Source organism: Treponema sp., from assembly GCF_045641405.1.
Taxonomy (GTDB): Bacteria; Spirochaetota; Spirochaetia; order Treponematales; family Treponemataceae; genus Treponema_D.
This window is the reverse complement of record NZ_JAZUGX010000016.1, coordinates 1-51,986: the sequence shown is the minus strand read 5'-3', so window position 1 is coordinate 51,986 and position 51,986 is coordinate 1. Positions and strand designations below refer to the sequence as shown.

General features: G+C 42.9%; 46 protein-coding genes and 1 tRNA gene. 17 read left to right on the top strand and 30 right to left on the bottom strand.

The annotated features are described in order from the left end of the window. Window positions 1-616 precede the first annotated feature (616 nt). Together ACKI39_RS02770 and ACKI39_RS02765 are read right to left on the bottom strand one after the other, a co-directional pair. The gene (locus ACKI39_RS02770; protein WP_407397434.1) at window positions 617-1,273 is read right to left on the bottom strand and encodes a hypothetical protein; all 657 of its coding nucleotides are present in this window, start codon (window positions 1,271-1,273) and stop codon (window positions 617-619) included. Between the two features lie 18 nt (window positions 1,274-1,291). Beyond that, entirely contained in the window at window positions 1,292-2,524 is a 1,233-nt protein-coding gene (locus tag ACKI39_RS02765) for an LL-diaminopimelate aminotransferase (RefSeq protein WP_407397432.1), read from the bottom strand. Between the two features lie 131 nt (window positions 2,525-2,655). Here ACKI39_RS02765 and ACKI39_RS02760 point away from each other — a divergent pair, with 131 nt between their 5' ends. Then, entirely contained in the window at window positions 2,656-3,360 is a 705-nt protein-coding gene (locus tag ACKI39_RS02760; protein ID WP_407397430.1) for a DUF2259 domain-containing protein, read from the top strand. 152 nt (window positions 3,361-3,512) lie between these two features. Further along, the gene (locus ACKI39_RS02755; protein ID WP_407397428.1) at window positions 3,513-4,337 is read left to right on the top strand and encodes a hypothetical protein; all 825 of its coding nucleotides are present in this window, start codon (window positions 3,513-3,515) and stop codon (window positions 4,335-4,337) included. On the opposite strand, the gene ACKI39_RS02750 is transcribed toward ACKI39_RS02755, so the two are convergent. Both ACKI39_RS02750 and flcA read right to left on the bottom strand, forming a co-directional pair. Continuing rightward, a complete protein-coding gene (locus tag ACKI39_RS02750) occupies window positions 4,313-4,924 on the bottom strand; it encodes a diacylglycerol/polyprenol kinase family protein (RefSeq protein ID WP_407397426.1) in 612 nt (203 codons plus the stop codon). The two genes, ACKI39_RS02755 and ACKI39_RS02750, sit on opposite strands and share 25 nt — an antisense overlap. Next, the gene (gene flcA / locus ACKI39_RS02745; protein WP_407397424.1) at window positions 4,917-8,885 is read right to left on the bottom strand and encodes a periplasmic flagellar collar protein FlcA; all 3,969 of its coding nucleotides are present in this window, start codon (window positions 8,883-8,885) and stop codon (window positions 4,917-4,919) included. Before flcA ends, ACKI39_RS02750 begins: the two co-directional genes overlap by 8 nt. A gap of 161 nt (window positions 8,886-9,046) precedes the next feature. Between flcA and ACKI39_RS02740 the strand changes: the two genes are divergently transcribed. Then, a complete protein-coding gene (locus ACKI39_RS02740) occupies window positions 9,047-9,769 on the top strand; it encodes a glycogen-binding domain-containing protein (RefSeq protein WP_407397422.1) in 723 nt (240 codons plus the stop codon). Between the two features lie 3 nt (window positions 9,770-9,772). Here ACKI39_RS02740 and ffh read toward each other — a convergent pair whose 3' ends face one another. Together ffh and ACKI39_RS02730 are read right to left on the bottom strand one after the other, a co-directional pair. After that, complete coding sequence (gene ffh / locus ACKI39_RS02735) at window positions 9,773-11,209, bottom strand: signal recognition particle protein (RefSeq protein ID WP_407397420.1); 1,437 nt, start codon at window positions 11,207-11,209, stop codon at window positions 9,773-9,775. A gap of 211 nt (window positions 11,210-11,420) precedes the next feature. Then, on the bottom strand, window positions 11,421-12,479 hold the full coding sequence (locus ACKI39_RS02730) for an NAD(P)H-dependent glycerol-3-phosphate dehydrogenase (protein WP_407397418.1): 1,059 nt from the start codon (window positions 12,477-12,479) through the stop codon (window positions 11,421-11,423). A gap of 222 nt (window positions 12,480-12,701) precedes the next feature. Here ACKI39_RS02730 and ACKI39_RS02725 point away from each other — a divergent pair, with 222 nt between their 5' ends. Further along, the gene (locus ACKI39_RS02725) at window positions 12,702-13,322 is read left to right on the top strand and encodes a hypothetical protein (RefSeq protein ID WP_407397416.1); all 621 of its coding nucleotides are present in this window, start codon (window positions 12,702-12,704) and stop codon (window positions 13,320-13,322) included. An 85-nt stretch (window positions 13,323-13,407) separates the two neighbouring features. On the opposite strand, the gene ACKI39_RS02720 is transcribed toward ACKI39_RS02725, so the two are convergent. From ACKI39_RS02720 to ACKI39_RS02705, 4 genes are all read right to left on the bottom strand, one after another. Beyond that, a complete protein-coding gene (locus tag ACKI39_RS02720; RefSeq protein WP_407397414.1) occupies window positions 13,408-14,250 on the bottom strand; it encodes a histidinol-phosphatase HisJ family protein in 843 nt (280 codons plus the stop codon). Window positions 14,251-14,289: 39 nt separating this feature from the next. Next, entirely contained in the window at window positions 14,290-14,721 is a 432-nt protein-coding gene (locus tag ACKI39_RS02715; protein WP_407397412.1) for a type II toxin-antitoxin system VapC family toxin, read from the bottom strand. Then, complete coding sequence (locus tag ACKI39_RS02710) at window positions 14,714-15,037, bottom strand: type II toxin-antitoxin system prevent-host-death family antitoxin (protein ID WP_407397410.1); 324 nt, start codon at window positions 15,035-15,037, stop codon at window positions 14,714-14,716. The genes ACKI39_RS02715 and ACKI39_RS02710 overlap by 8 nt, the downstream gene beginning before the upstream one ends. Before the next feature lie 213 nt (window positions 15,038-15,250). After that, window positions 15,251-17,116 carry a phosphoenolpyruvate carboxykinase (GTP) gene (locus ACKI39_RS02705; protein WP_407397408.1) on the bottom strand — a complete coding sequence of 622 codons (1,866 nt, stop codon included), beginning with the start codon at window positions 17,114-17,116 and terminating at the stop codon, window positions 15,251-15,253. Between the two features lie 195 nt (window positions 17,117-17,311). Here ACKI39_RS02705 and ACKI39_RS02700 point away from each other — a divergent pair, with 195 nt between their 5' ends. The 5 genes from ACKI39_RS02700 (at window position 17,312) to ACKI39_RS02680 (ending at window position 23,075) form a co-directional block, all read left to right on the top strand. After that, entirely contained in the window at window positions 17,312-17,833 is a 522-nt protein-coding gene (locus ACKI39_RS02700) for an NUDIX hydrolase (protein ID WP_407397406.1), read from the top strand. Window positions 17,834-17,858: 25 nt separating this feature from the next. Then, window positions 17,859-17,930: transfer RNA gene (locus tag ACKI39_RS02695), tRNA-Cys, on the top strand. A gap of 194 nt (window positions 17,931-18,124) precedes the next feature. Further along, window positions 18,125-18,424, top strand: a complete 300-nt coding sequence (locus ACKI39_RS02690) for a hypothetical protein (protein ID WP_407397404.1) — start codon at window positions 18,125-18,127, stop codon at window positions 18,422-18,424. Further along, window positions 18,421-21,312, top strand: coding sequence for a hypothetical protein (locus ACKI39_RS02685; RefSeq protein ID WP_407397402.1), 2,892 nt, complete (start codon window positions 18,421-18,423; stop codon window positions 21,310-21,312). The genes ACKI39_RS02690 and ACKI39_RS02685 overlap by 4 nt, the downstream gene beginning before the upstream one ends. Before the next feature lie 74 nt (window positions 21,313-21,386). After that, window positions 21,387-23,075 carry a glycoside hydrolase family 3 protein gene (locus ACKI39_RS02680; RefSeq protein WP_407397400.1) on the top strand — a complete coding sequence of 563 codons (1,689 nt, stop codon included), beginning with the start codon at window positions 21,387-21,389 and terminating at the stop codon, window positions 23,073-23,075. Window positions 23,076-23,079: 4 nt separating this feature from the next. On the opposite strand, the gene ACKI39_RS02675 is transcribed toward ACKI39_RS02680, so the two are convergent. From ACKI39_RS02675 to ACKI39_RS02655, 5 genes are all read right to left on the bottom strand, one after another. Beyond that, entirely contained in the window at window positions 23,080-23,526 is a 447-nt protein-coding gene (locus tag ACKI39_RS02675) for a MarR family winged helix-turn-helix transcriptional regulator (RefSeq protein ID WP_407397398.1), read from the bottom strand. Between the two features lies 1 nt (window position 23,527). After that, on the bottom strand, window positions 23,528-23,821 hold the full coding sequence (locus tag ACKI39_RS02670; RefSeq protein WP_407397396.1) for a TIGR03905 family TSCPD domain-containing protein: 294 nt from the start codon (window positions 23,819-23,821) through the stop codon (window positions 23,528-23,530). 1 nt (window position 23,822) lies between these two features. Beyond that, window positions 23,823-24,362 carry a glutathione peroxidase gene (locus ACKI39_RS02665; protein WP_407397394.1) on the bottom strand — a complete coding sequence of 180 codons (540 nt, stop codon included), beginning with the start codon at window positions 24,360-24,362 and terminating at the stop codon, window positions 23,823-23,825. A gap of 122 nt (window positions 24,363-24,484) precedes the next feature. Continuing rightward, the gene (locus tag ACKI39_RS02660; protein WP_407397392.1) at window positions 24,485-25,603 is read right to left on the bottom strand and encodes a GGDEF domain-containing protein; all 1,119 of its coding nucleotides are present in this window, start codon (window positions 25,601-25,603) and stop codon (window positions 24,485-24,487) included. Window positions 25,604-25,758: 155 nt separating this feature from the next. Beyond that, a complete protein-coding gene (locus ACKI39_RS02655) occupies window positions 25,759-26,793 on the bottom strand; it encodes an Rpn family recombination-promoting nuclease/putative transposase (protein ID WP_407397390.1) in 1,035 nt (344 codons plus the stop codon). Window positions 26,794-27,311: 518 nt separating this feature from the next. On the opposite strand from ACKI39_RS02655, the gene ACKI39_RS02650 reads away from it, so the two are divergent. The 3 genes from ACKI39_RS02650 to ftsH all read left to right on the top strand — a co-directional run bounded on the left by ACKI39_RS02650 (window position 27,312) and on the right by ftsH (window position 30,888). Continuing rightward, a complete protein-coding gene (locus ACKI39_RS02650) occupies window positions 27,312-27,713 on the top strand; it encodes a hypothetical protein (RefSeq protein ID WP_407397388.1) in 402 nt (133 codons plus the stop codon). Window positions 27,714-27,717: 4 nt separating this feature from the next. Next, the gene (locus ACKI39_RS02645) at window positions 27,718-28,725 is read left to right on the top strand and encodes a radical SAM protein (RefSeq protein ID WP_407397386.1); all 1,008 of its coding nucleotides are present in this window, start codon (window positions 27,718-27,720) and stop codon (window positions 28,723-28,725) included. 84 nt (window positions 28,726-28,809) lie between these two features. Beyond that, on the top strand, window positions 28,810-30,888 hold the full coding sequence (ftsH, locus tag ACKI39_RS02640) for an ATP-dependent zinc metalloprotease FtsH (RefSeq protein ID WP_407397384.1): 2,079 nt from the start codon (window positions 28,810-28,812) through the stop codon (window positions 30,886-30,888). A 60-nt stretch (window positions 30,889-30,948) separates the two neighbouring features. Here the strand turns inward: ftsH and ACKI39_RS02635 are convergent, their stop codons facing one another. The 7 genes from ACKI39_RS02635 to ACKI39_RS02605 form a co-directional block, all read right to left on the bottom strand. Continuing rightward, window positions 30,949-31,593 (bottom strand): MBL fold metallo-hydrolase, encoded by a 645-nt coding sequence (locus ACKI39_RS02635; protein WP_407397382.1) that lies wholly within the window; start codon window positions 31,591-31,593, stop codon window positions 30,949-30,951. Between the two features lie 192 nt (window positions 31,594-31,785). Further along, window positions 31,786-32,640 carry a DbpA RNA binding domain-containing protein gene (locus ACKI39_RS02630; RefSeq protein WP_407397380.1) on the bottom strand — a complete coding sequence of 285 codons (855 nt, stop codon included), beginning with the start codon at window positions 32,638-32,640 and terminating at the stop codon, window positions 31,786-31,788. 3 nt (window positions 32,641-32,643) lie between these two features. Beyond that, window positions 32,644-33,591, bottom strand: coding sequence for a GNAT family N-acetyltransferase (locus ACKI39_RS02625; protein WP_407397378.1), 948 nt, complete (start codon window positions 33,589-33,591; stop codon window positions 32,644-32,646). After that, window positions 33,592-34,188 carry an ATP-dependent Clp protease proteolytic subunit gene (locus ACKI39_RS02620; protein WP_407397436.1) on the bottom strand — a complete coding sequence of 199 codons (597 nt, stop codon included), beginning with the start codon at window positions 34,186-34,188 and terminating at the stop codon, window positions 33,592-33,594. A 142-nt stretch (window positions 34,189-34,330) separates the two neighbouring features. Further along, window positions 34,331-35,116: a nucleoside triphosphate pyrophosphohydrolase gene (mazG, locus tag ACKI39_RS02615; RefSeq protein ID WP_407397376.1), complete on the bottom strand. Its 786-nt coding sequence runs from the start codon at window positions 35,114-35,116 to the stop codon at window positions 34,331-34,333. Window positions 35,117-35,243: 127 nt separating this feature from the next. Continuing rightward, entirely contained in the window at window positions 35,244-35,657 is a 414-nt protein-coding gene (locus tag ACKI39_RS02610) for a beta/alpha barrel domain-containing protein (protein WP_407397374.1), read from the bottom strand. Window positions 35,658-35,666: 9 nt separating this feature from the next. Then, a complete protein-coding gene (locus tag ACKI39_RS02605) occupies window positions 35,667-36,218 on the bottom strand; it encodes a beta/alpha barrel domain-containing protein (RefSeq protein ID WP_407397372.1) in 552 nt (183 codons plus the stop codon). Window positions 36,219-36,379: 161 nt separating this feature from the next. On the opposite strand from ACKI39_RS02605, the gene ACKI39_RS02600 reads away from it, so the two are divergent. Next, entirely contained in the window at window positions 36,380-37,402 is a 1,023-nt protein-coding gene (locus tag ACKI39_RS02600) for a Fic family protein (RefSeq protein WP_407397370.1), read from the top strand. 17 nt (window positions 37,403-37,419) lie between these two features. Here ACKI39_RS02600 and ACKI39_RS02595 read toward each other — a convergent pair whose 3' ends face one another. The 8 genes from ACKI39_RS02595 to ACKI39_RS02560 all read right to left on the bottom strand — a co-directional run bounded on the left by ACKI39_RS02595 (window position 37,420) and on the right by ACKI39_RS02560 (window position 45,796). Continuing rightward, window positions 37,420-37,926, bottom strand: coding sequence for an energy transducer TonB (locus ACKI39_RS02595; protein ID WP_407397368.1), 507 nt, complete (start codon window positions 37,924-37,926; stop codon window positions 37,420-37,422). 86 nt (window positions 37,927-38,012) lie between these two features. Then, the gene (locus ACKI39_RS02590; protein ID WP_407397366.1) at window positions 38,013-38,414 is read right to left on the bottom strand and encodes an ExbD/TolR family protein; all 402 of its coding nucleotides are present in this window, start codon (window positions 38,412-38,414) and stop codon (window positions 38,013-38,015) included. Between the two features lies 1 nt (window position 38,415). Beyond that, window positions 38,416-38,823, bottom strand: a complete 408-nt coding sequence (locus tag ACKI39_RS02585; protein WP_407397363.1) for an ExbD/TolR family protein — start codon at window positions 38,821-38,823, stop codon at window positions 38,416-38,418. Window positions 38,824-38,830: 7 nt separating this feature from the next. Continuing rightward, window positions 38,831-39,451, bottom strand: coding sequence for a MotA/TolQ/ExbB proton channel family protein (locus ACKI39_RS02580; RefSeq protein ID WP_407397361.1), 621 nt, complete (start codon window positions 39,449-39,451; stop codon window positions 38,831-38,833). Window positions 39,452-39,537: 86 nt separating this feature from the next. Next, window positions 39,538-42,066, bottom strand: coding sequence for a TonB-dependent receptor plug domain-containing protein (locus tag ACKI39_RS02575; RefSeq protein WP_407397359.1), 2,529 nt, complete (start codon window positions 42,064-42,066; stop codon window positions 39,538-39,540). Between the two features lie 127 nt (window positions 42,067-42,193). Then, a complete protein-coding gene (locus ACKI39_RS02570) occupies window positions 42,194-44,509 on the bottom strand; it encodes an LA_2272 family surface repeat-containing protein (RefSeq protein ID WP_407397357.1) in 2,316 nt (771 codons plus the stop codon). Window positions 44,510-44,533: 24 nt separating this feature from the next. Then, the gene (locus tag ACKI39_RS02565) at window positions 44,534-45,295 is read right to left on the bottom strand and encodes a hypothetical protein (RefSeq protein WP_407397355.1); all 762 of its coding nucleotides are present in this window, start codon (window positions 45,293-45,295) and stop codon (window positions 44,534-44,536) included. Between the two features lie 9 nt (window positions 45,296-45,304). After that, window positions 45,305-45,796: an RNA polymerase sigma factor gene (locus tag ACKI39_RS02560; protein WP_407397353.1), complete on the bottom strand. Its 492-nt coding sequence runs from the start codon at window positions 45,794-45,796 to the stop codon at window positions 45,305-45,307. A 199-nt stretch (window positions 45,797-45,995) separates the two neighbouring features. Between ACKI39_RS02560 and aspS the strand changes: the two genes are divergently transcribed. From aspS to ACKI39_RS02540, 4 genes are all read left to right on the top strand, one after another. Beyond that, window positions 45,996-47,846 (top strand): aspartate--tRNA ligase, encoded by a 1,851-nt coding sequence (gene aspS / locus ACKI39_RS02555; RefSeq protein WP_407397351.1) that lies wholly within the window; start codon window positions 45,996-45,998, stop codon window positions 47,844-47,846. Window positions 47,847-47,917: 71 nt separating this feature from the next. Further along, window positions 47,918-48,850, top strand: a complete 933-nt coding sequence (locus ACKI39_RS02550; protein ID WP_407397349.1) for a DUF1848 domain-containing protein — start codon at window positions 47,918-47,920, stop codon at window positions 48,848-48,850. A gap of 49 nt (window positions 48,851-48,899) precedes the next feature. Beyond that, the gene (locus tag ACKI39_RS02545; RefSeq protein ID WP_407397347.1) at window positions 48,900-50,477 is read left to right on the top strand and encodes an HAL/PAL/TAL family ammonia-lyase; all 1,578 of its coding nucleotides are present in this window, start codon (window positions 48,900-48,902) and stop codon (window positions 50,475-50,477) included. Window positions 50,478-50,854: 377 nt separating this feature from the next. Next, window positions 50,855-51,986: ATP-binding protein (locus tag ACKI39_RS02540; RefSeq protein WP_407397345.1), on the top strand; the 1,132-nt coding region annotated here is incomplete at its 3' end.

The following is a 51,986-nucleotide window of genomic DNA, read 5'->3' as shown; positions in this document are numbered from 1 at the left end:
CATGCTTAAGACGCGCCGCCAGCGTTCGTTCTGAGCCAGGATCAAACTCTCCATGATCTATTCTTAAGCCCGAAGGCTAAAGATTTCCTCATAAAGTTTCCTGTCCCAATCCATTAAATCTGGAATTGATTTTCAGGTCGGTCAAAGAACTTGACCGATTCATTTTGCTGACATATTTAAGATTTGTCTTTGTTTTCCTTCACTGTTTCTGTCAAAGAACCGCAACTTTCGTTGCCTTCCGTCGTGCGACGGTGAAAGAGAATATATATCCGAATAAAAAAAGTGTCAAGAACAAATTCAAGTTTTTTGGAAAAATTTTCAATTTTTTTGATTTTGACTATGTCCGCAGAAACCGTTGCTGAATGATATGTGGTAGTTGAACGTATCGAAACCACCATATGCCTTGTGGATGCTGCTTGATTTCAACTGGCGGCATCAAGAAAACCACATTGCCATGTCCAATCGACGCAACAACACTATTTCCGTACATAGCCAAACAAAATTTTCCTACCGCAGCCCAGCCCCGATTGGATGGGCGCCGGAGGCGTTGCCGCCGGTAGCGGCAATGAGCGCCAGCGGAACCCAGGAAAGCGGGTTAACAAGGACTGTGCGCTTCTTATGAAGAACAGGCTTTCAAGAGTTCTTTGTTTTCTTCGTAAACCAACTTTAAGAAGTCAAATGCATTCCGGAGTGATTTCTTTAGGTCACTGTCATCTGTGTTTTTCACGGCTTCTTCCAGGTAGCTTTTTGCAATTTTCATATTTGTTTCAATCGTGGTTTCTTTGTACTGATGCAGATTGTTATAGATTTCAACAAAGTGGGAAAAGATTATGTATGTAAGATTCAAAAACTCTTTTGTGTTTGACTGCAGGCTTTGGTTTGACAGTAGCCTTGCAAAATCCAGAGCCACAGATTTGCTGTAACGGTTCAGCTCGATAATCAGCAGCTGACGGTTTTGAATGAAATCAGTATGAAAGATTGTTTTGGGAGAAAAAGCAATCGTCCTGACTTTGGTGAAAAGGTTTGTAAAAATTACCGGATTGAATTTTCTTTCTTCTGGAATGCTGCTGTTTTCATATTTGTCATTGTACTCCCGAACTAAACTTATAAAAGTACGGTCGGAATTTTGTGGTTCCAGTGCAAATTTACGCGCACTTTCAATAAACCAGTTTTCGATTTCCATTTTGTTCATGATTTCTAATTGCAGATGTTGCCGGAGATGTTTTACAAAAAAAGTCCCGCAGAAAAAACTACGGGACTTTGCATCAAGCAATTGCGCTTTATGGAAGAACTAGAGCTTGAGTGTCTTGAGGCGATTGCATGCTTCAATGACATTTTCTCTGTGTCCGAATGAAGAGAAGCGGATGAAGCTTTCGCCACTTGGACCGAATCCTGCACCTGGAGTACAAACTACATGGCACTGGTCGAGGATTGCATCGAATACATCCCAACTCTTTTTTCCGTTGAACTTTGCCCAAACATAAGGAGCGTTGCCTGTGAAGTAGATTTCTACATTTGCAGCCTTGAAGTTGTCTCCTTCAAGTGCTTCCTTGATGAGGCGTCCGTTTTCAAGGTAATAGTTGATTGTTTCTTCCATTTCCTTGAGACCGATTTCATCGAGGGCAGCATAACCGCCAGCCTGAGCGATGTTTGAAGCACCGTTGAACTGTGTGTTGATTTCGCGTTCCCATGCTGTGTGAACTGCGCTTCCGTCTTCGAATTTGAGCTTTTCTGGAACTACACACCAGCCAAGGCGAACACCTGTGAATCCTGCAGGCTTTGAGAATGACTGCATTTCAATTGCAACTTCGTCTGCGCCAGGAATTTCATAGATTGTCTTTGGAATGCTTGCGTCGCGGATGAATGCGGAATATGCACCGTCATAGAGAACGAAGCAGTCGTTTGCTTTTGCAAAGGCTACAAGGTCTTCAAGGTTCTTTCTTGTTGCACATGCACCAGTCGGATTGTTTGGAGAACAGATGTAGATGAGGCTGTTCTTCTTTACAACTGAAAGGTCTGGGAAGAATCCGTTTTCTGGAAGACATGGCATGTATGTGATGTCCTTGAATCCAGTTTCTGTTACAGGTTCCTTTCCGCCAGCCCCTGCCATAACTGTTCCGTCTACATATACTGGGTATGATGGATCCTGAACTGCAACATTTACGCCACTGCCGAACATTGTCTGAATGCGGCCAAGGTCACACTTTGCTCCATCTGAAACATAAACTTCAGAAGCCTTGATTTTTCCGCCGTACATTACCTGAGAGATGCGTTCACGGAGCTTTGGCATACCGGCGCTGTCATCCTGATAGCCTTCGTAACCTTCTACTGTTCCCATTGCTGTAATGAAGTTCTTCATTTCTTCTACAATATGAGGTGTCAATGGTTCTGTTGTGTTGCCGATTCCAAGGCTGATGATTTTTGCATCTGGATGTGCAGCCTGATATTCACGGCGCCTCTTTGCAATTTCTGGGAAAAGGTAGCCCTTTGCAAGGTTTGTATAGTTTGAATTTCTCTTGATCATAAGAACACTCCTGTAAATTGAGTTAGCAACAATTTACCAAATTTCCGTAAAGTTAGCAAATAAAAAACACTAAATTAAAGTTTGAAAATACCGAAAATATAAACGGTATCTTTATCGGGAGGATATTTTTTATGAAAAAGATTTTTACTATTGCAGCTGCTGTGATTCTTTCTGCCGCAAGCGCTTTTGCAGGAGATGCAGCTTCTTTTGTTGATATTGGTTTTTCTGAAGATGGAAGGACATATATTTTTGGAACATATGGAAAGACTGACAAGAACTACGAACCTTGGGCTGAAATCTATACAGTTGATGTCGCAGCAAATGATTTTGTAAAAGGTGAGGTCTTTAAGTCAAAGAAGGGTGATGTTGCCCAGAATGCAAGCGGAAAGGATGCATTTGACAAGCTGAGATCTTCTACAGAATGGAAGCTTGGGAAATACAATGCAAAGCCTGCCACTGCTGACACACTTCTTTACATCAGAGATTCTGAATCAAAGAGCGCTACAGACGAAATCATCTTTAAGGATTTTGAAAATTCTTCTGAAGACCAGTCGGTTTTCTACAGCATAAGGCTTGTTCCTACTTTTGAAGGAAGCGGAAAAAACGTTAAATCAAAGTTCTACATCAATGTAGTGCGCAAGGATGAAAACGGAGAAATTCTTTCTACAGTCAAGGTGGGAACTCCAGACTTCAAGCGCAAGGGTATAAGCGGCTATAAGATCGACAAGATTTTTACAGACGCTTCTGGTAAGAGTCTTGTCTTCATCGTTCAGAAAAAACTTGAGGACAACACGGGAACTTCTATCAGATATATGGTAGAAACATACCGCTTCTAATGAGGAAAAGGACTTACCATAGAACTTCACCGCATATGGCAGCGAAGCTTCCATGAAGACCCTTGTCGAAATGACCTCTAACACTACATACGGTGGTTTCGACAAGGTTTCCGCCGTTGCGAGCTCTTTTTTTTTGGTGTATTCTTTTTTGTATGACCATTAAAATCCGAAACAGAATATACCTTTTTCTTTCCCTGTTTGGAACAATTTCCCTTGCTTTCTATACAGCCCTTTTTATCTATGCAGCATTCAACAATCTGCTTGAAGCACCAGAAAATCCACTGAGGGCAGGAAACTTCTTCCAGTTCAACTTCCAGGCATCAATTGCTTCCATATTCTTTCTTGGAGCTTCGGCACCTGCAATCGCTTTTTTTATTCTTCGCGGATTTGAAAAGACTTCATCGCTGGAAATTCTTTTTTTCATCGGGGTCATAATTGGAGGAATCGCGGAGGAAACAAGACTTCTTATCCCTGTCCTTGACCTTTGGAACAGTTCATCAAACCTTCTTGTATGCCTTGGACGCATTGGAGTTATCGCAAGGACTATTATACCCCTTAGTCTTCTTTTCTCTTCCCTTTTTTCATCCAGCGATCAGCTTGAAAATGCAGAAAGAAATCTATTCTTTCTTTTTGCGGCATCCTGCGCCTTTGGATTCTTCTATCCAATCAATTCCAACAAAATTACTTCCAACTGCACTGTTCTTTATGGGATGAAATCTCTTTTTGGCGCGATAAGAATTCTTGTGCTCATAACTACAGTCGTAACGACTTTCATAAATTCCCATATGAGCGGAAATTTCAGGGACAATCTGTACGGATATGGAAAGTGCCTTGGAATCATACTTTTTTCAACAGGAAACACCATTCTTCTTTTCTGTGATTCAATTCCAGCGCTTGCAATAGGAATTGCAGTCTATTCTTCAGGATGCTTTCTTTACCTGAAGACCATGCACTACATGGCAAACAACTGGAGCTGAGCAAGCCCTCCAAGAACAACTGGAATGACTATGTTGTCCAGATCCTTCAATGGAAGAACCTCTATGAGCATTCCAACAGAGGCTATTAAAAGTGATATGTAGGATACGTTGATTCCATATCGCATTTCTGTTGAGAAATACAAGGCAAGATAGGTTGATATGAATATAGCGGCAAAACAAGTAAGGCTGCCTGCAACCGTCTTTCCATCCGTAAGCGGAATCTTTACCTTACCGAAGAGCTTTCCCGACAAGCTTGCCAGACCGTCTCCAAATGCAAGGGCATAGATTCCTATTGCTGCAGAAATTGGATACCACAGAAAGGTTGCGGCAAGAATTCCCACAACCAGAGTGACAGGCCCAAGGACAAACCTGTTTTCATCACGCTTTCTTGCTGCAGTTCTTGTAATGAGGGAAACAAGGAACACATCCCTTCCTGACAGGCGAAGAAATTCAGAAGCACAATAGAACACAAGGATGAACACAAGGAACACCACTACCTGAACACGAGCTTTTGTCATCATGAAAGGAAGCAGTGCACTGCAGAGATGAATGGACTTTCTGAATATTTCCTTGGCGATATTATTCAAGACCTTCCTCACCAAAAAGCATACGAGGAATTTCCGTATAGATTTCAGGACTGTAGTCAGGCATTGGATGTGTTATGTAGCGCACATTCTGTTCTGCAAGATTCGATCCTTCAAGACGAATCATTGTCGTCTGGTTTCTTGTAAGAGCATCCCAAGCACGAAGACTTTCCTGAAGATTGACGATTGCCTTAGCATTGAGATAGCTGTCCCCTGTGTTGGAAGCAATTCTTGAAAGGGTTACACCAAGATTGTTGCTTGCCTTCATGTAGGTATCGACAATATCTGCCTGATCATCGCGTACCTGAGGGAAGAGAACGCCATATTTCTGATGTTCACCATCAAGGATTGAGATGAGACGTTCATAGTAACCGCGTGCTACATAGTTGTCGCTGCTGAGCGCCAATGTGTTCGCAAGGGCAAGCAGAAGATGGATGTCGTTTCCGCTTGTATCATGGCTCTTGATGAACGATCCAAGAGCTGCTGGATAGTTCTGGTTCTGGTACTGAATGTATCCAATCCTGTAGCGAACAGACGATGTATCGTACTTGTTGTTCACTGCACTTTCATAGTGCATGAGGGCTGCATCGTTGTCTGCGGCAATGAAGTAGTCAAGGTCTGCAAGGTCTGCGTAGAGCTTACCTACATTCTCGTCACTTTCAAATCTGCTTGAAGCATTCTCCCGCTCAAAGATATCAATTCCTCGTCCATAGAGAGTCTCGGCAGTAAGGTATTCACGCTCGCTGCTCATTTCCTCACCAAGAAGACGGTAGGCATTGATGTATTTGTATGTATCGCGCTTATTGCGTCTTGTCTGAACTTCAAAAGAATCTATGGATGCCTGAAGAAGCCTAGCTGCACTTTTACCGCTCTTTGTCGCAACGAAGTAACGTCCCATATTATAGAGAGCAACAGCATTGTCAGGAGCCGACTTGAGTGCACGTTCCAGGAGCTTGCGGACATCTTCGATCTGTGAACGGAGATTTTCCTCGGAAGGACGAAGCTTTCCAAACCTTTTGTCCAGCATGTAGCCAGAAAGTTCAATTTCATCGGCGCTCTGAAGCCCCTTCTTCTGGTTCATGAAAATTTCTTTGTATGCAAGAACCTGACGAAGATTGTCTGTCCTGATGAAATATCTCATCTGGCGAGAAAGATAGAGATTGTTCGATCCGTAAAGCTCAACAAGAAGATCGTAATTCTGCTTTGCAAGCGGATATTTGTCCGTATTGCTGTCTGTTGCCCAATCGAGATAAAGGTCACCCAGTGCAAGGATTGCATCTGCATCGTTGATATGATAGTCAAGGACTTCCCTCTTGAGGATTCTTTCACTTTCTTCGTAGTTGTAGAGATCCTCCGATTCCATCCTTGCCCAGTCAAGACCAGCTTTCTTTTCGTGGTCGTAGCGTTTAAGTATTGCCCTGTACATCATACGGCTGCGGTCATACTGTCTATGGTCACGATAACCTTCCGCATATGTATAGAACCATTTCTTTACAGGCTTGAATGTAAGTGCCTGGTTGAATCTTTCTTCCGACTGAGGATACTGACTGTCCTGAAGCAAGGCATAGCCCTGTCTGTATAGACTGTTTGCACGAACAGGTTTATAGATGAATGTATTTGTAAGAGTGAAAATACAGAACACAAGAACGGCAGCCACCGCTGTCATTATCGCACCAGGAATGATCTTGTTTTTAAGCTGGTATTCAATCGACTTCTTGTATGCTTCGTATTCTGCAGCTGAACGGCGTTCAAAGTCACGAGGAACATCAAGTGAAATATCAAGAAGCTTTTCAAGCTCGGTTGCAACCTGACGGGCAGGAGCCTTTCTCAGAACTTTCTCGAGGACCGCAAAAATTGCATCATCGGTGAATTCATTTTTTACAACGAAGTCTTCCAGTGCAATACGCACATTGAGAGGATATGTCGCAAGGTTCTTGAGGAAACGTTTGTATTCAGCATCCGTGAAGGTATTCTTTGGCTTATCCTTTTCATCGACTTCAGCAGCACCAGAAAAATCTGGAGTTGAAACCTGAGGCTTATTGTCAAAGTTGGCCGTTACTGTATCGGAGAAGCCTGGAATGTTGAATTCATCATCGCCTTCAGCTCCATCAAGGGAACCAAGTGCAAAGTCTGAGTTTTCTTCTCCGCTGAAATCAAGGTCATTGATATCGCTTGTATCAAATGGATCCGAAGAATCAAAACTGTCTTCTGGAACAGCATCCTCTGGAGACAGAGCATCCATAGGCGTAGACGTTGCATCAGGTGAATCAAAGACCGATGCGTCAAGGGATTCCGTGCCGAAATCTCCACCGAAATCCATGGAACCATCAGAAGAATCATCGCTTGAGTCCCCGAAGTCTGGTAGATCATCAAGTCCATCCGTGGACAATTCATCCTCGTTCGTATTTCCAGCATCTGCAGGAATCTCGCTGACCCCGTCTGAAGAAGCTGTAAGTGCATCTGCTTCAGGAAGATTGAAATCGCCAAGATCCATTCCTGAATCTGTGCTATCTGATACCGAATCCCCGTCTCCGAAATCTGGAAGATCCATGGACTCCATGTCATCCGATACAGAAGGTTCTGCTGGAGTTTCAGCAACTTCTTCCTGAGGAAGATTTGCAAGATCTGGGATCTCATTGAATTCTGTCGGAATATCATCATTCAGACTGAGGCTTTCTGTTGTATTGAAATCATCGTTAGGATCATCGAAGTCGCCTTCAAAGTACTGCGATTCTTCTTCTGGGGCTACTGCGTCTTCAGCAGCTGGAATTTCTTCCGAAACAGGTATGTCTTCTGCAAGCGGAATATCTTCAAGGCCTGTTGATTCCGAGGTATCGTCATCAAGCACAGGAATGTCAAGATCATCGATCAGGGATGAAACATCACCCACTGCACCTGGAACATCTGCATCAGCGACAGGGTCAGCATCAAGAGAAAAATCAAAGTCACCTGCATCGAATGTCTCTCCAGGGGCCACTTCATCATCCGTTGAAAGTGCAGACTCTGGAGGAAGTTGGAATTCATCTGCAGAAGGTGCTGGCTCTGGAGGAAGTTCAAACTCATCCGCAGGAGCTGTTTCTGGTTCTGGGGGAAGCTCAAATTCATCTGCGGCAGGAGCGTCTGTGATTTCCTCAAGTGTCGATAAGCCATCGACAGCTTCATCTGCTTCAGGAATTTCATTAAGCTCTCCCACGCCACCAAGGGAACTCATCAGTGAATTCTCATCCAGTTCAGGAAGAGGTTCTGCTGGTTCCCCAGTCTCTGTCGGCATATCAAAAAGAGATTCATCAAAAGTCTGATTTGCAGGCTCTACCGATTCTGCTGGCGTATCAAAAAGTGAATCGCTGAATTCCTGTCCTGAAGCTTCTGTCACGGCATTGTCTGAGAAAAGATCATCCGACACATCCTCTATAGGAGTATCGATCGTCTTCTGTGGTTTATCGTTTGGATCAAAGAAAAGAGATTCCTCTTCTGGTTCCGCTTCCTTTGGAGTTTCGCTGAAAGCAAGAAGTGAATCCAAATCCATATCCTCTATTGCGACTTCCTCTGGTTCAGGTGCTTCTTCTGGTTCTGGAGCACTCTCCTCAAAGTCACTCAAATCAAAGTCGCCTAGATCCATATCTCCGCCAGATGGGAGAAGGTCTGACATATCTGGAACTGCAGCCTCCTGTTTTGGTGCTGCATTTGTTTCTTCTTCCGCATCTTCCTTGCCGTCATCCATGAAATCCGAGAAATCATTTGCTTCACGCTCTCTTTCCTTCTGAGCGGCATCTGCCTGAGCCTGCTCTTCTTCGGAAAGCATTGGAAGACCGTTGAGGAATTCGTCTGAATCGTCGATATCCTGCACATTCTTTGGGATACTGACCGTTACAGGTTTTTCACCGCGTGCAGCACGAATTTTTACTTCGTCACCGAGAGTCATTATGTCCGAATTGAATTGCTGCAGCTGTTTAAGTCCTGGCATGGGTAAATTATACTCCTCAAACAAACAAGGTTTCAAGATTATATCGGCAGTATACAAACATGAGTTTAGAAAATTATATCCCAGAGGATTCTATAGGAAATATGTAACGAAAAAACTTCTTTCTTCTAAAGTGAAGACCCATGAATACCGATATTTAATATATGAAAAGAGTTTTTATTCTCCTTGCAATGCTTTTTACCGCAGGGATGACTTTTGCCGCTGATGCCAAGAACCACCTTACCGATGACCAGTTGGACTACGCGGAAATTGTAAATTCCATCGACTCTGTCGGAGTTCCATACATCAAAGGTGACTATGTTGTATTCACTGCGGAACACAATGCACGCCACATAGGAATTGCATTTGATTTTGAAGAATACAAGACAATACATTCTTTCCAGATCAAGAAATTTATGGACATGGAATATAAGGAGTCAGGATCGATCTGCTTTTACATTGCAAAGCTCCCAAAGAACGTCCTTGAATTCAACTATAGGCTTGTGATTGACGGACTTTGGACCGTTGACCCTTACAACCCAGACACGGTCTACAACAGGGAAGCAAACCTTACACTTTCCCATGTAGATGCATCACGGTACATTCCACCTGTGACAGAAAAATATGATGACGGTCTTGTTCACTTTGTCTACAGGGGAAAATCAGGGGAACAGGTAAGAGTCGGAGGAAGCTTTACCAACTGGGACAGCTGGATTTACAAGATGACGGAAGTTTCCCCTGGCCTCTATGAATTTGCATTGCCACTTCCACCAGGAAAATATGAATACGCCTTCTACACTGGAATCACATCTTTCCCTGACAAGGGAAATCCAGAGAGATGCTACACAGAGGAAGGCAAAATGGCATCGCTTCTTATCGTTAATTAAGCATTAAAAATGGAAGCCCTTAGGCAACTGCATTCCGCCTGGCAATTTCATATTCTGAAGCTGGCTCATGTCCATTCCGGCAAGCTGGTTCATCATCTTTGCCTGGGCACCGCGGTTGCGGCTGAGCTTCTTCATCGTAAGCTTTGTCTTCTCAAACTGCTTGATGAGCTTGTTTACTTCCTGTACTGAAGTACCGCTACCCTTTGCAATTCTTTTGCGGCGGGCTGGACCAATGATAAGGTGGTTCAACCTTTCCTTGTATGTCATGCTCTGAATGATTGCCTTCTGATGCTTGATGGCTTCCTGTCCCTGACCAAGCTGTGCTTCGCTGATCTGCCCCGCAAGTCCTGGCATCATGTCGATGATCTTTGACATGGAACCCATCTTTTCAACCTGCTCAAACTGTTCAAGCATATCCTGCAGAGTGAATTCGTTTCTCTGCATTTTCTTCTGCATCTTGAGTGCCTGTTCCTGGTCAACAGTTTCCTGTGCTTTTTCAACGAGGGAAACAATGTCGCCCATGCCGAGAATACGGCCTGCAATGCGTTCAGGATGGAACTGTTCGAAATCTTCTGTCTTTTCACCTGTACCGATGAAAAGGATTGGCTTTTCTGTGATTGACTTTAATGAAAGGGCTGCACCACCACGGGCATCAGAGTCAAACTTTGTGAGGATTACGCCTGTAAGTCCAAGCTGTTCATCAAAGGACTTTGCAATGTCTACGGCATTCTGACCTGTCATTGCATCGGCAACGAGAACTGTTTCAACAGGGTTCATTTCCTTTTTGAGCTGAACAAGTTCTTCCATCATGTCGCCGTCAATCTGAAGACGACCTGCAGTATCGATGATTACAGTATCAAGACCGTTTTTCTTTGCATAAGTGAGGGCGTCATTTGCAACACGGAGAGCTACCTTTGGATTTGCTTTTCCCGCAGCATCGGCAAGAGCCTGATCATCCTTGTAAACAGGCACACCGATTTTTTCACCAAGGACACAAAGCTGTTCAACGGCTGCTGGACGAACAAGGTCACATGCAACGAGCAAAGGACGGCGGCCGTCTTTCTTGAGTTTTGCCGCAAGCTTGTGGGCTGCTGTAGTTTTACCTGCACCCTGCAAACCGAGCAAAAGGATTACAGACTGAGTATCAGGTCCCTTGAGGGCAAGGTCTGTCTTTTTGTCGCCAAGCATGGCAGTAAGCTTGTCGTGGATAATCTTAACGAACTGTTGACCTGGATCAACTGCCTTGAGAACTTTTTCACCCTTTGCTTCTTCTATTGTAGAATTTACAAAGCGACGAACAACACGAAGGTTTACGTCCGCTTCAAGAAGAGCCATCTTGATCTGTTCAACTGTCTCTTCAATATTCTTTTCTGTGATGGAAGACTTTCCGCTTAAAGTCTTAACAATGGAGCTGAATGTTCCTGTAATTTTCTCAAGCATTTTTTTATATCCTTAAAATTTATAAAACTTATAAAATCAGCTCCCGCAAAGAACCAGGCCAAACCTGCTCTGGTGCAGCTTGGCTGCAAGTCGCATTTTGTCCCGAACCTTTGCTCCGCTGATTTTATACATCTCTTATTTTTTATGTGTATCAAGAAATGTGGTTATAAAATTCCAGTAACCTTAATCTCTTCCGAGAGGGGAAAATTGATTAGGCGTTCTTAAGAATTTCGTTCAAGCATTCTTCTGCGGTCTTTTCCTTGTTGAGGACTTTGTACAAAGTTTCGCAGATTGGAAGCTTCAAATTCTTTTCCACTATGATCTGATGAACATATTTGCAGGCAATGGCACCTTCAGGGAGATATCCTACCTTCTTTACGTTGGCAATGAGATCATCAAGATCCTTGAACTGGTCAAGAATGTTTGTCTTGATGATGTCCTGTCCAAACCTTCTGTTGCGTCCAAACCTTGACTTGCATGTAACGTCCAAATCACCTACACCGCTGATTGAAGAGAAAGTTGCAGAATGAGTTGCACCCATGGCAAATCCAAGCTGCTGAATTTCGCTCAAACCTGCTGCCATAAGAAGGCTTTCCGTATTGTCACCAAAAATAGGACTGTTCTCAGCAAGAGCATCCATGCTTCCGTAGACAACGGCAACAACGTTCTTGACTGCGGCGCAAATCTGTACACCGATTGTATCAAAAGATGCATACACCATAAGATTTGGAGCTGCACGCAAAAGGTCACGCATCTTTACTGCATTCCTATGGTGCTGGCTTGCAGAAATAAGCCCAGTTATTTTTCCGCTTGCAACTTCTTCTGCATGGCTTGGACCTGCAATATATACAGTGGCATCCTTGTAGCAAGGTGGAAGAGCTTTTTCCATTGTATCGAGAACAAGAGCAGGAAGTCCTGATTCAACAGGAACAAATCCTTTTGTAAGTGAACCGATTATCGTAGAACCGTCGGCAATGTTTGGAACATCAACAAAACGACTGATCGTAGAGGCCAGATAAAGCGATGGACTACCCATGATAAGGAACTGCTTTCCACTTGCAACTTCCCTGATGTCCCCGCTTGCCGTCAATGTTTCATTCAGCCTGTAGCCTGGGAGATAACGTTTGTTTTCATGCTCATTATTAATGGAAGAAACCACATCGTCTTCCATCGCCCAAAGCTGAACCTTGTGGCCACCTTCGGCAAGTGCTGTTCCTAAAGCAGTACCCCAGGCACCAGCTCCAATAATTCCGACTTCAAAAGCTTCCATATATAAAATCCTTTTCTTGAAGTGTCAAAACTCTATGTTTATCCTTTTTATGATACATCAGACAGAATAAAAACTCAAGAAATGTATTTTTTCGTGCAGCTTTCTGGCTTTTTTGAAAAATTTGCCTTTTTCAATGCCTTTTTAGTCACCCTGAGGTACAAAAGCATCAAAAAAGTTTATAAATTAACCGCATCGATAAAATTATTTTATAGGAGTTTATGCATGAAAAAAATATTGGCAACCGTAGCCTTAGTTTTTGCTGGATTATGTGCCTTTGCAGAAGAGAAGACCTGGACAAATTTTCTTGCCGTTGGCTGCAGACTTCCGACCAACACCACAATTACTGTAAAAGGTGAAAAGGAAGATTCAAACATCAAATTCAGGAACATAGCTGGACTTGATACATTCTACATCGGAACCAACAGATATGGATTTGCCGTCAAAGGAGAACTGAACATCAACGCCGCCAATTCAGACATCAAGATCTCCAACAGGAACAATCTTATTGCCATGAATGTAGAATGTACTTTTGGCGCAGGTTTCGCACCGTTACATGACGAACATTATTTTCTCGCCATTTTTGGAACAGTAGGAGGAACTTTTTTTGAAACTGAAGAAATCATGAAAACTTCCTTTGAGTTTTCCAATGCATTTGTAGGTGCAGACATTACCACTGCATACACATTCTCAAATCATTTTTCAATTTATGGTTCCCTTGGAGCACATTTCCTCCTCCCAGGTGAAGTAAAGGTAAAAAACCATGATGATGACAGCTATAAAAAAATCGACACAAAGGCATCATGGGCATTCATACCCGCCTTTGGCATGTGCTGGAAATTCTAGAAGATTTTCCACTAGAAATAACAAAATACATATTTAAAAATATTGATGTGCCTCCATTGCCTCCGAAAAAATCGGGGGCTTTTTTTCATAGCTTCATTCTGGAGTCTGCATTAAGCTTCAGTTTTTCAATAAAAGCAGAAACATATTCCAGCTGAAAATCTGCAATCCTGTCAGGTTCATGGGCATCAGTTCCAACAAGTATCCTTGCATTTTTGTATTCGCCTACAATCTTCCAGAATTTCTCCGACGGATACCTGATCCTTCCAAAGCCAGTTGTTGACCTGAAAATGTCGCTTGTATTTATTTCAAGGTAGACTTCATTTTTAACAGCAGACTCAATTATTGCCCTGGAACATTCTTCCATCTGGGAATCAAAATCTTCCGCCTTAAAACAGCGCATGAAAACATCGGGATGCACCATCTGGTTGAAAAGTCCAGAATCCAAGGCGGCGACGGCATTTTGAACATAGGCAGCCACATCCTTTTTTTCAACGCGACGGCTGCCAAAGTCTTCATGCACCTTGTTGTCCATGAAGTCATAAAGAATTCCATCGGCATAAACATAATGGATTCCAAGATTCATGAAATCAACCTTGGTTTTCATCTGCCTGTAGTAGTCGGCGTCAAACTGATTGTATTCACTTTCAAAACCCGCAAGGACATTAAGCTGATTTTTAAAGGCTGATTTAACGGATGCAACATCATTAAGATATGACTGCAGGTCAGCAAAATCCATCCTAAGTGACAGGGAACCAGAAAGCCTGATGTAAGGAGCAAGGACCTTTTTTGCATTTTCTGAAAGAGGGATGTGATCGGAAATGCCGATTTCCTTAAGGCCAGCCTTTACAGCTTCCTCTGCATATTCAGATAATTCTCCAGAAGCATGACGGCAGTATTTTGAATGTGAATGATAGTTGGCGTTGAACATTTGCAATCAGTATATCATAAATCAGGACGTATGTTATCTTTACTCAAACCAGTTTTCAACAACCAGATTACCAGATACATTCTGGATTGGCTCAAAGTCTGCAGTGTTTCTAGTCACCAATACCATTTGATTGGAAATTGCAGTTGCAGCTATCTGTGTCTCCTGAAAAGATTTTTGAATCCCATTTTGTCTTAGGCGAGAACGCAAATCCGCATGAATCCATGCACAATTTGAACTGTAATCAATTATAGGAAATATGGATTGAATCGTGTCTACGTAAAAAGAAAAAATCATGTCTTTCTTTTTTCCATCTGGCATGGTCTGTACTCCAAAGATCAGCTCATTCCATGTCGTACTTGAAATGGCACATCGATTTTTGTTTTCTTCAACTCTTGAAATGACATTCATGTTTGGTGCGGACTTTAGAAACTCAGAGATTATATTTGTATCCAGAAGATAGATCCTATTCATCCTGCATCAGCTCCTCTATATATTCTGATTCCCTTGCCGACTCCTGAGGTTCTTCCATCCGTAGAGATTCTAGATGTTGTTCAAAATCAAAATCATCATTTTTATCTATTCCATACTTTGCGCGGATTTCCTGGACGCATTCATAAATTGTTTTTTCTTTTTTTATGTGGCTTTGTAATTCCGTGAAATCCTTTAAATTTTGAATCACATAGGCTGGCTTTCCATGATTTGTTATGAAAATCGGCCCCTGCTCATCAGTAAGATGCAGGTAATATGAAAGCCTGTTCTTTGCCTCGAAAACTGGAATTGCGTTCATGGCCGCCTCCTTGGAGAAAATCTTATAACCAATATAAGATAGAAATAGCTATAAGTCAAATTTATGGCTATCTACACAAAGGTATAAGCAAAAAAAATCCCCGCCAGAAATTAATCCAGCGGGGGTCGCAGCCTGGCGGCTGCTACCGAGTTTCAGTTTCGGCCGCAGTCCGCGTCTGTTTTGCTTCTCAAAAACATCAAAACTTGCGGATAATTATGCCTTGTTAAGACGTTCCTCGAGGTCATCCAAAATTCCAGTCAACTCCTTTGGAAGGTGTGAACCGAACTTTGGATAGTGGTTTTCGCGGATGTCCTTAACTTCCTTCTTCCATCCTTCAACATCAACCTTGAGGATTTCTGGGAGAGTCTTCTTGTAGTAGTCTGCGAGACCGTCTGTGTTGAGGGCACCTTCTTTTGGCATGAATCCGATTGGTGTTTCAACTGCATTGTCCTTTCCGTCGCAGCGGTCGAAGATCCAAGCGAGAACACGGCTGTTGTCACCGTATCCTGGCCACATGAATCCACCAGGGAGTTCAGCATTGTTTTCGTCCTTGCGGAACCAGTTAACGTAGAAGATCTTTGGAAGCTTGTCCTGATCCTTTGCTGCTGCACCTACGTTTACCCAGTGCTGGAAGTAATCACCCATGTTGTATCCACAGAATGGGAGGATTGCGAATGGGTCGCGGCGGATCTTACCAACTTCTGCTGCGTTGATTGTAGAAGCTGCTGTGATTTCTGAACCTACGATAGAACCGAGGAATACACCGTGGTTCCATGAGCGTGACTGGTGTACGAGAGGTACTGTTGATGGGCGGCGTCCACCGAAGAGGATAGCGCTAATAGGTACACCCTTTGGATCTTCCCATTCTGGAGCGATACATGGACACTGTCCTGCTGGTGCTGTGAAGCGTGCGTTTGGATGTGCCATTTCTTCACCCTTAGGAGCCTTGTCCTTAGGGAATGCTGGGCGTGTGTTACCCTTCCAGTCAACGAGGTTACCAGTTGCTGGGTATCCGATACCTTCCCACCAAACGTCTCCGTCTTCTGTAAGAGCACAGTTTGTGTAGATTGTATTCTTTTCTGCTGAAATAAGAGCGTTCTTGTTTGATTCTGCAGATGTTCCAGGAGCAACACCGAAGAAGCCTGCTTCTGGGTTGATAGCGTAGAGCTGTCCGTCTTCGCCGTACTTCATCCAAGCGATATCGTCACCGATTGTTTCAACCTTCCATCCTGGGATTGTTGGGATGAGCATAGCGAGGTTTGTCTTACCACATGCTGATGGGAAAGCACCAGTTACGTACTTAACCTTTCCTTCTGGGTTTGTGAGCTTGAGGATGAGCATGTGTTCAGCAAGCCAACCTTCCTTGCGAGCAAGAACAGTTGCGATGCGGAGTGCGAAACACTTCTTTCCGAGAAGAGCGTTTCCGCCGTATCCAGAACCGTAAGACCAGATGAGTCCTTCGTCTGGGAACTGTGTGATGTACTTGTTTTCAACATCTGCACATGGCCAGATTCCACCGTCTGTTTCGCCATTGTTGAGTGGCTTACCAACTGAGTGGAGACATGGAACGAATTCTGCTTTTGGATCTGCATTGAAGATGTCGAGAACCTTCTTTCCAGCGCGTGTCATGATGTCCATGTTGAGAACAACATATTCAGAGTCTGTAACTTCTACACCGTTCTTAGAAATTGGTGAACCAAGTGGACCCATGCAGAATGGAATAACATACATTGTACGACCATGCATACAACCCTTGTAAAGGTTCTTCATTGTTGCCTTGAGTTCAACTGGGTCGATCCAGTGGTTTGTTGGACCTGCATCTTCTTCCTTAACTGAAGAAATGAATGTACGAGCTTCAACACGAGCTACGTCAGATGGAAGTGAGCGGAAAAGGAAGCTGTGTGGCTTCTTTGCCAATGGAGTTGCAAGACCTGCATCAACACATTTCTGCATCAAGCTGTCGTATTCTTCATTAGATCCGTCAGCAACAACTACGTTGTCTGGTTCACACATGGCAACGCATTCTTCTACCCATGCCTTGATTCCTGGGTGTTTAATGTCATTAAGAGTAAGAGACATAAATAACTCCTGTGGCTTAAAATCAGTTTTTATGAAACATCCTTCATTACAACGTAACCGGCTGTTTTCATAAGGTCCACGCATCAGCTGCAGACTGGCAAACGCCTACCGATTTTCACACAATAAATATACAATTTTTTCATTTCTAATTCAATAAATGTTAGAAAAATCTAAAATATGTTAGAATTATTATATATGGAAAACAACAAGTTCAATTTTTGCCCAGAATGTGGAAGCAAAAACATCCTTACGGAAGACAACGGAAGAAAATGGAAATGTCCCGATTGTGGATTTACCCTTTACAACAATGTCGCTGCGGCAGTGGGACTGGTCATCGTCAATTCACGGAATGAGGTACTTCTTGAAAAACGCGCAAAGGAACCACGCAAGGGATATCTTGCTTTTCCAGGTGGTTTTGTGGATCCTGACGAAACCTTGGACGAAGCCGCCCGTCGAGAATGCCGTGAAGAAATAGGAACGGAAATCTCTTCAATAAAATACATTGCATCATTTCCAAATACATACGAATACAAAAATGTGGTCTACAAGACATGCGATGTTTTCTTTGAGGCTATGATTGCTCCGCAGGCTGAATTGAAATTTCAGAGAAGCGAAGTTGCTGAGATTGTATGGTATCCTTGTGGAACAAAGGAAGATGTTGAGAAAATTCCACTCGCCTTTGATTCAGCAAGAAAAACTCTATTGACACGAATTTAGATTACTGTTAGAGTAATACCACTTTGGCGTCGTACCCAAGTGGTAAGGGACTGGTCTGCAAAACCACTATGCATCGGTTCGATTCCGATCGACGCCTAGCAAAAGAGCCTTCATCAAACGATGGAGGCTTTCTTTTTGCCCAACGGCCTTTACAAGCAAAGCTGGAGGCCGATTACATATAAGCCCCTGGCCCACGCCTGGGGCTGTCATTCCCGTATCAAGCACGGGAATGACATGTGCAGTACAGACTCAAGCATTTTTTTTATTTCCCTTTCGTGTTATATTTTTCCTATGAGTGTGAATTTCAATTTAATCCTATGCATTGCAGGTATTGCCATATGGCTTGTTTCATTCTTCGTGATGAATTCAAAAATCAATGCCCAGAAAAAAATCCTCAAGGAACAAGGCAAGAACATTCCAAAGGCAGAAACATCCTTTGGAGCTAGCCTCAGCCTTACCATTCTTGTAGAGCTTCTTCCTCTTCTGATTCCCATGAAATTCTTTGCTGAGGCCGTAGCATGTGTCTGTGGAATTTTAGGTGCATACATCGTGCTCAACGAAAGGCTCATAAACCTTAAGAAAGCTCAATGAAAAAATTCCTGTCCGCAGCATTCATTTTCCTCATCTCAATCGGTTCAGCATCTGGAAAAGAAAAAATCTTCCATTCGGAAACCAGATATTTTGACATCATATTTGATGAAAGCTCAAAAGACAGCGCAATGGAAATCCACGATTGTGCGGATGAATTTCTTGAGAGGCTTTGCATCCAGTACAAGGTTGAACCAGACTTCAAGATTCCTGTAGTCATTACATCAAGAACTGAAAATTACAACGCCTACTTCACAAACTACAACTACAACCATATTGTTCTATATGATACTGTCCCAGATGAATCCATGCTGGAATTCAGCAGAACGATAAGATCAACCTTTTTACATGAACTGACACACCTTGTTTCAACCAATGCAAGGAACGGCTTCTGGAAAAGAGTCGGGAAAATTTTAGGCGACACCTATAATCCAGGTTACTACATTACGACTACTTCTTTTTTCAAGGAAGGAGCCACCGTTACCCAGGAAAGCAGGGAAGGTGAAGGAAGACTGAACGACGGTTTTTTTCTGCACGACCTTAAGCAGGCAAAGATAAGCAACAGATTTCCTGGCTATACAGACAGCTTTGGAGCAAGATCAATATATCCTGTTGGATCCGATGCCTATTTATTTGGAAGCACCTTTACGGAATACATCATCGCCAAATATGGTATGGACAAGTACGCTGAATTCTGGCACAGGGGAACAAACAGCAACCGACTTACTTCTACTGCAGTATTCAAAAAAACATATGGCGTCTCAATGAAAAAGGAATGGAAAAATTTTTACGAATCCATTGCTGTTGACGGTATTGAAACCGATCCGACATCGCTTAAAGGAATTTCGAAATTCGATTTCAAGAACAGAAACCTTCATCTTTATTCGATCCTCGGCTTAAAGAACGGAAATCCCGTTGTCCTTGACAAGACGACGAATTCGGTCTTCATCGGAAAGAAAAAACTTTTTACAAATACACGGCTTCTTTCTGCGGGACTCAGCGGCAATTACATCGTTACTACGGAGACAGACCTAAACCATCTGGACGGAAAGGTGAAGGCAAGTTTTTTCAACATTGAGACCAGCAGATGGAAAACCCTTGATGGAAACGGTATAAAAAGCCTTTGCACGGTTGATAACAATGGTGAGGAATTCATTGCCTTCGTAAGTACTCATTCACAGAAAAGCAGACTTGAGATCCAGGGGCTTGGTAATGACACAAGGACCATACATGCAATTGATTTTGGGATGGATGAAATTCCTTACGGGCTTTGTCAGGACAACAATGGGAACCTCCTGTTCCTACTAAAGGAAGGTCTTGAATTTTCAATCTGCAGGGCTTCATTCACCAACGAGGAAATTGAAATCAGTTCATTCAAGCTTGATGGAATCAAACCGAGATTTCTTTCCGCTTGTGGAAGTATCGATGGTAAAACCACAGCAGTATTTTCTTTTGTTGAAGGCAGGAGTTTTCCAAGGCTTGCAACGGCAGAAATCAACGGCGATGAAATGAAGCTTTCGCTTTTGAACAAGGACATTTCAGGCGGAATCTATTCACCTGTACAGAGGGAAGGCAAGATCATCTATGCAGCAAAATTTTATACAGAAGGAGCCTTATACGAACTTGATCTGGAATCATTCCGTAGCGATATTTCAGAAGTATCAATAAAAGGGAAAATCAAGGAAACCATAAACAGTTCTACAGCTGAGAATGGCATCAAAGATGTGGGTGAATTCAATTTCTCTGAATACAGGAAACTTCTTTATCCACGACAGACAATCGTTCCCTTATCTTCCCTTCAATCCTACTACATAAGTCCTTCTGTATATTTCACAGACGAGCAGGACTGTCTTGGAGAACCCACTCCATATCTTCTTGGCATTACAGTCATCAAAAGCAATCCATGGGACACAAGACACGCAGCCTTGACCGCAGGATACAGTCCCTTAAAAAACGCAGGTGGTGCGGGAATGGCTTTGATGGCTAAATCCTCCAGCGGTAACCTAAGCTTTACAGATTCTGCAAATTCAATATTTGACAAAGATGGTTTCATGCAGGTCAACAACAGCTTTACCGCATCTCTTGAAATGAAGTTTGGAAATATTTCAAGGTTCATTATTTCTGAATCAAATTTTTTTCTTTACGGCAAGGATGACATGGATAAGAAAACCAAGGATAAATATTACCTTAAGGAAGATCAGACCAAGAAGAACTACATTTACGACAAGAACACCATTTCTTTGCTTTACAGCACAATACACAGGATGGGGGCAAGAACACAGCAGACGGGAGGAATCGCAGCTGGCATCAACCTTAAGAACGTCTATGCAACAACCGATGCAGAAAAAAAAGATTCCATATTCAACAGGATGCTACACTACAAAAATGACAGCCTCCAATTTTCTCAGTTCTATCCTTCCATTGAAGTCGCATTACCTGGAATTCTTCCTATCGATTGCAAGGGAGCATTCACATACAATCTTCCTGTACGCTCATATGTTTCGCTGTGCCAGTTCAATGACACTTTTTTGACTGGAATAGCCGAAGCTGTTCTTTTCTCTTGGGAAATCCAAAAAGGTATGGGAGCAATCCCATTGTATGTAAACACATTGACCTTGAAGGCAAACTATCAGGAAGATTTTCTTACTGGACTCAACAGAAACATGGAGATAGGAAATTTTTCTGAAGACCTTCAAAACATTGGAGAAATGCTCCATGACCGTTATGTTGGAAGCAGCCTCATACTGAATTTCGCAGGCAACACAGGTGCACTTGCCAATCCAGGAATCAATATTTCCTTATCATGCAAGGTTCTTCATTGTCTTGAAGGCAGCAATAAAGGCAATACAAAAATTCTTTTCAATTCCATGTTGAATTTTTCTTTGTTCTAGAATAAAAGGAAGTCAACTTGAAAATTTTAACCTTGGATTATAAACTAATCTCAATATTTTTCTGGAGTCATTTAATGAAGTTTTTTCGATTTATTCTGTTATTCCTGATTTTTTCTGCTACAGGTGGATCTATATTTGCACAGAAAAGAAACCTGGACTTCTGGAGCAATATTCCAAACGAGCAGCTGGCAGAAGAACTTACGGACAGAATGGATGACGAAGAACTTTTGGCACAGATCCTTATGTTCGGATGGGCAGGAGCAGAACCTAGCGATCTTTTGAATTCCTGGGTTACGCAACGAGGTCTTGGCAGCGTAAAGGTTTTCGGCTGGAATACGGACAACATTCAGAAAGTCGCAAAATCAGTGCGCATACTTCAGCAGGAAGCCGCAGAACGCCCTTTTAAAATACCTCTTTTTGTAGCTACAGACCAGGAAGGCGGCTGGATCCGTCATGTAAAGGGAGACACTTCAGACACCCCAGGAAATATGGCAATCGGTGCTTCTGGCTATCCAATCGACGCATATTACTCGGGCTTCTACATCAACAGAGAAATCCGCGCTCTTGGAATCAACATGAATTTTGCTCCGACAGTGGACCTCTATTCAAATCTGGATTCCAGCGTAATCGGTCCCCGTTCCTTCGGTGCAGATCCTGTCAACGCAGGAATTCTTGGCGAAGCATTTTCACGCGGTTCATTGGACGCAGGAGTAATTCCAACCGCAAAGCATTTTCCAGGTCACGGCGACACAAGTTTGGACAGTCATGGAAGACTTCCCCAAATCGAAATTGACGAGACAACACTTTACAACCGTGAACTCATTCCATTTAAATTCCTTATTAAAGCTGACATTCCTGCCATCATGAGCGGACACCTTTCCTTTCCTCAGATTGAAAGTGACGGAACACCAGCAAGCCTTTCGAAAAAGATGCTCACTGATATTTTGCGCGGACAGCTTAAATACGAAGGCCTCATCATTACCGACGACATGATGATGAACGGTGCGACTTTGTTTGCAGGTTCCTTTGCAAAAGCTGTGACCATGGCAATCGAAGCTGGCAACGACATCATAATATCATCCTCTACCGCAAACCTTTACGACAACCTTTGGACGAACAACATCAGATATATGGAAAGCAATCCGGAATTCAGAGCTAGGGTAAAGGATGCAGCACGCAGGGTAATCCTTGCAAAACTCAGGTACTTCAAAAGCGAAAACCATGCTCCACTTTATCCTGATGAAAATACAATTTACGAACACATTCCAGACAAGGAAGGACAGAAATTTTTCCTTGAACAGGCATGTCGTTCCATCAGCGTATACAAGGCAGAAACTGCACTTCCGTTCAGTCCCCAGGAGAATGAGAAAGTACTTGTGGCAGGTCCTTTCCTTTCCCTCTACAATGAAGCAAGAAGAAGATATCCAAACGTTTCTACATTCCACTTCAGCTATGAGCTAAGGCGCGACGAAAGCAATTTTGACGAATGGAATGCAGCACGTCTTACTCAGGTTGCAGACGGATTTGATACGATAATAATTGTTGTCTATGACAAGCACACGGCAAACATCGCAAAAAGACTGCGCTACATGGACAAGAAAGTAATCATTCTTTCCATCATGTCGCCTGTCCATATCCTTAAGGATTTTGAATGGGCAGACACCATCCTTTGCGGCTACAGCTACTCAAACTATTCCTTTGCCGCGTTGTTTGGTGCATTGAACGGAGAATTTGTTCCAAAGGGAAAAATCCCGTTGGATTGATTTTCTAGCACTCCTGCTCTCCAAATTGCGAGAGCATTTTTCTTAACGTTGCATAAAGCTGCACGGCTTCTTCTTTTGGAATCTGAACACAGGCGCCGATTTTTGCGGGAATATCCACGGCTTTTTCACGGAGAGCCATTCCCTTCTCGGTGATCGTTACAACGAGAAACCTTTCGTCTGTCTTTGAACGTACTCTTGTGACAAGTTCCTTTTTTTCCAGAGTTTTAAGGAGCGGCGTAAGGGTTCCGGAATCAAGAAGAAGTTTCTTTCCAAGTTCCTTTACGCTCATCTCCCTGTGTTCCCACATTACCATCATCGCAATGTACTGCGTGTAAGTCAGATCAATCTCATTCAAGAATGGAGTGTATCTCCTGACAATTTCCTTTGAAACCGCATACAGGGGAAAACACAACTGATTGTCCAGCTTCAACACGTCATACTTATTGCTCATCTTATGCCTCTTCTTCCAAAGGGGACTTGTAGTTTGGATCTTTTGATGCAAGGTACCCTGCCCTTACAGCCTTTGCAAGCTGGTCGCTGCATGAAGTCGGTCGTCTTCCGCAGATGATTCCAGACAGTTTTGCTTCAATCTGATCCACAGTCCATCCATCCAGAAGCAACGGAATCGTCTTTAAATTTCCATTGCATCCACCCATGAATTCTATGTTCTTTACGATGTCCCCGTCAATATCCATGTTGATTACTTTTGAGCATGTGTTTTCTGTAAGATAGTCAAAATGAAACATCCTAGAGAATCTCCTTTACCTTTTCGGCAACTTTCTTGATGCTTGCTGTAGGCTCGAACCTTGCAACGATTTCTCCTTCCCTGTTGACGATGATCTTTGTGAAGTTCCACTTGATCTTTCCGTTGTTCTTGTAGTCTTCATCCATCTTCTTTACGATTGGTTTAAGAATTACAGACATAGGTCCACTGAATCCTTCAAACTTTGTATTTTCAGTGATCCACTTATAAAGCGGAATTGCATTGTCGCCGTTTACTTCAATCTTCGAATACTGAGGGAAAGTTATTCCGTATCTTCCAGTGCAGAAGTCGTGGATTTCTTCATCGCTGCCCGGAGCCTGGTCTGCAAACTGGTTGCAAGGGAAGTCGAGAACTTCAAGCCCCTTGTCCTTAAGTTCCTCATACATTTCCTGCAGTTCTGAATACTGAGGTGTAAAACCGCAGCCTGTCGCCGTGTTTACGATCACCAGTACCTTTCCCTTGAACTGTGAAAGTTCAACCTTGCTTCCGTCCTGTGCTTCTACTGTGAAATCAAATGCATTCATAAAATAACCTCTGATAGATTGCACGCAACTAAATTGCGTTCGATTTATTACAATTAAATTGTATACAATCTACTTTTCAAAGTCAATGAATTTGCTGATTTTTTTCTGCTGCTAACAAAAATTTATTCTGCGATTTCGATTTTGTTCCGGCCGTCGTTCTTTGCCTTGTACAAGGCTGCATCGGCGGAATTAAACCAGTCGGATTTTTCCATTCCTTCTTTTAAAACGGAAATACCTGCGCTGAAAGAAAATTTTTCTCCGGGAGCAAAATCATAGGATATTGAACAGAATTCATCTTTAATTTCCTGAACACGATTTTTTACAAATTCAAGATCCTCTGTTTCAAAGGCAAGGACGAATTCTTCACCGCCAAATCTAAAGGCATGTCTTCTTCCGCCCATCTTTTCCTTGATTATTCCCGCAAGAGCAATAAGAACTTCATCACCTGCAGCATGACCATACGTGTCATTTACATTTTTAAAATGATCAATATCCATAATCACAACAGTAGGCCTGTAGCTGCCCGCAATGAACTTTTTCAGGTAGGCATTCATACAGCCTTCAAGAGCAGCCTTGTTATAAAGTTGCGTCATGGGTTCAATTTTCAATTCCTCAATGAGGGTTTTCTGTTTTCTATAGTTGTTGAAAATATAACGGAATTGAACTTCCTGTGATTTGGCAAGAACATTGCAGACAATGTAGCTTACCACAAGCAATGATCCTAAAACCAGTACAGAAATATTTTTGTGCGTAGGATCAAGATCAGGTCGTTTTATGTAAAATGCTATCGATGAAAGGAAGAATGGAACTGCATTTATGATTGAAATATTTCTTAAAATTTTTCTGTCTCCAAAAATCATGCTTACATAAATCGGAATGGTAATCAGATACATTACAAAAGAAAAATACACATTGCAGATTGCAATACTTGAACAGCAGACCATTACGGAAAAGCAGACCAGGTAGGTTCTTGCAGATTCCGCCAGTTTTTTACTGTGCGCAGCAAAAGAACAGCAGGCGGAAGCCAAGATGACCAGAATGTCCGGCCTTATGACTCCCCTCCACAGATAAAGCGCAATGGAATAATCAATAAGGCCTTTTTTCCAGAATCCATTTGAAAGATACATATAGAAAATTAAAAGCTGTACTGTCAGAGAAAGTCCTGCTCCAATCCAGCAGACTGCCGCTATTCCTTTCTGTATTTTTCTGAAATGCCTGCCACGGTATTCTTCAAAGTTCATGCTTAAAATATAACACCGTTTTTCTGTTTTTACAGTTCTATTTTGGAGACCAGCTTCAATTCAGATGAAGCTTTTTGAATTGCCGATTACCGGGGCAGTTCATTGCATTTCTCCCGACAACCGGCCAAATTAGAATTCCAGGAACCAGATTGCTTTTACTCTATGCATTTCGCTAATTCTTCTTCTGTTATTCCTGTAATCTTAAAAATCGTTTCAAAATCAATGCCACATTCCAACATTTTCTTTGCATTCTCAAGATTTTTCTGATTAGCTCCCTGTTGCAAGCCTTGTTGCATTCCTTGCTCGATACCCTGTTGCAAGCCTTTCTCCATCCCCTGCTGAATACCTTGTTCGATACCTCGTTCGATACCTTGTTCGATACCCTGCTGAATACCCTGCTGAATGCCTTGCTCTATGCCTTGTTCCAGACCTTTTGCCATACCGGTTTCTATGGCATGACGCTCTGCCGTTTTCATATCAGAAACATGCATCCAGTATCGACTTTCATGATACCAGTTCATTTCGTCCTGACTGACATGTTCAAGTACTGTCACTGCCATGTTTATCCCCCTGTTATGAGCGCAAAGTTCTTTTATATAAGCCTGCTTATCTTTGTTGGAAGCGTATAAAAAGAATTTACCCCACATCTGAGTTTTCGTCAATTTTGATACATCATCAGGGAGCTGCTTGATTTTCGGCAATTCAATGAAGATGATATTGAGAAGATTTTCTATCTGACGGCCGCTTTCATTTTTCATTGTATACCAGTTGATGCAGTTTTCTTCTTCCGAATCAAAAATAAAATTTAGAACAGAAATCTGAAAAACCTGAGGAACATCCTGCCACTCTTTTCCACGCGGAGTATAATGATTCAACAGATGGGCAGCATGATATTCAGCACGCTTGCCATAACAGGCATTCTCATTGCGCCCCTGCATTTCAATGTTTACCGCCTTGCCGTCAATTTTGCAGTTGATGTCGAATTCAGACTGCTTGTCATCCAAAGCTTCTCCCGAAAGTTCATTAGGTTGAAGAACCACATCTGTAACCTGTTTTTCCAGAATGTCGGATAGAAAACAGGTCAAAGCATCGCGAGATTCATCAGAATCATCCGTAAAAATAATTTTGAAGGTTGGATCTGCACAAGGATTTAAAAGTGCATCACGAGATGGTCTATAAGTTAATGCCATACACGTCTCCTGAAATTGGAATAAAGACACTACTGTGCCTTAGTCCTTCAGTCCCAATCCTGAAGACGTGTGGTAAAACTCGTATAGCTGGTAAAAGAATCACAAAGATTCAATCAGTCATAATAAAAATATTGGGAAGCTAAAAGCACCAGCTACAACCGTTTACAGAACTAAAGTAGTAAAAATCAAAAAAGAAATCAACCGTCGGAGCAGCGGAAGGTTTTCGCCGTGAGCAGCCTCCTTCCTTTCCCGGGACTTTTTTTACAATGACAGTCCATCATACCCACCGGAAAAACATGACCTTAAAGAACTTCAGCAAACTTCTTCCGCTGAATAAACTTGCGGAGGCGAAGTTCTTCCGATGCGCAGACTTTGAGGCCGGCGACTGAAGGGAGTCCGATACCTTTAGGCCTCAACCGTCGGAGCACGCGGAAGGTTTTCGCCGTGAGCAAGTTTATTCAACTACATAAAGATTGTCTCTTCTTTAACATTTTTGTTTTTCCGTTTACTATATAAGCATGGACAACATTTCAAAATTTTATGCAGATGCACAGAGATTAAAGAAGCACTACCGCGCGGAACACAACAACTATGACGGTGGTGAAGTATGCGGTCAGATCAAGGAACTTTTTGGACGCAACAACGGCCATGTAAAATCCCTTGCCCTTTCCTATGCCGACTACTGGTACGACACCTATATCATGAATTCTGCGGAAATGGAAAACGAACCTACGGAACAGCATCTTAAGGTTTTAGGCTCGATCCAGGCACTTATCGACAATGATCCTGAACAGATTACGGAACTTACTCAGGAAGACTGGAGGGAACTTTGCGACCTTACGAACTACGAGGCAGATGACCTTCCCCTTGAACTGCTCAACGACATGATGATCCTTTTTGTCGACCACCAGGCCTGCTAGAACCATGAACGAGAATCTTTATTCCGCCTGCACTCAGTGTCCAAGAAACTGCAGCATAGACAGAAGCAACGGAAAGTGCGGTTTCTGCAAGGAAACGGAACAGCTCAAGATCGCCACAGCCTGCCTTCATTTTGGCGAAGAACCTCTCATCACGGTTTTTGGTGGAAGCGGAACTATTTTCATCACTGGATGCACACTGCGATGTTCCTTCTGCCAGAACTACCAGATAAGCCAGCAGGGAATGGGAAGCGCCATAAGCAAAGAAGAATTCGTTGAGATGTGCCTCAAGCTTCAGAACCTTGGGGCTGAAAACATCAACATTGTTACAGGCAGCCACCACATTCCAAAGCTTGCTGAATTCTTAGGAGCTGCAAAAACTTCAGGACTCAGCATCCCAATCACATGGAATTCCAGCGGCTACGAAAGTGTTGAAAGCCTTGAGCTTTTGCGCGGCATTGTCGACATCTGGCTCCCAGACTACAAGACAGTAAATTCCATCATGAGCAAGGAACTTTTTGCGGCGGAAGATTATCCGTCAGTTGCTAAAAAGGCAATTCGCTGGATGGTAAACAATACTCCAATGGAAATCGTTGAAGTTGAAAAAAACGGCGAAAAGCGCGAAAAGATGATGAAGGGAACCATCGTGCGCCATCTGGTTCTTCCGGGCCGGCTCGAAGATACAAAGCTTACTTTGGATTGGCTCAAGAAAACCTGCGACGGAAAATCCTGCATTTCCCTTATGTCCCAGTATACTCCCGTTCCTTTTGAAGGTTCTGCTGAAGAACTTGAGTGGAGAAAAAAATCCCTCGGTGCTTTCCAGAACCGCCTCATGAATACTGAAGAGGACAAGACCTTGAGAGAACTAATTGACAGCTATGATTTTGAATACCTTTTCTATCAAGATTTGAGCGATGACACAAGCTGGCTGCCAAACTTTACCAGAATCCAGCCTTTCAGCAATGTACTGGCAAAACCGATCTGGCATTGGAGGGAAAAATTTCTTGATCTATGATGACTCTACTTTCTTAAGCTTCGCCCAATGACAAATTTCACATTTTTTTCTATATTATATATAGCACATAATTTGAGGTATTAGATGTCAGAAAAAAACGACGATAAGAACAAGAAGAATGAAAATGATCCTTACGATTTTTTCAAGCTTCAGATAGAAAACGAGGATAACGGAAATGATCCAAAGAACAACAAACCACGCAGAGGGCTTCCATTCTGGAGCATTCTTCTCACCGTGGCAGGTGTCCTTTTTTTCCTGAACATGATTCTTTCACCAAAGCCAAACGATCTCATCGATTTCTCCGAATTCCGCAGTCTTGTGGAACAGGGTCAGATTGTACGCGTTGAACTGGGTGAACACTATTTCACAGGATACACCGCTGATGCAAACACAAGCTTGAACCAGCAGAAGAAATTCGGTTTTTTCCGTCCTTTGAATAATCCTCAACCAACTGGAATTTACAGGACCACCGGTGTTCTCATGCAGAGCTTCATTCAGCTGCTGGATGACAAGGGCGTTGAATACAAATTCATTGAAAGGCAGAACAACATCCTCCTGCAGATTCTCGTGAACATCGCAGTTCCGGTTCTCCTCATATTCCTCGTGTACTTCTTTATTTTCAGGAAGATGGGCGGTGGCATGTCTGGTTCCATGTTTGGAATCGGTGGTGGCAAATCAAAGGCCATTGATGAAGGAAAGGTCAAAACCCGCTTCAGCGATGTTGCAGGTGTTGATGAAGCTAAGGATGAACTTGTGGAAGTTGTAGACTTCCTTAAGGAACCAAAAAAGTATACGGAAATCGGCGGAAAGATTCCAAAGGGTGTTCTCCTTGTTGGACCACCAGGAACAGGTAAGACTTTGCTTGCCCGCGCAGTTGCTGGTGAAGCTGGCGTTCCGTTCTTTAGGATCTCAGGTTCTGATTTTGTTGAAATGTTTGTTGGCGTTGGTGCATCCCGCGTACGCGACCTTTTCCGCAATGCAAGGGAAAAGGCCCCATGCATCATCTTCATCGACGAAATCGATGCCATCGGTAAGAGCCGCGTAAACAACTACGGCGGAAGCAATGATGAACGCGAACAGACACTCAATCAGCTTCTCGTTGAGATGGACGGCTTTGACAACGAAAAGGGTCTCATCATCCTTGCCGCAACAAACCGCGCAGACATTCTTGATCCAGCCCTTCTCCGTCCAGGACGCTTTGACCGCCAGGTTCCTGTTGAAAAACCTGATGTTAAGGGTCGCGAAGAAATCCTCAGGATTCACGCAAAGAACGTTAAGCTTGATGACGATGTAGACTTTGAATCAATTGCCCACGGAACAACTGGTTTTGCAGGTGCAGACCTTGCCAATGTTGTAAACGAAGCCGCCCTCCTTGCAGTACGCAACGGACACACAAAGGTTTCAATGTCAGACATGAACGATGCCATCGACAAGGTAAGCATCGGTCTCAAGAAGAAGTCACGCAAAGACAACGAAAAGGACATGCGCCTTGTTTCAATCCACGAAACAGGTCACGCCCTTGTTGGTGCCTTTACTCCTGACTATCCTCCTGTGAACAAGATTACTGTTGTTCCTCGCAGTCACGGTGTTGGCGGATTTACCCAGTACCGTGAAGAAGAAGAAAAGCACTTCCAGACAAAGAAGGACATCATCGCAGAAATCGATACACTTCTTGGTGGTCGTGCTGCAGAAGAAGTTATGCTTGGAGATGTTTCTACGGGTGCATCAAATGACATTGCCCGTGCAACAGAAATCATCAAGAGAATGATCGTTGACTTCGGTATGAGCGACAAATTCCGCAACATGACTTTGGGTAGAGGCGTTCTTGGAAACGCAGGTGGAGAACCTACTCTCGTCCGCGAATTCTCTGAAGAAACACAGAAGTATATTGATGTTGAAATTGCACGCATCATGGACGAACGCTACAAGTATGTTCTTAAGCTTCTTAAGGCACACAAGAATCTTCTTGAAACAATTGCAAACTTACTGAAGGAAAAAGAAACAATCGAAGGCAAGGAATTCCTTGAGCTTGTAAAGGCTGAAAAGGAAGCCAAGCCTGCAACATCAAAGGAACCTTCGGGAAAAAAGGCAGCAGAAAAGAAAGAGCCGGCTGAGAAGAAGACAAAAACAGCTCCCAAAAAAGCAAAGAAGATTTCTGAATAAAGAGAATCTTTCTTCACTCCCATAAAATCAAAAATCCCTGAAGCAATTCAGGGATTTTTTTTACATTCCTTCCTTTAATTCAAATCCAAAATAATCATGGCCTGGGTAGACAAGTGTGTTACTTGAAACATTTTCCCTTATGCGTGAAAGACTGTGCACCATCTGAACTTCGCTTCCACCTTCAAAGTCCGTGCGACCCCAGGTTCTATAAAAAAGCGTATCGCCGCTTATGAGCACACCTTCTTTCTCATTGTAAAGGCAGCAGCTACCCCTTGTGTGGCCTGGAGTGTGCAGTACCTTCCATTGGTCAAAAATAATTTTGCCGTCGGAAAGAAAATCTGTTGCCTCTGGAAGCTCCGAAACTGAAGGAATGAAAACCTCGTATCCCATGGCCTCAAGACCTCTTCCCTGTACTTCTCCAGAGTTTACACCGATCATTGGAGAATCTTCTTTGTGAATGTAGATTGGAATATCTGGATTCTTTTCGCGGAGAAACTTAAGACCAGAAACATGGTCAAAATGTCCATGGGTCAATACTATTGCAGAAGGAGTCAGTCCCAGGGAATCAAGGTATGCCGAAAACTTTTCCGTATCACGCGTAAACCTACATGCCGCAGGATCAACAATGAAACACTTCCCGTCCCCAATCGGAACAATATAAGTATTTACCCTAAATATCCCAGTCTGAATGCAGTGAATGTCCATATTTCCTCCGTATAAAAAAAACGGCAGCTTTCGCCGCCGCCCTATTTCCCTATCCTAGTCCAGGTTAAAATTGATTTGTAACCTCTAAGATAGCTAAATGCGTAGCAGAGGTTCGCGACAAACTGCGACTTGAAACGAAGTTTCATCGGAGCAGGCTTGGCGCGGTTCTCTGCGAGAGCATTTATATTTCTTTTAGTTGTTTACAAAGTGAGACTTAACCTGACCGTCATCTGTTGTTTCAAAGTATGTCTTTTCTTCAACTGGTGCAGGAGCTGGTTCTGCCTTTGGTTCTTCTGCAGGAGCATTGTCCATAGAAGCTGCGAATGCCGACTGTTCTGCTGCAAGCTGTGCCTCTGCTGTGTTTACAGATGTATCAGCGTGTCCTTCATTTGACACATTTGCTGGAATAACTTCATCCTGTGCATCTGCAGCTGGTGTATTTTCACCTTCTTCCTTCTTGCGGCTGTAGCTTACAGAAAGCTTTCTTCCGCGGTATTCATAACCGTCGAGGGCTGAAATTGCCTTATCGCAGTCTTCTGCAAAAAGCTGGATGAAAGAGTAGTTTGAAAGAACACGGATTTCACCGATTCTTGAGCGGTCAAAACCTGCAACGCTTACAAGAAGTCCAACAAGGTCACGAGGGAATACGCCACGGCTTCTTCCTACGCCGATGAAAATTGTACCCGCTGCTTCTGGAGCGATTGTTACGCGTGGTGCCTTCTCTGTATGTTCTTCTGTCTTTCTTTCTGCTGTGCGTTCGTTGCGGTTAAAGCGTTCTTCGCGCTTGTTTGCAAAACGATCATTCTTGTTGTTGTCACGGTTAAAGCGGTTGCTTCTGAAACCTGATGTTGCATTCTTGATGAGCAATGCTGCTACATAGCCTCTGCGTGAGAATGGAACATTCTTCTTGAAAAGCTTCTTGAGTGTCTTCAAAGCTTCGATGTCTGAATCACTTGAAGATTCTACTCTCTTTACTGCATCTGCCAAAAAAGCTGCTACCTGTTCTTCGTTGATTGAAAAACCTTCACGATTGTTGTTGTATGCCATTTTTTACTCCTGTAAATTCAAAATGAACCCGAATTCTGACTTTTTAAATGAAAATTCAAACAATAAATTTTCCATTGATTCAGGCATGATTTTTGTTGATAAAATAACCCACTGAATTCCGCTGTCTTTAAAATCTGCCAGGCATCTATTCAAAAGCTCTTTGCCTATGCCGAGACCACGGTAATTCTGAATCACAAAAAAATCTGTAAAAGCAACTGATTTTTTTGCTGAGGACGGACAGTAAGAAACAAGGGAACAACCGAGGAATTCATGGTCCTGAGAATAACATACATAACCAAATTCATTCTCCCTGGAACAGTATGCCGACTGGTTTTTTAAAATGTCAGAAACTGCCTCGCCAAGACTTCCTTCATATTTTTCTCTGTATTCTTCTGCAATATTAATGACTTCACGATCAACGCATTCCTTGTCCTTAAGAGAATCGTATTCGGTAAATTCAAAATCATCCTGAACAAGATATTCCGTATCAAAAGATTCCGGATTTTCCTCAAGACCTTCCAAACCCCAGGACTCGCAAAGCTCATTGTACCATTCAGTTATTCTTGCATGCATGGTCTTGTCCTTAAAGGCAAACCATTTCTGCTCAACTTCTGGGTACGATTTTAAGATTGACTTAAAGTTCCTGAACACCCCCCTTCTGTTTGCAAGGCATCTTCTAAGTTCCTTATAGGCATTAGGATTATGAAGCCCTGCAGTAAAATTTTCCATCATTTCAAAACCATCATCGCTTGACCACGACGGAATTGAATAATAGTTTTCCTCATCAATGTCGATTTCTACCTCACCGTCATTAAATTCTTCTATATCCACGTTGTCGGAAGCAATAAGCTTAAGCTCTCCTTCTGCTGCGTCCAAGCAATAAACGCAGTTCTGGTCTTCCATGGCAAAGAGAATTTTATCCTTGAGTGTATCGGTGAGTGAAAAGGTCATTTATTTTTCAAGATCTGAACGCTTTGTAATGATCTTGCTGATAAGGCCGTATTCAATCGATTCTTCTGCATTGAGCCAGTAATCACGGTCTGTATCCTTTGCAACCTTATCCAAAGCTGTACCTGTTTCTTCCGCAATGATCTCATTGATCTTTGCACGGGTCTTTGCAAGTTCTGCTGCATGGATTTCAATATCTGTTGCAACACCCTTCATTCCGCTCGATGGCTGGTGAATGAGGTAGCTTGAATTTGCAAAACCAAAACGGCGCTCTTTTGGAGCTGCAAGAAGAATAAGGGCTGCGGCACTGGCAATGAGTCCCATACCGATGATGTAAACAGGTGCGTTGATGAAACGGATCGTGTCAAAGATAGCAAAACCTGCGTAAACATCACCACCAGGGCTGTCGATGTAAAGGTAGATAGGCTTGTCGTTGTCTGCCTCAAGAATCAAAAGCTGGCGGCAAATCTTGTCAGCAAGTTCTTCGCTTACTTCACCGCTCATCAAAATCTGTCTTGTCTTAAGGAATTTTTCTGCAAGTGGATCTGCCATTTCTGGCTTCTTTTCTTCCTTCTGTTCGTCTTCAAGGCGAATGTTCATTGTTCTGTTCATTGTTTCTCCCATGAATAGTGGCTTTCCTCTGTTATTGTCATAGAATATAGTAAGGAACAACCAAAACGTCCAATTAGAACTACTAAAATATATACAAAAAAATGGCAATAAGCAACCAAAGCCACGGATTCTATATGGCGGACTTTGCCTTTTCCCATAGATTCAACATTTCTTCTATATTATCAGAATTCATCGGGATTTTTCTTTCCCTCATTTCCTTTTCAACATGGCGGAATCTTCCGTCAAATTTTACCGTAGCCTTTTCCAAAGCCACATTAGGATCAACACCGAGCTTTCGGCAATAGTTGACTGCAGCAAGAAGCATATCTCCTGCTTCTTCTTCCAGATGGGAACTGTCTTCTTCCCTGAGCGCTTCAGAAATCTCCTTAAGCTCTTCATGTACCTTAGACTCAGCCTGTTCTGCGGAATTCCAGTCAAAACCTGTCTTTGTCGCCTTCTTGAGCATCTTGTAGGCCTTGAGCATCGGTGGAAATCCCTTGGGTACCGTATCCAGCACGGATTCTCCCCTGCGTCCTTCTACTTCTTCCTTGATTTTGTCCCACTGTTTTATTACTTTTGCCGCTGTTTCCGCCTGAGCCTCACCGAAAACATGGGGATGACGGCGTACAAGCTTTTCGCTGATTTCATCAAGAACCTGGGCAATGGTAAAATCCCCCGCCTGTTCATAGCAGTAGGAAATAAGAATCAGGTTGAAAAAAGCATCCCCAAGTTCTTCCTTTGCGTGCATCGGGTCGCCTTCCGTAATCGCATCAATTACTTCAAAGGTTTCTTCGATGAAAGTTTCCCGAAGTGTGGAAGGCGTCTGTTTCTTATCCCAGGGACAGCCGTTTTCACTGCGGAGTCTTTCTGTTATTTCATAGAGTCTATTGAAGCTTTCGGCCGAACTGCTGTTCATGGCATACATAATATAGGCAAGATGATTTCATAGCAATACGAATGGTCAAGGAACGTTTCACACAGAAAAAAAATGCCACACACGACAAAGTGCATGGCATTTCTTGACTGGACTTTCACAGAAAATATTAGTCCTGTCCGCTGATTTCCTTATAGAATTCAACCAGGTCCTTGCGGTTTTCCTTTGTATAGGCAATTGCCGTACGTGGGTGCTGGTTGAGCTGGCCTGTAAGAAGGTATGGATGTTCGTATCCCCATCTTACGCCGTCAGCACGGAGCTTGTTGATGTGCTTTTCAAGGAACTGGTATACAGGGAATGTGCTGTACTTAGGGTTCTTGAGGAATCCAAGGAGGAGTTCCATAGCGCAGTTACCTGCACCGCGACCCATTTCACCGTATGTAGCATCAAGGTAGTCTACGCCATCACCGCAGCATTCGATTGTGTTTGCAAAAGCAAGCTGCATGTTGTTGTGTGCGTGGATACCGATTTTCTTTCCATATTTTTTTCCTGCTGCAGTGTAGATGTCAGCAACGCGAGCCATTTCTTCTGGCTAGATTGAACCGTAGCTGTCTACGATGTAGATAACATCAACAGGTGACTTTCCAAGAAGGTCCAATGCTGCCTTGATGTCCGATTCCTGGCTTGTTGAGATTGCCATGATGTTGCAGCTTACTTCATATCCCTTGTTCTTTGCGTCTTCGATCATGTCGATGGCTGCAGGAATTGTCTTGATGTATGTTGCGACACGGATAAGGTCAACAGGGCTGTCGCTCTTTGGACGGATGTCCTGCTTATAGTTGCAGCGGCCAACATCTGCCATGACTGCAAGCTTTAGGTTTGTATCGTTGTCGCCAACTACCTTGCGGATATCATCATCGTTGCAGAACTTCCATGGACCAAACTTGCTTACGTCAAACTGTTCCTTGTCTGCCTTATATCCCAATTCCATATAATCAACGCCAGCCTTGACGTTTGTCTCATAAAGGTCCTTTACGAATTCTTCTGTGAAATAGAAGTCATTGACGAGACCACCGTCGCGCAATGTTGCATCTACGACCTTGATGCTTGGTCTGAAATCCAATAATTTTGAAATGTCTTTCATTGTAATATCCTCCAAAAAAAGCCGTAAAAAGCGGCAACAGGCAAGATAATATAAAAAAAAGCATAAACTGTCAGTAATTATCCGGCCATTTCATAAATAATTCTTGTTTTATTGCTTCATTCTGTATAAAATGATGCAATAAATAATCACATTTCATCAAAATGCACAAGTTCAACCTTTATGAAGAACACAAGCACTATTTCACGCCGGAAATCATCGCCCTGGTGACAAAAATCTATCAATACAAGGGCCGACAGGATCTTTTTATTGAAACCAGAGAAAATGAAATTGAATGCTTCAAGAGTTCCGCCAGAAAGATGAGCACAGTATCCTCAAACCGTATAAGCGGAATAACTACAGCTGACTCGTGGATCGATGACCTGATAGACGGACAGCGCGACCCCAAAAACATAAACGAAGAAGAAATCACAGGCTATCACAAGGTTCTTTCTTCAATTCTGCAGAACTATGACTACATTCCATGCAAGCCCTACTATATTCTTCAGCTGCACAGAGACCTTTATTGCTTCTGCAGGACAAAAAACGGCGGGCAATACAAGAGCTTTGACAGAAGACCCAAAGGTTCCTTCCGATTTGTGAAATCCAGCGACACGGAAAGAGCAATGGATGACCTTTTTGACAGTTATGATTCCGCCTTTGAAAGAAAGGGCACGGAACCTCTCATTCTGATTCCGATGATGCTGCTGGATTTTCTATGCATACATCCATTCAGCGACGCAACCTACAGAATCAGCAGACTTCTTGCTGTCCTCAACTGCTGCAAACACGGCTTCTTTCCTGTGAAGTACACAAGCCTTGAACTGGTGATGGAAAAGCACAAGGAAGACTTCAACGAGGCTTTTATTGATTCCGTTGAAGGATGGCATGAAAACGACAGCAATTACGAGCCATTCATAAACTGGTTCCTTTCCGTTTTGACGGAAGCATACGAAACATTCGAGGACCGCGTTGAACATCTAAGGCACAACGAAAAAACAAAACCGCAGATGATCGAAGACCACATCAGGAGTTCCGGCGGGAAAATCACCAAAAAAGAAATTCTTGGATGCTTTCCCGACATCAGCGAGATAACCGTTGAACGGACCCTTCATGACCTTTGCGAAAAAGGAAAGATAAAAAAGCAAGGAGCCTCCAGAGCAACCTTCTACATCAAATGCAGCTAGATTTTGAAACCTCCGGTTCAAGTCAGGGTGAATTTTACGGGATAGCGGAATTTTACGGCGCAGGCTTTTCCGTTTGCAACAGCCGGAATGCAGGAAATACCTGTAAAAGCATTTACAGCCGCCTGGGCAAATCCATGTCCCGGATCCTTCAGAACTTTTATGTTTCTTATCTGACCCTTGTTGTCGATAAACAGCTCAAGGTAAACTACCGCTTCAATTCCCTGTTTCAACGCCATTGGCGGATATTCTATTTTTGAAAGGATTTCCTTTGATGGGATTACAGGTACGGAAGAAATTTTATGCTGCGGAAGATAAATGATTTCTTCTTTTTCTTCACGCACTTCTTCCTTGGTTTCCATGATTGTTTCTGAAGCTTTTGGCTGATGTGCCACCGTCACAGCTTCCTTCACCTCCGGAGGCGGCGGAACAAATTCCTGGACGTCCACCAGCTTAAATACTTCCGCTTCCCTGAAGTCAACGGTTTCAACAGGGACATCCGCGGACTTAAAGCTGAATATGTACATAATTGCCGCATGAATGAAAAATACAAAAACAAAAAGTGCGGGTCGTGCAAATCTGGAATATTTTGACATTTTTACTGCATTCATTTCTATTTTTCCTTTACGACAAAACTGACTACCCTGTGCTGCAGTGTCTGTAGAACAGTTACGGCATCGTTGACGTATTTGTACGGAGTGTCCTTATCGGCAATTATGTGAATCCTGACACCTGGATTTTCTGCAATCGCATTTATCACCGCAGCTTCCAGGCTTTTTTCATTCAATATTTTCCCGTCGGCAGAGACCGTTCCGTTATTCTGGATCCAGATTTCAAAATTGCTGTCTGCCTGGGTTTTTTCCAATGCAGTGCTTTCAGAATAATTTATTTTTTCTTCATAGCGCTGGTTCATGAGAGAGATCAGCATTATGAAAATCAAAAGAAGAAACCCTATATCCGACATGGAAGAAGTTGCGATGGAAGGATTTCTTCTCTTAGCCTTAAAATCAAGCATTTCATTCGCTCCTGTTCATCCTGAAAGAAAAATTTTCCACTTTCAGTTTTCTTATTACTGAAATCACATCGACCACATTCTGATATGATGCTTCCGGATCAATGGTCAGAAGGAAAGTCATGTTTGGCCACGACACCAGTTTTTCCGAAACTCTTTTTGAAAGCTCCTCAAGTTCAACTTCGGAACCATCAAGCATCAGTTTTCCATTCTGCAGGATTGAACATTTAAGGATGTCCTGGGTATTTACGACAATTGGTTTTTCCCTCGACGGAAGGTTCAAAAGGAACCCCTTGTTCACATTGAATCCTGCGATCACTATGAAGAATATGATCAGCAGAAAGGAAAGGTCGTTCAATGAACCTGAACTTCCTGCATCCTCAATATTGTGTCTTGAAAATCTTTTAATCATTTTTTTTCTATATCAACTTAGGAACAATGTCATTGATTGCCTTTGATGTCTCAGCGGCAAAAGTGTCGACTTTCTGGATCAAAAGGTTGTAGGCGATGGAAGCTACGATTGCAATGATAAGACCAAAAACAGTGGTGATAAGAGCTTCGTAGATTCCTCCTGCAACAAGCTGTGCGTTCACGTCTGTAGCATTGGCGATCTGACGGAAGGCACCTATCATTCCTGAAACTGTTCCGAGGAAGCCTGTCAAAGGTGCAAGGGAAGCAAGAGCCGTAAGATAGTTGAATCCGTTTTCCATTCTTCTGAGTCTTTCCTGGGCTTCACTTTCTGCGGCGCGTTCCATTCTCATCTCACCGAATTTTGCGTTTTTCAAAAGGACAAGAAAAATCGAAGCCGCTGTCTGCTTGCGTGAATAGGAAGACAAAAGTTCTTCAGCATCTTCCTTTTTTCCTTCATCCAAAAGCCCCATAATTTCTTTTCCAAGGGGAACAACCTTGCGGTCATGCCATGTAATATAGACGATGCGTTCAATGATGATCGCTACCGTAACAACAGAAAATCCAAGAAGGATCCACATGAAAGGACCTCCAAGATTGAACAATTCGATTAAGCTGAAACCATTTTCCATTTTTTTCTCCTGTATTTTCTTCAGCATTCTTATACTAAATAAGACACCTCCGGAGACCGGAAGTGTCACTAAGATTTTTATTTTTTTTAGAATTTTACCTTTATGCCAAGCGATGGAAGAGGTACTCCGATGTCAAAGTCAACGGATTCTTCAACATCGCTCATCTCGCCGGTATAGCTGTTGAAAGACTTGTCACCCTTTGGTGAATAAAGGTTCACGAAGATGTCCTGAACGGCAAAATAGAATTCCCAGTTTGCCTTGCCGCCATTGGAGGTCCACTGCTTTGAGACACGGACATCCACAGGACATGAAATCTGGTTTCTCAATGTATCGCTGTAGAAGGAACTTCTTGTGTAACGCTGGACAACAGTTCCGTCTTCCATGGTAGCGGCATAGCAGGTAAGATCTCCGTTCTTTTTCTTTGGTGTTCCGGTTGCAAGGGTTCCTTTGACTGTGAGAGTCCATCCTTCACCAAAATGCCAGTTGCTTACAATGTTGACCGTGTTAAAGCGATGGAAGCCGGGATAGAACCATTCATCCATGACATCGTCATTCATATCGACTTTCTGGTCGTCGCGGATTCCTGCAGGATTCCTATATCTTGTGTAGACAAAAGAATATGAAAGGTATCCGTCCCAAACCTTGCCGACATTTTTTTCAATCAATGCATCAATACCAAAAACGTGTCCCTGCCCGTTTGATTTTACGTTCATTGTTTCTGATGAATATTCCGTCGAAGCATCTGAAACCGTGTACATGTACATCCTTGAAAGATAGTGCTTGTAGTATGTCTCAAGCTTGAACTTCCAGTCATTTTCAAGTTCCACATTTCCACCGATGAGGGCAAGCAAGGCGGAATTAGGTTTCAGCTCGTAGTTTCCTATTCCGCATTCTTTGGAAATGAGCATTGTCTCGCGTGGTGCAGAAACAAAGAGTCCTGTTCCGGTTGTAAGGGAAATTTTTCTGATGCTACCGATATCGCGCCATGGTGTGAATGTAACGGAAGCTCTTGGAGAAACCTGAGGCACCATGTTCAAGGTGTAATTCTGCTTGTTGTTCTTCATGGTCAGGAATTCACCTCTGATACCGATTTCAGAATTCACAAGATCATTTTCACTTCCGTAATTCCATGCTGCGAAGGCTGCCGTGTTGTACATCCAGTTCTGTTCTATTTCGCTTTCCCATGCACTCTTTCCAAACAGCCATCTGTCTCCAAGATCAAGATCTCTCCAGGCGCTTACCTTTTCCTTTGTGTCGCTTGTCGAGATGATTTCTTCTACGCCAAAGCAAAGATGATTCTTGTCGTTGACTTCTATTTCCGATTCGAGTTTTGCATTTACAAGATGTGATGTAATTTTTTCCGCATAATCACTTCTTATCTCAGAAAGGTAATAGGAACTGCCTGCTGATACTCCGCTCAGGCCTGAATACTTGTCCGCAAATTCATCTGTGTATTTTACAGTTCCGCTTTCCTTCATGCTCTGCTTCAAGTCTTCATACATCCTGTTGTAAGAAAGAAGTCCGTGAAACTGAACTTTGTCTGTCGGAAGATATTTTACGTTGAGTCCCGCAAGCCCCTGATAAATGTCATAGTCCATTATCATGTTTCTCGAGAAACCATCTTTTGTTTCCGTTTCGTCCATGGAAAGACCATCGCTCCCCAAAAATCCCATGAGGGAAATGTCAAGGACGGGACTTGGTCTGAAATTTGTCTTCAGGAAGAAATCACGGATATATGGAGGACGCTTGATCATATCCAGGGAATCATTGCCGCTTGCATTGTACGCAGCAAACAACGGTTCAAGGTATGTCATGTGGGTACCAACAAGCATTCCGCCGACATTTTTTCCGAAAGGAACCTGGGCAAACACATCGGCGCTCATTGTGGAAATTGATGCGTTGAGATGTGCCTTTTCAAAATCAGGTTTCAATGTTGTTGCTTCAAGAAGTCCGGAAGAAGCCTTTCCATAGCGGGCTGAAAAAACTCCGTTGGAAAGTTTCACCGTCTCGATCATTGAAGGATTGAGGATTGAATTTCCTCCACCCCAGTGCCATGGAAAAATCGTATACATGCCATCAAGGGTAACTGCCAGTTCTCTTGGAGAACCTCCTCTTATTGACGGCTCGCTGCCCCACGCTCCACTGTAGGAAACACCAGGCAAAGTTCTTACAGAAGCCATGCAGTCTTCGATAATTCCCATGCTGGCAGTGGAATGCATTTTTTCTTTTGTCATGACCGTAGAAACACCTACTTTTTCACTTGCAGTTTCTGGAACAGTCCTGCTGACAACAAGTTCTTTTCCTTCAATTACATCAGCAAGAGACAATCTGATTTCCACTTCAGGTGAATCTGAACTTACAGACACAGTTTCATTTCTGTATCCGGGCAAATGAGTTTCAATGGTTTCCGATTTTTTTTCATCAGGAATATTGATGATGGCCTGTCCATTTTCATCAGTGACAGTCCTTATTTCTGAATTTGATTTTGAGCTGATCCTGACTCCCTCAAGGGGAATATCAAGATCGGAATCCAGAACCAATACTTTTATTTCCGCTGAAAACATCTGCAGAACAATCAGACCGGAAATGAATACTGTGGAAATTAACTTTTTCATTTTTATCCTCACTGCTAAATAGGACACGTGAGGAAAACAAATCTGTCACTTTAAATACGAAAAAAATAAAAAAAGCACTGCCGGAGAAATCCCACAGACAGTGCTTCAAAAAACTGGACTTTAAGTATCAGTGCAAAACGAATTTCAAGCCAACTTCAAATTCAGGATGCATCTTTACATCATGATCGGAAAAATCAACTGTGAAATTGCTCTTCTTTCTTTCAAAGGTCTCCCTGTTGCCATCAAATTCAAAGGAAGCCATGGCACCGGCAAAAATCTGGATATGCTTTGCAGGATTGAAACCTACTGCAAATTTTGCCGAAGGATACCATTCAGACTTTAACTTTTCCTTTTTGTCATCGTCCTTCATGATAACTTCATTGCCAAGAGCTTCAAAGTCAAAGTTGAACATGCCGGCCTCTATTCTTGTACCAAGTCCAAAAACAATTTCCGCATATTTGTCATCCGAATCAGAATTTGAATCCATGTAGCCTACTTCCGTCTGACAGCCGATGACTGAATACAATCTCCTGTTTCCTGAAGTCAAGGTAAAGCGCATGTTGTTGTTAGTCGTATAGGACATTCCGAGTTCAAAAATTCCGTTTCTGGAATAATTCACAAAACCAAATTGAAGTCCATCCACATCACCTGAACAGATATTTACAAGACCGATCTGGGCACCATCTACATAATGCGCATAGTTTGCGATTGCAGCAGCCTGGAGACCATCAACCTTGCCAGAAGCAACGTTAACAATTCCTGAACCCTGCACACCGACAACAGTTCCGCCTGCGATGTTGAAAATTCCGGCACCCTGCACACCATCCACATCAGACTGGCTCACATTTCCAATGCCGCTTCCCTGGACACCGTCAACTTTTCCTGCATAGTTGATGAGAAAAGCCCCCTGAACTCCCGTAATTTTTCCGGACGCAACATTTACAAGTCCTGCAGCCTGACAGTATCTGACATCATCGGCAATATTCACACATCCAGAAGCCTGCACTCCTTTCACATTTTCCGCGTAGCTGAAGATTCCGGCTGTCTGTGCACCTTCTACATCTTTTGACAAATTGAAAATACCGGCGCTCTGGAATCCACACACTTTATCAGCAGTGTTGAATATGTAGGCAAACTGTGCACCGTTGAGAACCGTAGTCTGGTTGGCGATGAAAGACAGCATCACGCCATCAGTCTGATAGACTTCCGAACGGAAGAGACCAAGGGCAAAATTTGTGACGATATCTTTTCCAGTATTTCTGTAGAATTCATTGGCGAAAAATGAGAATACAAATGGAACATGCATTGTATTTTCACTGGTGAAAGCAATCTCATTTTCTGGCTCGGACATTTCCTTAGGTTCCTTACCGCGGAATCTGTTTGCTGTTCTTGCAACCGGGGAAAGATTGCTGTTGCTGAGGACATAGTTTCTCTTTGCGCCAAGTTCAAAATTTCCCTGCAATGTAACTTTTTCCGAAATCACTGTCACACCATACTGTCCCTCTTCCATTGCAAGATATACGGGAGCTGCCTGGGTCTTGCTTATTTCAGAAACAAGCTTTTCGTTTTTGTCCCTGATTATTACACGGCCGCTGAGTTCCTTTGAAAGTGTAAGGATGCAGTCTGAACCTGAAATGTCCGAAAGAACAAGGTCGCCGGAACCTACAAGAGTAATGTTGTAGTTAGGATGCTGAGGACCTGCGGAACTGTTTTCTGTTCTGGAAAGGGTCTCGCTGAACGCATAGGAATACAACTCGTTCAATGTAACTTTCTTGTCGCCGGAACTGTCTGCAGCTCCCTTCAATCCTGTAATCATTGCATTGGTAAAAAACGACGATCCTATCTCATCAGATTCCTGGGAAGACTCCTGTGAAGAACTTGAAGAAAGATAGGCATGGCCCTTGATCACTGAAGAATCATCAACAAGGAAAGGTTTCTGCTTCTGACCACCCTTTGTGCGGATAAAATTTCCAGAATAGCAGGAATCAAGAATTACAACGTGAACATCGCTTGGAACCTTTGTAATGGCAGCCTTCAGCGAAGAATAGTCATAGGTATTGTTTCCGAGAAGCAGAGCGTTCTCATCTGAATGTCCGGAATAATAGAAAACGAATTCAGATCTCTTTGCATTGAATTTGTTTTTGACAATCAGCTGGGAAATATATTCCATAGCCTCGTCTACATCATCCTTTGCAGGATCAAGCAGAAGAACGCTGTTTGATTTTCTGATTCCGCCAATGTCGGCCATGGTATTCTGGAAGGCCATGGCATCTGTTCCGGCGTAAAGAAGCTGTCTGTTGTTCCCGCCTATGTTTGAACCTATATAGATCGCATATCTTTCAACAGAAGCAGCATCGGCTTTGTTTTCTGCGGCAAAAATATTACCCGAAAAAAAGATGGCCACTGCTGTCATAATCAAAAATTTCATATAACTCTTTTTCATGGTTGTCTCCACTGGATTTGCACTTTACTTTTCAAGAATAAAAACAGAAGCTTCCGCGCCTTTTGGAAAATATTTTCCGCTCTTAAGCTGATCATAGCGGATTGCATTTTTTCCGTTTGCTGCCTTTTCAATTTTATCCAGGCTGAATTCTTCTCCTGATGCTACGAAGATGAAGCACTCATATTCAGGGGCTGCATCCAAGGCGTATGAGAATGAAAGCGGAACTTCCTCGCCTGTCTTTTCAAGCTTTCCTGCCGTCCAGCTGTCGTCCGGGAAATGCCTTGTGATGTTTCCATTTCCGTCAAAACTGAAAATCACGCCGAAGTTTTTGTTGCCCGGAATATAGGTGATCTGAATCACATCATTTTCCTGAGCCTTATCTCCGCTTGCAAGTCTCAAGATTTCAGAGCCAGCCTTTTTGTAAAGTCTAAGCTGACTATGGACAGATTCTCCTCCCTTTACTCTTGTCTCGAATGTATTCTGCTTTTCCTTTATCCCGTTATACATAAAAGGAACGCAGAAAGCAATTGTCAAAACTGCAGCCGCAGCCATCGCCCATACACGAAGGGACCTGAATTTGAAAACATTATTTGTTTCTTTCACGGATGTTCTTTCTTCAAATTTCAGGCTCATTTCCTTTATTGGATAAGCCTTCAATATTTCTTCATCCGATTTCCTTAAATCAGCAAGAGCCTTTTCAAGTTCTTCCTTTCCATACTTATCATAGTAATCCTGGGCATTCTTTTCGCCAAGATTGATTTCTTCTAAAAGCAACTGTGGAATCATGACAAACTCCTATTTAATCATTGAAGACGAAAACTTCTTCAGTTCTGAAATTCTTTTCCTTACCCCGGAAACAGACATGCCGACCTGTTCAGCAGTTTCCTCGAGGGTAAGACCATCAACAAAATGCAGTGTCGCAATCAACGAATCCTTCTCATCCCTGCTGGAAAAAAGTTTTTCAAGGACATCCCTTGCCTCCACTTTTTCAGCTTCGATTTCAGAAAACTCATCAACCATCATCTCTGCTATTGCATCAAAATCAGGTCCCGTGCGGATTTTTCTGGCCCTTATCATGTTGAGGCAGATTCTCGTTGCCGTAACATAGAAAAGGCTTGAGCACATGTCCTTGATCCTGTAGTTGTTTTCCATGATCTTCAGAAAAACATCCTGCATCGCATCCAAAGCCATGTCTTCATCGTTCAGTAAAAAACGGCAGCGGCGCAAAACCATTGGACCGTACTTTTGATAGAGTTCACCGAAGTCACGATCTGTTATTGTATCCATCCTTTTAACTCCGCCATAATATGAGACACCTGATTCAGCATAAAGTGTCACTTATTCCGTATAATTTCTCTTTTTCTCTTTTCGTCATTATAACTATTTGATTGAGAAAAAATTGAAAAAACAATAAAATAGCATGTAAATTCGCAGAATTCGAACTTTATTATTCAATATTTTATCTTAGTTTAGGGAAAATAGAATTATGGAAAACACAAAAAGAACAGTAACTTGCGGCGAGCTTACAAAGGCTGATGTCGGCAAGAAAGTTGTTTTGAACGGTTGGGTAAGCCGTACCCGCGACCTTGGTGGTCTTGTATTCATCCGCCTCCGTGACCGCTACGGAATCACACAGGTAATGGTTGGAGACAATGCTTCGGATGAAGTAAAGAAAATCGCATCATCTCTTAAATCAGAATATTGTATCGCCGTTGAAGGCGTTGTTGCAGCCCGCGCAGACAAAGACGTAAACAAGGACATGGCAACTGGTGAAATCGAAGTTGAAGCAACAGACATCGAAATCTTTACAACTTCACAGGAGCTTCCTTTCTCGATTGAAGAAGTTCGCCAGAAGGACGGATCAATCGTTCTTCCTAATGAAGACCTCCGTCTCAAGTACCGCTACCTTGACCTCCGCCGCGAGCCAATGCAGCAGAACATCATCCTCCGCTCAAAGGTAACATTTGCAACCCGCGAATATTTGACTTCTAAGGGATTCCTTGAAATCGAAACACCAACTTTCATCAAGTCTACACCGGAAGGAGCACGTGACTATTTGGTTCCTTCACGCGTTCACCCGGGAAAGTTCTACTCTCTCCCACAGTCGCCACAGCTTTACAAGCAGCTTTTGATGGTTTCTGGATTCGACAAGTACTTCCAGATTGCACGCTGCTACCGTGATGAAGATGCACGCGGTGACCGTCAGCCTGAATTCACACAGATCGATATGGAACTTTCTTTCACAAACCGCGAAGAAGTCCTTTCAACAACTGAAGGAATGATGCAGCACATCTTCAAGTCAACATTGAACTATGACCTTCCTGCAAAGTTTGACCGCATCGCATGGGAAGACGCATTTGACCTTTACGGAAGCGACAAGCCAGACCTTCGCTTTGACATGAAGATGCAGGACGCAACTTTCATGGCAGACCTTGCAGACTTCAACGCATTCAAGGCAGGTGCCGCTGCCTCTGGACGTGATGTTCAGCGCCACAAGCGTTCCGGACTCAAGGCCCTCGTTGTAAAGAATGTTGCAGACAAATACAGCCGCAAGCAGGTTGAAGCCCTTGAAGCTGTTGCAAAGACATACAAGGCAAAGGGTCTTGCATGGATGAAGGTTGTTTCGACAGGCTCAACAACCAACGACTTGGCTTTTGAAGGCGGTATCTCAAAGTTCTACGCTGGAAAGGAAGCTGAAGTATGCGCAAAGCTTGGAGCAGAAAAGAATGACCTTCTCCTTTTTGTAAGCGACGAAAACTGGCAGCTTGCATGTACAGCCCTCGGTGCAGTACGCAAACAGCTTGGTAAGGACCTTAACCTCTACAATCCAGCTGATGAATTCCACTTTGCATGGATCATCGACTTCCCATACTTTGCTTTCAACGAAGAAACAAACTCTTGGGAAACAGAACACCACATGTTCACACTGCCACAGAAGCAGTACTGGGATACACTTGAATCTGATCCGGGTGCAGTAAAGGGTGACCTTTATGACCTGGTCCTCAACGGATACGAACTTGCTTCAGGTTCAATGCGTATCAACGACCCAGAACTCCAGCAGAGAATCTTCAAGATCGTAGGATACAGCAACGAACGCGCAGAAAAGGCATTCGGCTTCCTCGTTCAGGCATTCAAGTTTGGTGCTCCACCACACGGAGGAATTGCACCAGGATTGGACCGCCTCATCATGTTGATGCGCCACGAAGAATCAATCCACGAAGTTATTGCATTCCCTAAGAATAATCTTGCTGCATCTCCAATGGATGAATGTCCAGCTCCTGTAGATGAGCAGCAGCTTAAGGATTTACACATTAACTGCTACGATGTAGAAGAATAGCAATGTATGCAAAGGCAGCTTTTAAAAAGAAGGCTGCCTTTTTTTACACGAAAAATCTGTAAAATACAAACATGATCATACACACAGGAAACCGCACGGACATTCCGGCATTTTACTCAAAATGGTTCATGAACCGCATAAAGGCAGGCTTTGTCCTAGTACGGAATCCTTACAATCCACAGGCAGTTACAAAATTCCGCCTGGATCCGTCCGTGGTTGATTTAATTGCATTCTGTACAAAAAATCCCGCCCCCATGCTGCCACATATGAACCTGCTTAAACCATTCGGGCAGTACTGGTTTGTCACCATCACAGCTTACGGCAAGGACATAGAGCCCAATGTTCCGCCCAAAGAAAAAGTAATGGAAGACTTCAAGCGGCTGTCGGAAATTGTGGGCGTGGATTCCATGGGCTGGCGCTACGATCCAATTTTCATTGATGAAAAACATACGGTGAAATGGCATCTTTCACAGTTTGAGCAGATGGCAAAAAATCTTGCAGGCCACACCAAAACCTGCGTCATAAGTTTCATTGACCTGTACAAAAAGGTGGAACGGAATTTTCCTGAGGCAAAAGAAGTAAGTACGGAAGACAGGCTTCATCTTGGAAAAGAATGCATCAGGATTGCTTGTGAAAATGGCATGGTCATAAAACCTTGCGCAGAGGGGACAGACCTGGCCGCTTTTGGTGCCGACTGCTCAGGCTGCATGACTCAGGCAACTTTTGAAACAGCTCTTCATGCACACCTGAATATACCAAAAGGAACGGGAACACAACGGAAGGGAGCCTGCGCCTGTATTTTAGGTTCAGACATCGGTGCCTACGATACCTGCGGCCATCTATGTAAATATTGTTACGCCAATACGGATGCCCGTCTTGTCATGGAAAACATGAAAAAGCACAATCCCGATTCTCCTTTTTTACTGGGGGAACTTATGCCGGATGATGTGATCAAGGACGCGGAACAGTTCAGCTGGATTGACCGGCAGCAGTTTCTTTTTTGAAAAGACTGTATAAATGATGTAAAATTACCTGCAGGAGGAATTTCTGTTTATGGCTATTACAGTAAAAGGCGAAGATCTTACAATTGAAAATGTATGGGATGTCGCTTTCAATAACGAAAAAATCAATTTACCTGAAGATAAAGAATTCTGGGACACACTTGCTTCTTCCAGAAAATTCCTTGAAGAATATATAGCAACCGGAGTTCCAACCTATGGTGTTACCACTGACTTTGGCGATTCGTGCCACAATCAGATCAGCGTTGAAAAAGCCGGAGAACTTCAGCGCGATATCTGTACCTACCACGGCATCGGACTTGGTCCAAAATTTGATCATGAAACCGGCCGTGCAGTTGTCCTTGCAAGGCTGAACGGAAATGTAAAGGGCGGACATTCAGCCATAAGACCAGAACTTGCAAAAATGATGGTTACCATGCTGAACAAGGACATCATTCCTGTAATTCCACAGCTTGGTTCAGTCGGAGCATCCGGAGACCTGACACCTCTTTCCTATCTTGCCGCCGCCATCATGGGAGAGCGCGATGTTTATTACAAAGGAAAAATTGTTCCGGCAATGGAAGCTTTCAATGCTGAAGGAATCAAGCCTCTTCCAATAGAAGCAAAAGAAGGACTAGCCCTTATGAACGGGACTTCAGTAATGACGGCAGTTGCTTCCATTGCATGGAAAAAAGCAGAACGCCTTGCTAAGATTTCCGATTTCCTTACTGCAGTGACTTCGGAAATTACAAAAGGAAAGGACACTCCATTTGTTGCAAAGGTCAGCGAAATTAAAAACCACAAGGGACAGTGCGAAAGTGCAGCCTATGTCTACGATATTATCAAGGATTCAAAAAGGGTTTTCAGGTATGAAGATTTTCTTAAGACCCAGATTGAAAAACTTGACGGCAAAGGTTTCATAGCGCAGCAGAATAAAATCCAGGACAGATATTCAATAAGGTGTGCCCCTCAAATCAATGGCGTTTACCGCGATACCTTAAGGTTTGCACGGGATCTTATTACGGAAGAACTTAATTCGGCAAACGACAATCCTCTTGTTGATATTGAGGCCGGACGCCTTTACAACACTGGAAATTTTTACGGAGGACATATCTGCGCCGCCTGCGATTACATGCGCACTGCCCTTGCAAACATTTCGGATCTTTCGGACAAGCAGGCAGAGGTCATCATCGACGGAAAATTCAACGGTCTTACGGAAAACCTGATTCCCTATACTCCGGCTGATCATCCTAGGGCAGGATTAAGGCTTGGATTCAAGGCAGCACAGATTACCATCAGCGCCATCCGTGGTGAAGTAATGAGCTATTGTTTTCCAATTTCCCTTACAAGCCAGCCGACGGAAGCATTGAACCAGGACAAGGTTTCCATGGGAACCATTTCTGCAAGAAAATTCAATGAACAGATTGAACTTGTTTACCTTCAGTTTGCAACCCATCTTCTTGCGGCAATGCAGGCTGTTGATCTTGCAGGCAAGGATGATTTTGCTCCGTTCACGAAAAAAATACATTCAGAAGTTCGCAGCATGAGTGCCTTTGTTGAAGACGACAGGGCCCTTGATAAGGAAGCTACTGCAGTTGCACAATGGCTTAAGTCTACGGAACTTTTTTCTTAGACTTAACTTTTCAAACTTCAGGAATGGATTTGCCTTACCCAGACAGAAACCTGTCTGGGTCGCTACGTCCGCCCTTCGCTATACGCTCATTGCCTTCGGCAACTATCGGGGCTCCCATCGCTAAGGGGGGATTAAATAAAAGTTTCTTCCAATAACTTCCAGTTTGGACTTATTATTTGTTCTGAATAATTATCTGTACAAATACAAAGATTTTCACTTCCATCCCTTCTAACAAATCCTCCGAAAATCTGCTTACCTTCTTTCTGTTGTAAAACAGAGGGGACAGACCCCTAGTGCACATATCTTCTCTAAAATCAACTGTTCCGCAAAATTGAAATTTTCTTGAAAATGCGGAATAAGAATTGTATAATGAACCCATGAAAGTACTGGAAAGAAAGCAATTTTTACAAAAACTGATAAATTCCATAAATACACCTGACATCAAAGTCATTACAGGAATTCGGCGAAGTGGAAAATCAAAACTTCTGGAAATGTTCATTGAATATCTTAAAAGCAACATTGCCGATGCCAATATCATTCATATCAATTACAATCTTTTTCAATTTTCAACACTAAAAAATGCCGCTGCACTGAATGAATATGTTGAAAATCTGTATTCTCCAGAAAAAGAAAATTTTCTCTTGATTGATGAAGTTCAGCTTTGCAAGGATTTTGAGCAGGCAATAAATTCGTTCCATGCGTCGGAAAAATTTCACATCTACATAACCGGTTCCAATGCCTTTTTGCTTTCCAGCGATCTGGCAACATTGTTTACAGGCAGAACTTTTTCCATAGAAGTTTTCCCTTTCAGTTTTAATGAGTTTGTCTCGTATTTTGAATGTCAGGATTTACAGCAGGCTTTTGACCGCTTTGCAATGGAAGGCGGAATGTCTGGTTCCTATTTATATGAATCAATTGACGACAAATACAATTACCTGAATGAAGTTTTTGAAACATTGATTGTCCGTGATATTCAGCAGAAATATAAAATAAAAAATGTTTCGCTTTTGGATACATTAAATGATTTTCTTGTGGACAATATTTCTTCGGAAGTTTCAGCAAGAAACGTTGCAAACACACTTACATCAAAAGAAAGTAAGACAGACGATAAAACAGTTTCATCTTACATCAAATATCTTTGTGCTTCTTACGCCTTCTACAAAATCCGCCGCTACGACATAAAAGGAAAAAAATATCTTGCAAGTCAGGACAAATATTATCTTGCAGACCATTCTTTTAAATACGCTAAGCATGGAACTAAGAATTTAGATTATGGACGCATTTACGAAAACATTGTTTGTATAGAACTGTTACGCCGTGGTTATGAAGTTTATACAGGTGTTCTTTACCAAAAAGAAATTGATTTTGTAGCCATAAAACGCGATGAAAAAATCTACATTCAGGTAAGTGATGACATTTCCCGCCCAGAAACAATGGAAAGAGAAACTGCCCCACTTTTAAGCATAAAAGATGCCTATCCCAAAATCATAATTGCAAGAACAAAACATC

Excerpts from the sequence above, each read along its gene's own strand:
- ACKI39_RS02765 (WP_407397432.1), bottom strand. The coding sequence starts at position 2,524 with ATGATCAAGAGAAATTCAAACTATACAAACCTTGCAAAGGGCTACCTT.
- ACKI39_RS02760 (WP_407397430.1), top strand. The coding sequence starts at position 2,656 with ATGAAAAAGATTTTTACTATTGCAGCTGCTGTGATTCTTTCTGCCGCA.
- ACKI39_RS02755 (WP_407397428.1), top strand. The coding sequence starts at position 3,513 with ATGACCATTAAAATCCGAAACAGAATATACCTTTTTCTTTCCCTGTTT.
- flcA (WP_407397424.1), bottom strand. The coding sequence starts at position 8,885 with ATGCCAGGACTTAAACAGCTGCAGCAATTCAATTCGGACATAATGACT.
- ACKI39_RS02740 (WP_407397422.1), top strand. The coding sequence starts at position 9,047 with ATGAAAAGAGTTTTTATTCTCCTTGCAATGCTTTTTACCGCAGGGATG.
- ffh (WP_407397420.1), bottom strand. The coding sequence starts at position 11,209 with ATGCTTGAGAAAATTACAGGAACATTCAGCTCCATTGTTAAGACTTTA.
- ACKI39_RS02730 (WP_407397418.1), bottom strand. The coding sequence starts at position 12,479 with ATGGAAGCTTTTGAAGTCGGAATTATTGGAGCTGGTGCCTGGGGTACT.
- ACKI39_RS02725 (WP_407397416.1), top strand. The coding sequence starts at position 12,702 with ATGAAAAAAATATTGGCAACCGTAGCCTTAGTTTTTGCTGGATTATGT.
- ACKI39_RS02720 (WP_407397414.1), bottom strand. The coding sequence starts at position 14,250 with ATGTTCAACGCCAACTATCATTCACATTCAAAATACTGCCGTCATGCT.
- ACKI39_RS02715 (WP_407397412.1), bottom strand. The coding sequence starts at position 14,721 with ATGAATAGGATCTATCTTCTGGATACAAATATAATCTCTGAGTTTCTA.
- ACKI39_RS02710 (WP_407397410.1), bottom strand. The coding sequence starts at position 15,037 with ATGAACGCAATTCCAGTTTTCGAGGCAAAGAACAGGCTTTCATATTAC.
- ACKI39_RS02705 (WP_407397408.1), bottom strand. The coding sequence starts at position 17,116 with ATGTCTCTTACTCTTAATGACATTAAACACCCAGGAATCAAGGCATGG.
- ACKI39_RS02700 (WP_407397406.1), top strand. The coding sequence starts at position 17,312 with ATGGAAAACAACAAGTTCAATTTTTGCCCAGAATGTGGAAGCAAAAAC.
- ACKI39_RS02690 (WP_407397404.1), top strand. The coding sequence starts at position 18,125 with ATGAGTGTGAATTTCAATTTAATCCTATGCATTGCAGGTATTGCCATA.
- ACKI39_RS02685 (WP_407397402.1), top strand. The coding sequence starts at position 18,421 with ATGAAAAAATTCCTGTCCGCAGCATTCATTTTCCTCATCTCAATCGGT.
- ACKI39_RS02680 (WP_407397400.1), top strand. The coding sequence starts at position 21,387 with ATGAAGTTTTTTCGATTTATTCTGTTATTCCTGATTTTTTCTGCTACA.
- ACKI39_RS02675 (WP_407397398.1), bottom strand. The coding sequence starts at position 23,526 with ATGAGCAATAAGTATGACGTGTTGAAGCTGGACAATCAGTTGTGTTTT.
- ACKI39_RS02670 (WP_407397396.1), bottom strand. The coding sequence starts at position 23,821 with ATGTTTCATTTTGACTATCTTACAGAAAACACATGCTCAAAAGTAATC.
- ACKI39_RS02665 (WP_407397394.1), bottom strand. The coding sequence starts at position 24,362 with ATGAATGCATTTGATTTCACAGTAGAAGCACAGGACGGAAGCAAGGTT.
- ACKI39_RS02660 (WP_407397392.1), bottom strand. The coding sequence starts at position 25,603 with ATGAACTTTGAAGAATACCGTGGCAGGCATTTCAGAAAAATACAGAAA.
- ACKI39_RS02655 (WP_407397390.1), bottom strand. The coding sequence starts at position 26,793 with ATGGCATTAACTTATAGACCATCTCGTGATGCACTTTTAAATCCTTGT.
- ACKI39_RS02650 (WP_407397388.1), top strand. The coding sequence starts at position 27,312 with ATGGACAACATTTCAAAATTTTATGCAGATGCACAGAGATTAAAGAAG.
- ACKI39_RS02645 (WP_407397386.1), top strand. The coding sequence starts at position 27,718 with ATGAACGAGAATCTTTATTCCGCCTGCACTCAGTGTCCAAGAAACTGC.
- ftsH (WP_407397384.1), top strand. The coding sequence starts at position 28,810 with ATGTCAGAAAAAAACGACGATAAGAACAAGAAGAATGAAAATGATCCT.
- ACKI39_RS02635 (WP_407397382.1), bottom strand. The coding sequence starts at position 31,593 with ATGGACATTCACTGCATTCAGACTGGGATATTTAGGGTAAATACTTAT.
- ACKI39_RS02630 (WP_407397380.1), bottom strand. The coding sequence starts at position 32,640 with ATGGCATACAACAACAATCGTGAAGGTTTTTCAATCAACGAAGAACAG.
- ACKI39_RS02625 (WP_407397378.1), bottom strand. The coding sequence starts at position 33,591 with ATGACCTTTTCACTCACCGATACACTCAAGGATAAAATTCTCTTTGCC.
- ACKI39_RS02620 (WP_407397436.1), bottom strand. The coding sequence starts at position 34,188 with ATGAACATTCGCCTTGAAGACGAACAGAAGGAAGAAAAGAAGCCAGAA.
- mazG (WP_407397376.1), bottom strand. The coding sequence starts at position 35,116 with ATGAACAGCAGTTCGGCCGAAAGCTTCAATAGACTCTATGAAATAACA.
- ACKI39_RS02610 (WP_407397374.1), bottom strand. The coding sequence starts at position 35,657 with ATGGCTCGCGTTGCTGACATCTACACTGCAGCAGGAAAAAAATATGGA.
- ACKI39_RS02605 (WP_407397372.1), bottom strand. The coding sequence starts at position 36,218 with ATGAAAGACATTTCAAAATTATTGGATTTCAGACCAAGCATCAAGGTC.
- ACKI39_RS02600 (WP_407397370.1), top strand. The coding sequence starts at position 36,380 with ATGCACAAGTTCAACCTTTATGAAGAACACAAGCACTATTTCACGCCG.
- ACKI39_RS02595 (WP_407397368.1), bottom strand. The coding sequence starts at position 37,926 with ATGTACATATTCAGCTTTAAGTCCGCGGATGTCCCTGTTGAAACCGTT.
- ACKI39_RS02590 (WP_407397366.1), bottom strand. The coding sequence starts at position 38,414 with ATGCTTGATTTTAAGGCTAAGAGAAGAAATCCTTCCATCGCAACTTCT.
- ACKI39_RS02585 (WP_407397363.1), bottom strand. The coding sequence starts at position 38,823 with ATGATTAAAAGATTTTCAAGACACAATATTGAGGATGCAGGAAGTTCA.
- ACKI39_RS02580 (WP_407397361.1), bottom strand. The coding sequence starts at position 39,451 with ATGGAAAATGGTTTCAGCTTAATCGAATTGTTCAATCTTGGAGGTCCT.
- ACKI39_RS02575 (WP_407397359.1), bottom strand. The coding sequence starts at position 42,066 with ATGAAAAAGTTAATTTCCACAGTATTCATTTCCGGTCTGATTGTTCTG.
- ACKI39_RS02570 (WP_407397357.1), bottom strand. The coding sequence starts at position 44,509 with ATGAAAAAGAGTTATATGAAATTTTTGATTATGACAGCAGTGGCCATC.
- ACKI39_RS02565 (WP_407397355.1), bottom strand. The coding sequence starts at position 45,295 with ATGATTCCACAGTTGCTTTTAGAAGAAATCAATCTTGGCGAAAAGAAT.
- ACKI39_RS02560 (WP_407397353.1), bottom strand. The coding sequence starts at position 45,796 with ATGGATACAATAACAGATCGTGACTTCGGTGAACTCTATCAAAAGTAC.
- aspS (WP_407397351.1), top strand. The coding sequence starts at position 45,996 with ATGGAAAACACAAAAAGAACAGTAACTTGCGGCGAGCTTACAAAGGCT.
- ACKI39_RS02550 (WP_407397349.1), top strand. The coding sequence starts at position 47,918 with ATGATCATACACACAGGAAACCGCACGGACATTCCGGCATTTTACTCA.
- ACKI39_RS02545 (WP_407397347.1), top strand. The coding sequence starts at position 48,900 with ATGGCTATTACAGTAAAAGGCGAAGATCTTACAATTGAAAATGTATGG.